The organism is Pseudomonas pharyngis, assembly GCF_021602345.1.
Taxonomy (GTDB): Bacteria; Pseudomonadota; Gammaproteobacteria; order Pseudomonadales; family Pseudomonadaceae; genus Aquipseudomonas; species Aquipseudomonas pharyngis.
Window position 1 is genome coordinate 1 of sequence record NZ_BQID01000025.1, and the last position, 49573, is coordinate 49573.

Here is a 49573-nt window from a genome sequence, read left to right on the forward strand (position 1 = left end):
TCCGGGGGTGGGAGCGCAGCGACCGTGCGGCGCAGCCGCATGCATCGAGAGGAGGTGCAGCGAAGCAAACCGTAGGCGATGCCCCCGGATGAATCCCGGAACGAAGGAACACCGAGCCACAGCGAGGCGCCGAACGCAGGGGCCAAGACCTTTGGTTACTTTGGGGCGTTTGCCAAAGTGACCCGCTGTAAGAGCGGAACCGCCAGCGGAAACACCCGAAGAAACGGATATTCACCCAAACCCAAAACAGCATGGTCGGCCCAAAGGCCGCCAAGTCAAAGCCCGAAACTGACAGCGCCGTCAGCTAGCCGTCACCCTCCTGACCCCCAAACAAGTTTATAAAGAACCAACCTGCCCAAACCACGTCCCCCCTGGCGCCCCACAAGCATGCAAATCCAGAAGAAAAAGGCCCTGCTCGCCACCCTGCTGATCGCCCTCGCAGCAGCCGGCCTGTGGTATGCGATAAAACCCGCACCGGCCAAACTCGCCGCCCCGACTGCGATCCCGGTCAGGGTCGTCGCCGTCAGCGAAAAAGACGTCCCCCGCTACACCAGCGGCATCGGCTCGGTCCTCTCACTGCACAGCGTCGTGGTGCGCCCACAGATCGACGGCATCCTCACCAAGCTGTTGGTCAAAGAGGGCCAACTGGTGAAACAGGGCGACCTGCTCGCCACCATCGACGACCGCTCGATCCGCGCCAGCCTCGACCAGGCCCGGGCGCAACTGGGCGAAAGCCAGGCGCAACTGCAAGTCGCTTTGGTCAACCTCAAGCGCTACAAACTGCTCAGCGTCGACGACGGCGTATCGAAGCAGACCTACGACCAGCAACAGGCACTGGTCAACCAGCTAAAGGCCACCGCCCAAGGCAACCAGGCCTCGATTGACGCGGCACAGGTACAACTTTCCTACACCCAGATTCGTTCCCCGGTCACCGGTCGCGTCGGAATTCGCACGGTCGACGAAGGCAACTTCCTGCGCATGACCGACACCCAGGGTCTGTTCACCGTGACCCAGATCGACCCGATCGCCGTCGAGTTCTCCCTGCCCCAGCAAATGCTGCCGACCCTGCAAGGCCTGATCAGCGACCCGCAGCGCGCGCAGGTCAAGGCCTACATCGGCGCCTACACCGACGGCGAAACCGGCAACCTGCTCGGCGAAGGTCACCTGACCCTGATCGACAACCAGATCAACGCCAACACCGGCACCATCCGCGCCAAGGCCGAGTTCGACAATCCCAACCAGAAACTCTGGCCGGGCCTGCTGGTGACGGTAAAGATTCAGACAGCGCTGGATAAAGACGCGCTGGTGGTCCCGCCCACCGTCGTACAACGCGGCCTCGATCAACACTTCGTGTACCGGGTCAACGGCGACAAGGTTGAAGCCGTGCAGGTGCAAATGGTTTATCAGGGCAGCGGCCAGGACATCATCAAGGGCGTGAAACCCGGCGACGTATTGGTCAGTGACGGCCAGTCGCGGCTCAAGCCCGGTTCGACCGTGCAGGTCATGAGCGAACCGCCGCAGGTGGTGCAAGCGGAGCCCAAGCCATGAAGCAGCACAAAGGCGTTTCGACCTGGTGCATCGATCACCCGGTGGCGACGATTCTGCTGACCATCGCGCTGGTGCTGGTCGGGGTGATTGCCTTCCCGCGCCTGCCGATTGCCCCACTGCCGGAAGCGGAATTTCCGACGATCCAGGTCTCCGCCCAACTGCCCGGCGCCAGCCCCGACACCATGGCTTCTTCCGTGGCCACGCCGCTGGAGGTGCAATTCAGCGCCATCCCCGGCATGACCCAGATGACCTCCAGCAGTGCGCTGGGCTCCACGTTGCTGACCCTGCAATTCACCCTCGACAAGAGCATCGACACCGCCGCCCAGGAAGTGCAGGCCGCGATCAACACCGCCGCCGGCAAACTGCCGAAAGACATGCCGACCCTGCCGACCTGGAAGAAGGTCAACCCGGCCGACAGCCCGGTGCTGATCCTCAGCGTCAGCTCCACGCAAATGCCCGGCACTGAACTCAGCGACCTGGTGGAAACCCTGCTTGCGCGTCAGATCAGTCAGATCGACGGTGTAGGCCAGATCAACATCACCGGTCAGCAACGTCCGGCAATCCGCGTACAGGCCTCGGCCGACAAACTGGCGGCCATCGGCCTGACCCTCGCCGACATTCGTGTGGCGATCCAGCAGACCAGCCTCAACCTCGCCAAGGGCGCCTTGTACGGCGACTCGAGCATTTCCACGTTGTCGACCAACGACCAGTTGTTCCACCCCGAGGAATACAGCCAGCTCATCGTTTCCTACAAGGACGGCGCCCCGGTTCACCTCAAGGATGTCGCCAAAGTCGTCAACGGTTCGGAAGATGCCTACGTGCAGGCCTGGGCCGGCGATCGACCGGGGGTCAATCTGGTGATCTCGCGCCAGCCCGGCGCCAACATCGTCGAAACCGTCGACCGGATTCAAGCCGCCCTGCCCGGCCTCGAAGCCATGCTGCCGGCCTCGGTGCAGGTCAAAACCCTGATCGACCGCACCCAGACCATCCGCGCCTCGCTGCATGAGGTGGAAATCACCCTGCTGATCGCGATCCTGCTGGTGGTGGCGGTCATGGCGCTGTTCCTGCGCCAGTTGTCGGCGACGATGATTGTCTCGGCGGTGCTCGGCGTGTCGCTGACGGCCAGTTTCGCCTTGATGTATTTGCTCGGTTTCAGCCTGAACAACCTGACCCTCGTGGCCATCGTGGTGGCCGTGGGCTTCGTGGTCGACGATGCCATCGTGGTGGTGGAAAACATCCACCGTCATCTGGAGGCCGGCGACAGCATGCGCGACGCCGCGATCAAGGGCGCCGGCGAGATCGGTTTTACCGTGGTGTCGATCAGTTTCTCGCTGGTGGCGGCGTTCATTCCGCTGCTGTTCATGGGCGGCGTGGTCGGGCGCTTGTTCAAGGAATTCGCCCTGACGGCCACCTCGACCATCATGATTTCCGTGGTGGTATCGCTGACGTTGGCGCCGACGCTGGCGGCGCTGTTCATGCGCAAACCGGTGCATCACGCCCATGACAAACCGGGCTTCAGCGAACGCCTGCTCGGCTGGTACGAAAAAGGCCTGCGCCGCGCCCTCGCTCACCAGAAATTGATGATCGGCGTGTTCGGCATTTCCGTCGCACTGGCGATTGGCGGCTACGTGTTTATCCCCAAGGGTTTCTTCCCGGTGCAGGACACCGGTTTCGTCCTCGGCACCACCGAAGCCGCCGCCGATATTTCCTACAGCGACATGGTGAAAAAACACCTGGCGATGGCCGAAATCGTCGCCGCCGACCCGGCCGTGCAGGCGTTTTCCCATTCGGTGGGCGTGTCCGGCAGCAACCAGACCATCGCCAACGGTCGCTTCTGGATCGCCCTGAAAAAACGCGGTGACCGCGATGTTTCGGCCAGCCAGTTCATCGACCGCATTCGTCCGCAACTGATGAAAGTCCCCGGCATCGTGCTTTACCTGCGCGCCGGCCAGGACATCAACCTCAGCTCCGGCCCGAGCCGTGCGCAGTATCAATACGTGCTCAAGAGCAACGACGGGCCGACCCTCGCCACCTGGACCCAGAAACTCACCGAAAAGCTGCGCAGCATCCCGGCGTTCCGCGACATTTCCAACGACCTGCAACTGGGCGGCAGCATCACTCACATCAGCATCGACCGCAGCGCCGCCGCGCGTTTCGGCCTGACCGCGAGTGATGTCGACGAGGCGCTGTACGACGCCTTCGGCCAGCGGCAGATCAACGAGTTCCAGACCCAGGTCAACCAGTACAACGTGATCCTGGAACTGGACACCAAACAGCGCGGCAAGGCTGAAAGCCTCAACTATTTCTACCTGCGCTCACCGTTGAGCGGAGAAATGGTGCCACTGTCGGCGCTGGCCCGATTCGACGCGCCGACCATCGGCCCACTGTCGATTGCCCACGACGGCATGTTCCCGGCCGCCAACCTGTCCTTCAACCTGGCGCCCGGCGTGGCATTGGGCGACGCGGTGATTTTGCTGAATCAGGCCAAGGCCGAGATCGGCATGCCGACCGCGATCAGCGGCAACTTCCAGGGTGCGGCGCAGGCGTTCCAGAGTTCGCTGAAAAGTCAGCCGTGGCTGATTCTCGCGGCGCTGGTGGCGGTGTACATCATTCTCGGCGTGCTCTACGAGAGCTTCGTCCATCCGCTGACGATCATTTCGACCTTGCCAGCGGCGGGTCTCGGCGCGGTGATCATGCTGTGGATCTGTGGCCAGGACTTTTCGATCATGGCGCTGATCGGGCTGGTGCTGCTGATCGGTATCGTGAAGAAGAACGGCATCCTGATGATCGACTTCGCCCTGGAAGCGCAGCGTCATCGCGGCTTGTCGCCGCAGGATGCGATTTTCGAGGCATGTATCACGCGGTTCCGGCCAATCATCATGACCACCCTCGCCGCCCTGCTCGGCGCCCTGCCACTGATGCTCGGCTACGGCACCGGCGCCGAACTGCGCCAGCCGCTGGGGATCGCAGTGGTGGGTGGCCTGCTGGTCAGCCAGATGCTGACGCTGTTCACCACGCCGGTCATATACTTGTGGCTCGAGCGGCTGTTCCACAAGCCCAAACCTGCGCCCGTCGCGGCGCTGGCAACGACAGACTGAGGCGGGTCATGCGCGTTCTGATTATCGAAGACGAAGAGAAAACCGCGGACTACCTGCACCGCGGCCTGACGGAACAGGGTTACACCGTGGATCGGGCCCGCGACGGCGTCGAGGGCCTGCACCTGGCACTGGAAAGCGACTACGCGGTGATCGTCCTCGACGTGATGCTGCCGGGCCTCGACGGCTTCGGCGTACTGCGCGCATTGCGTGCGCGCAAGCAGACGCCGGTGATCATGCTCACCGCCCGCGAGCGGGTCGAAGACCGGATCCGCGGCCTGCGCGACGGCGCCGACGATTACCTCGGCAAACCGTTCTCCTTCCTCGAACTGGTGGCGCGCCTGCAAGCGCTGACCCGGCGCAGCGGCGGCCACGAACCGGTGCAAGTGAGCATCGCCGATCTGTGGATCGATCTGATCAGCCGCAAGGCCACCCGTGCCGGCACCCGGCTGGATCTGACGGCGAAAGAGTTTTCACTGCTCAGCGTGCTGGCCCGGCGCCAAGGCGAAATCCTCTCGAAAACCGCGATTGCGGAAATGGTCTGGGACATTAATTTCGACAGCGACGCCAACGTGGTCGAAGTCGCGATCAAGCGCCTGCGCGCCAAACTCGACGGGCCGTTCGACGAGAAACTGCTGCACACCATCCGGGGCATGGGTTATGTGCTGGAGAGCCGTGGTGTCCAGTAACTCTATCGCGCTGCGCTTGAGCGGGATGTTCACGCTGGTGGCGCTGCTGGTGTTCCTGTTGATCGGCGGCGCGCTGTATCAACAAGTGGACAAAGGCCTGGGCCTGCTGCCGGAAGCGGAACTGGATGCACGTTACAGCGTGCTCGAATCGGCGCTCAACCGCTATGGCACCCCCGAGCACTGGGTGAAGATCAACGCCAAGCTCAAGCTGCTCGGCGAAGAAGACAAGCGCATCCGGTTCTGGGTGGTCAGCGGCAATCCGGGCTATGAATTCGGCGAGCCCGATGTCTCGATCCGCGCCTTTGCCCAAGGCCCGCTGGGCATGCGCGACCTGCAACTGCCCGACCATCCCTATCCGCTGAAAGTGCTGCTCACCGAACTGCCGGCCAAGGATCAACGCCCGCCGCTGCGCTTCATGATCGGCATCGACACCGAGACCTTTCACCAGACCCAGCATCAGTTGCTGATCGCGCTTGTGAGTCTGGCGGTGATCGGCGTGCTACTGGCCTCGGCGTTGGGTTACTGGGTGGCGCGAATCGGCCTCAAACCGCTGATCAAACTGTCCCACGAAGCCCAGCGGCTGGCACCGCCGTTGCGGGCCGGGCGTCTGCGACTGTCGCCGTTGCCGCCGGAACTGGAGCAGTTCGTCGACTCGTTCAACTCGACGCTGGAGCGGGTTGAGCAAGCCTATTCGCGGCTCGAATCCTTCAACGCCGACGTCGCCCATGAACTGCGCTCGCCGCTGACCAACCTGATCGGCCAGACCCAGGTCGCCCTGACTCGCGGGCGCTCGGCCGAGCATTATTTCGAAGTGCTGCAATCCAACCTCGAAGAACTGGAACGCCTGCGTTCGATCATCAACGACATGCTGTTCCTGGCCAGCGCCGATCAGGGCAGTAAGGCCACCAAACTGACGTCGACTTCGTTGGCCGATGAAGTGGCAACCACTCTCGAATACCTCGATTTCATCCTTGAGGATGCGCAGGTCCAGGTTCGGGTAAGCGGTGATGCGCAGGTGCAGATCGAGATCGCTCATCTGCGCCGGGCCTTGATCAATCTGTTGAGCAACGCAGTGCAACATACCGCGCCGGGACAGGTGATCGAGGTGCAGATCACGGTCGAGGAACATCAGGTCAGCATCGGCGTGGCCAACCCCGGCTCCCCGATTGCCAGCGAGCATTTACCGCGCTTGTTCGAGCGTTTCTACCGGGTGGATGCGTCGCGCAGTAACAGCGGCAACAACCATGGCCTGGGGCTGGCGATCGTCAAGGCGATTGCGCTGATGCATGGCGGGGATGTGTTTGTGCGCAGTGATCGCGGAATGAACACTTTCGGGATTCATTTGCCGGTCTGACCCCACCCCTCATCGTTCCCCACGCTCTGCGTGGGAATGCGGCCCGGGACGCTCCGCGTCCCTCTCAAGCCGAGCCCGGAAACGACCTCCCCCGCTGATCTTTGCTTCTGCTGTAACAGTCATTTATGAAAATCACGCTGTTTCACAACGCCCGGCAACCTTATCTTTGCCCGCACCAAACAGCACTTGCCAAGCAAGAAGGTTTTCAAGATGTCCAACAGTATGGGTATTGCCAGCGCTTTCGTTTTGTCCTCATTGATCCTGTCGCCGATGGCGATGGCTGAAGAATCCCAGACGTTTGTAGCGCAAAACGCCGCTCGCGCTCACGCATTCGAACAGCATCAGGCAGAAGTGATGGCCAAGGCTCAGGACGCTACGCAAGCCCCGCAGGCCTTAAATTCTCAGGCTCAAGCCTCCGAGAAAGACAGCTGAGTCGCGCACTGCGCATCGTTTCCCTCGACGCGGTTGTTTGGCTCTTCCCGTTCAACCGTCGTCCTTGCAGGCCGCTGATTTTCAGCGGCCTTTTTTCGTTGTGGTCTGAAAGCTGTCTGGTACGTCTTTAACAACTGGAAACATCCCGCACCTCATGACATTGAAGTGTCAGTTGACCCAAGGAGCTTTACCGCACGTGCGTTACCCAGTTCGCGTCACCCCGCTGTTCATTGCAATTGCCGCAACGATTGCCCCCGCCGCCCATGCTGCCGAAGCCGAGCAGCAAGGTTTCGTCGAAGGCTCGAGCCTGAACCTCAATGCCCGCAACTACTACATGAACCGCAACCGTCTGCAGCAGACGGACGACAACATCGAGTGGGGCCAGGGGTTTCTCGGCAAATTCGAGTCGGGCTACACCGAAGGCACGGTCGGCTTCGGCCTCGATGCCCACGCCATGCTCGGTCTGAAACTCGACGGTGGTGGTGGTACGGACAATTCCAGCATCCTGCCGGTCAGCGACGGCAGCGGCAAAGCGCCGAGGTCGTTCTCCACGGCGGGCGCCACCCTGAAAATGCGGGCGTTCGATACCGAGTTGAAGGCCGGCGACCTGTTCCTTGCCAACCCGGTGATCGCCGGTGGCGAGACGCGCATGCTGCCGCAGACCTTTCGCGGCCTCAGCCTGACCAATCACAGCTTCGACGGCTGGATGATCGAAGGCGGCCAGGCCAGCTTCACCAAGCCCTACAACCAGAGCGGGCACAAACGCATCGGCACCTCTTACAGCACCCTCGCCGACGGCGACAAGAGCCAGCACCTGAATTGGGCCGGCGTGGCCTGGAGCGGCGTCGAAGGCCTGACCAGCAGCCTGTATGCCTCCGAGTTGAAGGACATCTGGAACCAGTACTACTACGACCTCGACTACACCTGGGCACTGAATGACCGGGTGACCCTCAACCCGGGCCTGCACTTCTATCACACCCAGGACACCGGCGACGCGCTGCTGGGCAACATCGACAACAACACCTACAGCCTGCATTTCACCGTGGGCATCGGCAGCCACAGCGTTACCGCCGCGTATCAGCGGGTCAACGGCAACACGCCGTTCGATTACATCAGCCAGGGCGACAGCGTCTACCTCGACAACTCGCAGCAGTACTCGGACTTCAACGGCCCGAACGAGCGCTCGTGGAAACTCAAGTACGCCTACGACTTCGCCGGCGTCGGCCTGCCGGGGCTGACCTCGTCGCTGTCCTACTCACGCGGTACGCTGGACCTGACCAAGGCCGATCCGGACAGCAAGGGTTACGCCTCGTGGTACAGCGCCGAAGGCCGCAACGCCAAACACTGGGAGCGCGACATCGACCTCAAATACGTGGTGCAGAGCGGCCAGGCCAAAGACCTGGCGGTATGCCTGCAATGGGCGACCAACCGCGGCGGCAACGGTTACGGCGCAATCGATACGGACACCGATGAATACCGTGTGATCATCGACTACCCGATCAACGTCTTCTAAGATCGGCACTGCGATAAAAGGCCAGCCTGACGCGCTGGCCTTTTTCTTGCCTGTGGCAGCGAGCGGGTACAACTACGCTTAGAAGAACCCCCAACCGAAAACCGGACCATGATCGCGAGCCGCACCCCTACCGTTCCCGGCACGACCGGACGCTCCGAGCTGCTGTTGATCTCAGGCAGCCTGCTGAGCGTAATCGCGATTGTCTGCATCGTCACGTTCCTGCTGATCCGTGAACGCGCCAACGCCCAGGAATCGGCCACCCGTGGCGCCACCACCATCGCCCAGTTGATCGACGCCGATGTACTGCGCACCGTCGAGCTGTATGACCTGACGCTGCAAGGGCTGATCGCCGCCGCCCAGCGTGACGACCTGAAAGACGTGTCGCCGCAGATCCGCCATCTGGCGTTGTTCGACCGCTCCACTACGGCGCGCTTCAAGGGCGACATCCTGTTGCTCGACAAGTATGGCGAGGTGATTGCCGACTCCTCGCGGGTCGATCCGCTGCCGGGCAATTTCGCCGACCGTGACTACTTCCTCGCCCACGCCTTCAACCGCGACACCGGCATGTTCATCAGCCGTCCGTTCAAACCCCGCTGCGACTGCGATGACGCGGACCAGTGGCGGATCAGTTTCAGTCGGCGCATTTCTTCAGACACCGGTGAGTTTCTGGGCGTGGCCGTGGCGTCGATGAAGCTCGATTACTTCGATCAGTTGTTCAACAGCCTCGACATCGGCATCGACAGCACTCTCAACATCATCAACAACGACGGCATCCTGCTGGCGCAGAAGCCTTATCTGCAGAGCGACTCGATCGGCAAGAGCTTTGCCGCCCGGCCCAATGTGGTGCGGATTCTGCGCGACAACAACGGCAATGGCAGTTTCAACAGCATTTCGAGCATGGATTATCAGCAACGGCTGTACACCTATTCGCGGGTCGGCAATCTGCCGCTGACGGCAATCGTTGCCCTGTCCAGCGAGGAAGTGTTCGGCGCGTGGCGACGCACGGCGATCCTGATCAGCGGCGCTACCGGCGTGTTGTGTGCCGGTCTGCTGTGGCTGACCTGGCTGCTGGCCCGGGAGCTGCGCCTGCGTCAGCGGGCCGAACATGAACTGGCACAGCTCGCCGCAACTGATGCCCTGACCGGCGTCGCCAACCGGAGGATGCTCGATCAGTCACTGCGCCACGAGTGGTTCCGCGCCCAGCGCTCGGGCAAGCCGCTTTCATTGCTGATGATCGACGCCGACCACTTCAAGGCCTTCAATGACCGCCACGGGCATCAGGCCGGAGATCAGGCGTTGCGTGAACTGGCCAGGGTGATCACCGCCAATGTGCGGCGTCCGGCGGATCTGGTGGCTCGGTATGGCGGTGAGGAGTTTTCGGTGATCCTCGCGGAAACCGACAGTGCCGGGGCGCAGCAGATCGCCGAACACATTCGTACAGCGGTGGAGCAATTGCCAAGCCTGAATCAAGACCAGTCACCGATGACCGTGAGCGTCGGTATCAGTACCTGGACGGCGACGAGCGAAATCAGTCTGGAGCAGCTGTTGTTCGCGGCAGACAAGGCGTTGTATCAGGCCAAGGAAGGTGGGCGAAACCGGGTCGTCGTCGCTTGATGGGGGTTTTGGCCTTTCTGGCCTCATCGCTGGCTTGCCAGCGATGAGGCCGGTACAGCCAATGCAAAACCTGCGGGCATAAAAAAAGGCCACCCAAAGGTGGCCTTCAAAAAACTAGAGAGGTTTTTTACTTACACCGCCGCAACCGGGCGCATGTAAGAGATTGGTGCAGTGCTGGCGTCTTCGAACGTCACGACTTCCCAGGCATCTTTCTGCTCAATCAACTTGCGCAGCAGCTGGTTGTTCAGTGCGTGGCCGGACTTGAAGCCCTTGAACTCACCAATCAGGCTGTTGCCCAGCAGGTACAGGTCGCCAATCGCATCGAGGATCTTGTGCTTCACGAATTCGTCTTCGTAGCGAAGGCCGTCTTCGTTCAGTACGCCATCGGCATCGACCACGATCGCGTTTTCCACGCTACCGCCGAGTGCGAGGTTGTGCTTGCGCAGGTACTCGATGTCACTCATGAAACCGAAAGTACGGGCGCGGCTGACTTCTTTTACGAACGAAGTGCTGGAAAAATCCACGCTTGCACTTTGGGTGCGGTCCCGGAAAACCGGGTGATCGAAATCGATCTCGAAGCTCACCTTGAACCCTTCGAAAGGGACGAAAGTGGCGCGCTTGTCGCCGTCTTCCACTGTCACTTCACGCAGGATGCGGATGAATTTCTTGGCGGCGTCCTGTTCTTCCAGGCCAGCCGATTGAATCAGGAATACGAAAGGTCCTGCGCTGCCATCCATGATCGGGACTTCAGACGCGGAGAGCTCGACGTAGGCGTTATCGATGCCCAGGCCAGCCATGGCCGAGAGCAAGTGCTCCACCGTGTCTACCTTCACGTCACCGTTGACCAGCGTCGTCGACATGGTTGTCTCGCCGACGTTGGCCGCGCGAGCCGGTATCTCGACAACCGGATCGAGATCGGCACGACGAAAGACGATCCCGGTATCGACAGGTGCAGGCTTGAGGGTCAGGTAAACCTTCTCCCCGGAGTGCAGACCTACACCGGTGGCACGGATAATATTTTTCAGTGTGCGTTGTTTAATCATGGCATGGGCCGCTTCAGCGCAAATTGCGAACTGGTATCAACAAAGGCTGGCGATGATAGCAGACCGAGCCTTTGCTGAACACCAATCACCTGAATACCCCTGATACATTTCATCAATCGGCCTGACGACGCAGGAAAGCCGGGATGTCCAGGTAGTCCAGGTCATCTTGCGGATTCATCTTCGCGGCAGTCGCAGCACCGGCCTGAGCCTGGTTGCGCATGACGGTCGGACGGTCCAGGTCACGGTAATTCACCGCTGGCTGCTCCTGACGAGCGGGTGCCGGTTGCTGTACCTGAGCAGCGGCCATCGAGGTGTGAACGGTGTTGTCGATGACCTTCACAGGCTTCTCGATTTTCGCGCCCAGACCGGTGGCAACCACGGTCACGTGCAGTTCGTCGCGCATGTCCGGATCGATAACGGTACCGACCTTGACCATCGCGTGCTCGGAAGCGAAGGCTTCGATGATCGAACCCACATCGGAGTACTCACCCAGGGACAGGTCAGGACCGGCAGTGATGTTCACCAGGATGCCGCGTGCGCCTTGCAGGTTCACGTCTTCCAGCAGCGGGTTGCGGATGGCCGCTTCAGTGGCTTCACGTGCACGGTTCGGACCGCTGGCGCAGCCAGTGCCCATCATCGCCATGCCCATTTCGCTCATCACGGTACGTACGTCGGCGAAGTCGACGTTGATCATGCCCGGACGCTTGATGATGTCGGAGATACCGCGAACGGCACCGGCCAGTACATCGTCAGCCTTGGCGAAAGCCGACAGCAGGCTTGCGTCCTTGCCGAGGATGGTCAGCAGTTTTTCGTTCGGAATGGTGATCAGCGAGTCGACGCTTTCCGAGAGCATGCGGATGCCTTCGTCGGCGATCTGCATACGCTTGCGACCTTCGAACGGGAACGGACGAGTCACGACCGCAACGGTCAGGATGCCCATTTCCTTGGCCACTTCAGCGATGATCGGCGCCGCACCGGTACCGGTACCGCCGCCCATGCCGGTGGTGATGAACACCATGTTGGTGCCGGCCAGCACTTCAGCGATGCGCTCGCGATCTTCCAGCGCAGCCTGACGGCCGACTTCCGGGTTGGCGCCGGCGCCCAGGCCTTTGGTCACGCCGGTGCCCAGTTGCAGAATGGTGCGCGCGCCAATGTTTTTCAGCGCTTGAGCATCGGTGTTGGCGCAGATGAATTCCACGCCTTCGATGTTGCTCTTGACCATGTGATTGACAGCGTTGCCGCCGCCACCGCCAACACCGATAACTTTGATTACCGGGCTTGCGGGGATGTTGTCTACGAGTTCGAACATTTTCCCTCTCCTTACATTCTCTAGTTTTTTCGCCTACTGCTGTTTGTTGCGGTGCTGCGGTAAAGCTTTAGAAGTTGCCTTGAACCCACTTCTTCAAACGGTCCAGCAACGGCGCCTGCGGCTCATCGTTGCTGTAGCTGTCGCGGCTGCCGATGCCCGAGAACGAGATCCCGTCGGACTGCTTTTGCAGGCCGTACATCAACAAGCCAACGCCAGTGGAATAAATCGGGTTGCGTACCACGTCATCCAGACCTTTCACGCCGTGGGGCACGCCCAGGCGGACCGGCATGTGGAAGATTTCTTCCGCCAGTTCGGTGGCGCCTTCCATCTTCGACGTACCACCGGTCAGCACGATGCCGGCCGGGATCAGGTCTTCGTAGCCGCTGCGACGCAGCTCGGCCTGGATCAGGGTGAACAGTTCGTCGTATCGCGGCTCGACCACTTCGGCCAGGGCCTGACGGGACAGTTCGCGCGGCGGACGGTCGCCGACGCTCGGCACCTTGATGGTCTCGCCGGCGCCGGCCAGTTTGGCCAGGGCGCAGGCGTAGCGGATCTTGATCTCTTCGGCGTACTGGGTCGGGGTGCGCAACGCCATGGCGATGTCGTTGGTCACCTGGTCGCCCGCAATCGGGATCACGGCCGTGTGGCGGATCGCGCCTTCGGTGAAGATCGCGATGTCGGTGGTGCCGCCGCCGATGTCGACCAGGCACACGCCCAGCTCTTTTTCGTCGTCGGTCAGGACCGAGTAGGCCGAGGCCAGTTGCTCGAGAATGATGTCGTCGATTTCCAGACCGCAGCGACGCACGCATTTTTCAATGTTCTGTGCGGCGTTGACGGCGCAGGTGACCACGTGAACCTTGGCCTCCAGACGCACGCCGGACATGCCCAGCGGCTCGCGCACGCCTTCCTGGTTATCGATCACGTAATCCTGCGGCAGGGTGTGCAGCACACGCTGGTCGGCCGGGATCGCCACCGCCTGGGCGGCGTCGAGTACGCGCTCCAGGTCAGCCGAGCTGACTTCGCGATCACGAATCGCGACGATGCCGTGGGAGTTCAGGCTGCGAATGTGATTGCCCGCCACGCCGACGAACGCCGAGTGAATGCGGCAGCCCGCCATCAGTTGGGCTTCTTCGATCGCGCGCTGGATCGACTGCACCGTGGACTCGATGTTGACCACCACGCCTTTCTTCAGGCCGCGGGACGGATGAGTGCCGATCCCGACGATTTCCAGCGAGCCGTCGTCCGCAACCTCGCCGACCAGCGCCACCACCTTGGAGGTGCCGATATCGAGACCGACGATCATTTTGCCGCTTTGCACGTTTGCCATGGGTCCTGCCTCTTCTTAATTCTTTGCGACAGCGGGTTGGGCTGTCGTCGGCGCTACTGGTTCCCGCCAGCCAACAGCGAGGCCGTTGGCGTAGCGCAGATCGATGCGCGCAATGTTCGTAATCTGTTCTTTGAGCGTCTTGTCATAGATGGCAATGAAGCGGCGCATCTTTTCCACCAGGTTACCGCGTCCCAGCAGCAGCTCGATCCCGGGGCCGGAACTGCCGGCACCGGTGGTCAGGAACCAGCTGCCGCGTTCACGCAGCTCCAGCCGCGCAATCGAGAAGCCCAATGGCCGGAGCATCTGGCTCAGCACCTGGTATTGCTGCATCACTTGCTGCTGGGCCCGCTGTGGACCGAACAGCTGCGGCAGGTGTTCGTAGTTCGCCAGTTCCTTGGGCGTGAACGCCTGGCCCTGGTTGTTGAGCAACGACTCGTCGCCCCAACGGGCCACCGGCAGTTGCTCTTCGAGGCGGATCACCACCTGGTCCGGCCACACTCGACGTACTTCGGCGTGGGCGATCCACGGCATCTGCTCAAGCTCCGTGCGCATGCTCGCCAGGTCGATGGTGAAGAAGCTCGACGCCACGTACGGGGCGATCCGCTGCTGCACCGCTTGCTGACTGATGTAACTCAGGTCGCCCTGCACCGCGATCTTGGTGATTGGCCGGTCGGCGTACGGCAGCAGACGCTGTGCGCCTTCGTAAGTGCCGAACCCCAGAGCCACCAGCAGCACCGGCCAGAACAGACCTTTCAAAAAGCCGAAGTTGGCTTTTGGCAGGCGCGCGGACATCGGCTCTTTGGCCACCATTCGGCTGGCACCCCGCGGCACCGGCTTGCGACCGGGTGCGGGTGGCTGATGTCTGAGATGAGCGCCTTGCATGGTCTTAACCTCGCGCCTCTTTCTTGCCATCGGCATCGACACTGGCGGCCAGAATGGCCAGGACCAGTTGCTGGAAATCCAGACCGGCCGCTTTCGCCGCCATCGGTACCAGGCTGTGATCGGTCATGCCGGGAGCGGTGTTGACTTCCAGGAACCAGAACTTGCCGTCGGCGTCCTGCATCACGTCCGCCCGGCCCCAACCGGCAATACCCAGCGCCTCGCAGGCTTGCGCCGTGAGGTCCATGAGTTCTTTTTCCTTGGCGGCATCGAGCCCGCACGGAATCCGATACTGGGTATCGTTGGCAATGTACTTGGCGTCGTAGTCGTAGAACGTGTGTGGCGTACCCAGGGCGATAGGAGGCAACACCTGGTCACGCAGGGTGGCGATGGTGAACTCCGGACCGTGGATCCATTGCTCGACCAACACTTGCGAATCGTAGGTACTGGCCGCTTTCCATGCGTCGATCAACTCGGACGCGGAAGTCACTTTGGCCATCCCGATACTTGAACCTTCATGCGCCGGTTTGACGATCAAAGGGAAGCCCAGTTCCGTCGCTGCCGAAATACAATCGGCCTCGCTGCGCAGCACGGCGTGACGCGGCGTCGGAATCCCGAGCGTGTGCCAGACCTGCTTGGTGCGCAGCTTGTCCATCGCCAGCGCGGACGCCAGGATGCCGCTGCCGGTGTACGGAATGCCGGCCACCTCGAGCAGGCCCTGCATGCTGCCGTCTTCACCGCCGCGACCGTGGAGGATGATGAACGCGCGGTCGATCTTCTCGCTCAGCAGGCGCTGCAGGATATCGGCGCCGACGTCAATGCCGAACGCGTCCACACCCGCGCTTTGCAGCGCACTGAGCACGGCATTGCCGGACTTCAGCGAGACTTCACGCTCGGCACTCAGGCCACCGAACAGCACGGCCACACGGCCGAAATCCTTCGGGGCGATGGTGGAGAACAGGTTGGCGTAGGCAGCAGTCATTTCAACTTCCCCTCGACCGATGCCGCCACGGCACCGGCGAACAACTCGCTTTTCAACAGTTTCGGTGCGAGGCCGCCGATGTCACCGGCGCCCTGGCACAGCAGAATGTCGCCGGCACGCAGCAACGGCTTGACCACCGGCGCCAGGTCGACACCGCGCTCGATGTAGATCGGATCGAGCTGACCGCGCTGGCGGATGCTGTTGCACAGCTTGCGGCTGTCGGCGCCCGGAATCGGCTCTTCGCCGGCCGGATAAACTTCCATCAGCAGCAGCACGTTGGCGTCGGCCAGGACATTGACGAAATCGTCGTACAGATCACGGGTGCGGCTGTAACGGTGCGGCTGGTAGACCATCACCAGACGGCGCTCCGGCCAGCCACCGCGCACGGCTTTGATGACTGCTGCAACTTCGGTCGGGTGGTGACCGTAGTCGTCGACCAGCATCACATTGCCGCCGTCCACTGGCAGTTCGCCGTAGACCTGGAAGCGTCGGCCGACACCCTGGAACCCGGACAGGCCCTGGACGATGGCTTCATCGCTGACGCCTTCGTCGGTGGCGATGCAGATGGTCGCCAGGGAGTTGAGCACGTTGTGGTTGCCCGGCATGTTCACGGACACATCAAGAGGCTCGCGATCAGGGCGCAGCACGGTAAAGAAGGTCTGCATGCCCTGCTGACGAACATTGATCGCGCGCACGTCGGCGTCTTCGCTGAAGCCATAGGTCACGGTCGGACGCTTGACCAGCGGCAGGATTTCACGCACCACCGGATCGTCCAGGCACATCACCGCCAGCCCGTAGAACGGCAGGTTGTGCAGGAACTCGACGAAGGTTTTCTTCAGTTTGTTGAAGTCACCGTCGTAGGTCGCCATGTGGTCGGCGTCGATGTTGGTGACCACGGCCACCAGCGGTTGCAGGTGCAGGAAGCTGGCGTCGCTTTCATCGGCCTCGGCGATCAGGTAACGGCTGGTGCCGAGCTGGGCATTGGTGCCCGCGGCGTTCAGACGGCCACCGATGACGAAGGTCGGATCCAGACCACCGGCGGCGAACACCGAAGCGATCAGGCTGGTGGTGGTGGTCTTGCCGTGGGTACCGGCGACGGCGATGCCGTGGCGGTAGCGCATCAGCTCGGCGAGCATTTCGGCACGCGGCACCACCGGGATGCGGCGTTCCAGCGCAGTCGCGACTTCCGGGTTGGAGGTGTTGACGGCGCTCGACACCACCAGCACATCGGCGGCAGCGGCGTTCTCGGCACGGTGGCCGATGAAGATCTGCGCACCGAAGGATTCCAGGCGCTCGGTCACCGGCGAAGCTTTCAGGTCGGAACCTGACACTTCATAGCCCAGGTTCAGCAGCACTTCAGCAATACCGCACATGCCCACGCCGCCGATGCCGACGAAGTGGATGCGACGGATGCGGCGCATTTCCGGTTGCGGCATGGCTTTCTGATTCTCAACCATGGGCCACCTCCAGACAGGTATCGACCACGCTGCGGGTGGCTTCGGGTTTCGCCAGACGGCGGGCCGCTTGGGCCATTTGTTCGAGTCGTTGCGGTTGCATCAAGACCTCTGTCAGGCGCGCGGCAAGGTCCGCGGCACCAGTCGTTCTTTGCGGCATCAGGAAGGCAGCGCCTTCGCGGGCCAAATAATCGGCGTTGCGGGTCTGGTGATCGTCGATCGCGTGGGGCAAGGGCACCAGCATCGAGGGCAGACCGGCGGCGGCCAGTTCGCTGATGGTCAATGCGCCGGCGCGGCACACCACCAGGTCAGCCCAGCCATAGGCCTGGGCCATGTCTTTGATGAACGGCTGCACCTGCGCGTCCACGCCGGCGGCGCGGTAGCGCTCTGCAGTCACTTCATCGTGGTTTCTGCCGGCCTGATGGAACACTTCCGGACGCAAGTCGGCAGCGACTTGTGCCAGGGCTTCAGGCAGCAACTTGTTCAACGGTTCTGCGCCCAGGCTTCCGCCCAGGATCAGCAAACGCGCCTTGCGTCCGGCCAGGGCCGGGCGCGGTGTTTCGAGGAACAGCTCGCTGCGCACCGGGTTACCGGTGGTACGGCGGCTGTCCGACAGGGTAAAGGTGTCGGGGAACGCTTCACACACCCGGGCGGCGAACGGCACCAGCAACCGATTGGCGGTGCCGGCCACGGCGTTCTGCTCATGAACGATCACCGGCACGCCGGCCAGTTTGGCGGCAAGACCACCGGGGCCGGTCACATAGCCGCCGAATCCGACCACGCACACCGGACGCAAGCGGCGAATGATCGCCCGCGCCTGCCACACCGATTTCAGCAGCATGAACGGCGCCTTGAGCAGCGACAGCTTGCCCTTGCCACGCAGGCCAGTGGCGTTGATGCGGTGCAGTTCAATACCTGCCGCCGGCACCAGATCGTTCTCGATCCCGCGCGGCGTCCCGAGCCAGTGCACGGTGTAGCCGCGCGCCTGGAATTCGCGGGCACAGGCCAGCGCCGGGAACACGTGGCCACCCGTGCCGCCGGCCATGATCAATACGTTAGCGCCCATGGTTCGGCTCCTCGGCGAAGTCGCTCTCATGGAATTCCATCTCTTCACTGCCCAGGTGGGTCCGGCTCTCCCACTCGATCCTCAGCAACAGGCCAAGGCAGGCACAGCAGATCACCAGGGAACTGCCGCCATAACTGAGGAACGGCAAGGTCAGGCCCTTGGTCGGCAACAGGCCGACGTTCACGCCGATGTTGATCAGGAACTGGCCGATCCACAGGAACGACAGGCCGTAGGCAACATAAGCGGCAAAAAACTGTTTGGCCTTCTCGGCCCACAGACCGATGTACATCCCGCGAATACACACGAACACGAACAGCGCCACGGTGCACAGCGAGCCCACGGCGCCGAGCTCTTCGGCGAGAACCGAGAACACGAAGTCGGTGTGCGCTTCCGGCAGGTAGAACTGTTTCTGCACGCTGTTGCCCAGACCAACACCCAGCCATTCACCGCGACCGAACGCGATCAAGGCTTGCGACAATTGATAACCGGCGCCGAACTGGTCGGCCCACGGGTCGGCGAAGTTGGTCAGACGCGCCATCCGGTACGGCTGCATCTGAATCAGCAACACCACCGCACCAACGGCCAGCACCACCATGAGCGAGAACCGGAACAGCCCGACCCCGCCGAGGAACAGCATCGCCGCCGCAGCGCCCATCATCACGACGGTGGCACCGAAGTCCGGCTCCATCAGCAGCAGGCCCGCCATCGGCAGCAGCACGATGAATGGCTTGAAGAAGCCCATCCAGCTCTCGCGCACCTCTTTCTGGCGACGCACCAGGTAACCGGCGAGGTAGATCACCACGAACACCTTGGCGATCTCGGACGGCTGTACGTTGAAGAAGCTGAAACCGATCCAGCGCATCGAACCGTTCACCTCACGGCCGATCCCCGGGATGATCACCATCACCAGCAGACCGAACGCACCGATCAGCATCATCCAGCCGAGGCGCTGCCAGGTGGCGATCGGAATCATCATGGTGACGATGCAGGCACCCAGGCCCAGCACCACGTAGATCAGGTGACGGGTCATGTAATAGAGAGCACTGCCCGACTGCGCCGCGCCGACTTCTGTCGATGCCGAGGCGATCATGATCAGGCCCAGACCGAGCAACGCCAGGCAACCGGCGAGCATCGGGAAGTCGAGATCGATTCCGCGTCCGGTAATGAGCGGCGACGGGTATGGCTTGATGATGTTTCTCAAGCTCATGCCAGATCCTCCACAGCGCGGACGAACTGGTGACCACGGTCTTCGTAGTTCTTGAACATGTCGAAACTGGCGCAGGCCGGGGACAGCAGCACCACGTCGCCCGGTTGGGCGGCGGCACGGCATTGGGCGACCGCATCGACCAGCGTGGTCGCGCGAATCAGCGGCACGGCATCGCCGATCGCTTCGCCGATCTTGTCGGAGTCGCGACCCATCAGGATCACGGCGCGACAATGGGCCGCCACCGGATCGCGCAGGTCCTTGAAGTCGGCACCCTTGCCGTCGCCACCGGCGATCAGCACGACCTTGCCGTCGATGTCCGCACCCAGACCTTCGATGGCGGCCAGCGCGGCGCCGACGTTGGTGGCCTTGGAATCGTTGTAGTAACCGACGCCGTCCAGATCACGTACCCACTGGCAACGGTGTTCGAGACCGGCGAAGGTGCGCAGCGCTGCCAGCATGGCGTCGAACGGCAGCCCGACCGCGTGGCCGAGTGCCAGCGCCGCCAGGGCGTTGGACTGGTTGTGGGCGCCGCGAATCTTCAACTCGCGCACCGGCATCAGGTTCTGGAATTCGAAGGCCAGGTATTTCTCGCCATTCTCTTCGCGCAGACCGAACGCCTTGAAATCGGGTTTGGTCAGGCCGAAGGTCCAGCACGGCTGGCCCTCGCCCATCAGCGGACGGGTCAAGGCGTCCTGGCGGTTGACCACGAACTGCTTCGCCCCCCGGAAGATCCGGTGCTTGGCCAGGTGGTAGGCCGGCAGACCGCTGTAGCGATCCATGTGGTCTTCGCTGATGTTGAGCACGGTCGCCACTTCGGCGTTGAGCTGGTCGGTGGTTTCCAGCTGGAAGCTCGACAGCTCCATCACGTACAGCTCGACGTCATCGCTGAGCAGATCCAGCGCCGGCGTACCGAGGTTGCCGCCCACGGCCACGCGCTTGCCGGCCGCAGCCGCCATCTCGCCGACCAGGGTGGTGACGGTGCTTTTCGCATTGGAACCGCTGATGGCCACGATCGGCGCCTTCGCGTTGCGCGCGAACAGCTCGATGTCGCCGGACAGCTTCACGCCACGGGCCGCGGCGGCTTGCAGGGCCGGGGTCGCCAGCGCCAGGCCGGGGCTCACGTAGAGCTCGTCGGCACGGCACAGGAATTCGACGTCCAGCTCGCCACAACGCACTTCCACGTGCGGATAGTCACGCTGGAGCGTGGCCAGTTCCGGTGGATTTTCCCGCGTGTCGGCCACGGCAAACGCCACGCCCCGGTTCGCCAGGAAGCGAACCAGGGACATGCCGCTCTTGCCGAGGCCGACAACGATGCGGAAGTGGTCAGAAGCGATCAGAGACACTCGTTCTACCTCAGCTTCAGGGTGGCAAGGCCGATCAGAACGAGAATCACGGTGATGATCCAGAAACGGACGATCACGCGCGGCTCGGGCCAGCCCTTGAGTTCAAAGTGGTGGTGAATCGGCGCCATGCGGAACACACGGCGACCGGTCAGCTTAAAGGACGCAACCTGAATGACGACTGACAGGGTTTCCATCACGAACACGCCGCCCATGATGAACAGGACGATTTCCTGACGGACGATCACCGCGATGGTGCCCAGGGCCGCGCCCAGCGCCAGTGCGCCGACGTCGCCCATGAAGACTTGTGCCGGGTAGGTGTTGAACCACAGGAAGCCCAGGCCGGCACCGATCAGTGCGCCGCAGAACACGATCAGCTCGCCTGCGCCAGGTACGTAAGGGATCAGCAGGTACTCAGCAAATTTCACGTTACCCGACAGGTAGCAGAAGATGCCCAAGCCACCGCCCACCATCACTGTCGGCATGATCGCCAGACCGTCGAGGCCGTCGGTGAGGTTGACCGCGTTGCTCGAGCCAACGATCACAAAGTACGTCAGCACGATGAAACCCGCGCCCAGCGGAATGCTGTAGTCCTTGAGCATCGGCAGGATCAGGGTGGTTTCCACCGGAGTGCTGGCAGTCATATAAAGGAAGATCGCCGCACCGAGGCCGAACACCGACTGCCAGAAATATTTCCAGCGGCTCGGCAGGCCACGGGAGTTCTTCTCGATCACCTTGCGGTAGTCATCGACCCAGCCGATGGCGCCGAACAGCAGGGTCACCAGCAGCACGACCCACACGTAGCGGTTGCTCAGGTCAGCCCACAGCAGAGTGCTGACTCCGATCGAAGACAGAATCAGCGCACCGCCCATGGTCGGCGTACCGGATTTGGACAGGTGCGATTGCGGGCCGTCGTTACGAACCGATTGGCCGATCTGACGGTTCTGCAGGGTGCGGATCATCCACGGGCCGTAGCACAGCGACAAGACCAGCGCGGTCAGCACACCGAGGATCCCGCGCAGGGTCAGGTACTGGAAGACCGCGAAGCCTTTGTAGAACTGTTGCAGATACTCCGCTAGCAGCAGCAGCATTAATGTTTCTCCAGACTGGACCCGCACAGGGCCGCAACGATGTTTTCCATCGCTGCGCTGCGCGAACCCTTGATCAAAATGGTGGTGTTTGTGTCCTGCTCGGCGCCGAGGGCCTGGATCAGTTCGGCTTGTGTGCCGAAGTGCTGCGCCTCGTTACCGAATGCGTTCACGGCGTGGACCATGTTCGGCCCGACAGCGTAAAGCGCGGAAACCTTGCCCCGGGCGTATTCGCCCACGTCGCGGTGCCCCTGCTCCGCCCAGTCGCCCAACTCGCCGATATCCCCGAGCACCAGAACGGTGCGACCGGAAAAGCCGGCGAGTATATCAACGGCCGCGCACATCGAGGTGGGGTTCGCGTTGTAAGTGTCATCGATCACGCGCATGCCGTTTTTCGCCAGTTGCGCGACGGTGCGACCCTTGACCGGTTGTACCGCGCCAAGCCCGGTGGCAACGCCGAACAGCGACACGCCCAAGGCGTGAGCGGCAGCGGCGGCGGCCATGGCGTTGGCGACGTTGTGGGTGCCGAGCAGGTTCAGTTGAACCCGTTCCACACCTTCAGGAGTGTGAAGGTTGAACGCCGGGCAACCACGGGCATCGGTGGCCAGGTCGCTGGCGTAAAAATCCGCCTGAGTGTTGCTCAGGGCAAACGTCAGCACCTTGCGCGCGCCGGCGCGGGTTTTCCAGATACCAAACGCCTTGTCATCGAGGTTCAGCACGGCGACGCCATCGGCCGCCAGCCCGTCGATGATCTCGCCCTTGGCTTCGACGATTTTCTCCGGCCCGCCGAACTCACCGACGTGGGCGGTCCCGGCGTTGTTGAGGATCGCTACGTGCGGCTTGGTCAGCCCTACGGTGTAGGCGATTTCACCCAGACGCGAGGCGCCCAGTTCGATCACCGCCGCGCTGTGTTCCGGGGCGAGTTCGAGCAGGGTCAGCGGCGCACCCAGATCGTTATTCAGGTTGCCACGGGTCGCCAGCACCGGACCGCGTGTGCGCAGGATGCTTGCGAGCATTTCCTTGACCGTGGTCTTGCCACTGGAGCCGGTAACCGCAGCGACCGGTTTGGTGAACGCGGCACGGTTCAAGGCACCCAGCTGGCCGAGCGCCTGGCGAGTGTCCTTGACCAGCAATTGCGGCAGCGTGCTGTCGGCGACTTCGCGCTCGACCAATGCAGCAACGGCGCCTTTGGCGGCGACTTCATTCAGATAGTCATGACCGTCGAAACGCGGGCCGGTCAGGGCGATAAACAGTTGGCCAGCCTTGATCGCGCGGCTGTCGATGCTCACGCCGTCAAAACTGGCGTCGGCGCTGATCAGGCGGGCGTCGAGCGCGCTGGTCAGCTCGCTGAGTTTCAGGGCCTTAAGCATGGGCCACCTCCCACGCGGTCAGGGCGTGATCCGCCTCGACCAGATCAGAGAATGCATGGCGCTCGCCGTTGATTTCCTGATAGTCCTCGTGACCTTTGCCGGCCAGAACGATCACGTCATCCGCCGAAGCGCCGGCAATCAGTTGCGCGATGGCCTGGCCACGACCGGCCACGAACGTCACCTTGTCCACAGCCGTGAAGCCGGCGCGGATATCATCGAAAATCACCGCCGGGTCTTCGGTGCGCGGATTGTCATCGGTGACCAGCACGCGGTCGGCCAGACGCTCGACCACTTCAGCCATCAGCGGACGCTTGCCGCGATCGCGATCACCGCCGCAGCCGAACAGGCACAGCAGCTGTCCTTTGACGTGCGGGCGCAACGCTGTCAGAACTTTTTCCAGCGCATCCGGAGTGTGGGCGTAATCGACCACCACCAGCGGCTGGGTGCCGCCGCCGAGACGCTGCATGCGACCGGCCGGGCCTTCGAGCTTTGGCAGCACCTTGAGAATTTCGTCGAGGGCGTAATCGAGACCGAGCAATGCACCGACGGCGGCCAGTACGTTGCTCAGGTTGAAACGGCCCAGCAGTGTGCTGCGCAAATGGTGTTCGCCCTGCGGCGTGACCAGTGTGGCACGCACGCCTTCGTCGTCGAACTGCGCTTCACGCACATAGAGATAGGCGCTGCTGTCGAGCAGGCTGTAAGTGATCAAACGTGACTCGCGCTTTTCAGCGGCCAGTTGCCGGCCGAAATCGTCGTCGAGATTGACCACGCGGCACTTCAGGTCATTCCAGGCGAACAGCCGGGCCTTGGCCTCGGCGTACGCTTCCATGGTGCCGTGGTAATCGAGGTGATCACGGGACAGGTTGGTCATCACTGCCACATCGAATGCCAGCGCGGTAACCCGGCCCTGATCCAGACCGTGGGACGAGACTTCCATGGCCACGGCTTTGGCGCCGGCCTTTTTCAGGTCGCCCAAGGTCGCTTGCATGGCAATCGGATTCGGCGTGGTGTGCAGGCCGCTTTGCAGCGAACCGTGGAAACCGGAGCCGAGGGTGCCGACGATACCGCAATGCTGACCGAGCAGATCCAGCGCCTGCGCCACCAGTTGGGTCACGCTGGTCTTGCCGTTGGTGCCGGTCACGCCCACAAGATTCAGGTGATGGCTCGGCTCACCGTAAAAACGCCCGGCGATGTCAGACAGTTGCGCCGCCAGGCCCTTGACCGGAATCAGCGGAACTTCGGTGATCGGCAGCACCGTTGCGCCTTCCACTTCATAGGCCACGGCAGCAGCACCGCGCTGCAAGGCGTCGGCGATGTGCGCACGCCCGTCGAACTTGCCGCCCGGCACCGCGAGGAACAGATCACCCGCGCGTACGTTGCGACTGTCGAGCGCCAGTTCACGAATCAACAGATCATGGCCGGCGTGGGGGAAAATCTTGTTCAGACTCAGAGACATCAGCCGCGCCCTCCATTGGCTTTCAGCGGAACGACCGGGGTGGCGTTGGCCTGTTGTGTGGTCGGCAGGTTGTCCGGGGTGACGTTCATCAGGCGCAGGGTGCCCGACATCACGCGGCTGAACACCGGCGCCGAGACCAGACCACCGAAGTAACCGGCCTTGGTCGGTTCATCGATCACCACGACGATTGCATAACGTGGATCGCTCATCGGGCCGAAACCGGCGAACAGCGAGCGGTAAGAATTTTCGGCGTAACCCTTGGTGCCGACCGATGTCTTACGCGCGGTACCGGACTTGCCGCCCACGTGATACGCCGGCACCTGCGCACGGAACACGCCGCGCGGGGCCTCGATCACTTGTTGCAGCATGCCTTGCATGGTCTTGGCGACGGCTTCCGGCAGCACCTGGGTGGTCTGCGGCGCCTTGTCGGTTTTGATCAGGGTCAGTGGTGCCAGACGACCGTTGTTGGCCAGCGCCGAGAACGCGTGCACCAGCTGGATCGCGGTCACCGAGATACCGTAGCCGTAGGACAGCGTCGCGGTCTCGGCCTTGCGCCACTCGCGGTAGTTCGGCAGGTTGCCGACACGTTCGCCCGGGAAGCCGAGGCCGGTGTCCTGGCCGAGGCCGACTTTCTGTGCGAGGCGGAAAATGGTTTCGCCGCCGATATCGAACGCGACCTTACTCATACCGACGTTACTGGAATTGATCAGAATGCCGGTCAGGTCGAGTACCGGACCTTCGGTCTTCGATACGTCCTTGATCGTGTATTTGCCGATCTGCAGGGAGCCCGGATACACCTCGACGGTGTCGCTCGGTTTCCAGCGGCCGGTTTCGATTGCGGCGCTCATCGAGATCGCCTTCATGGTCGAACCGGGTTCGAACACGTCGATCATCGCGCGGTTACGCATCATTGCCGGTTGCAGGTTGCGACGGTTGTTCGGGTTGTAGGTCGGCTGGTTGACCATGGCGAGAATCTCGCCGGTCTTCACGTCCATGATCACCAGACTGCCGGCTTTCGCACCGTTCTCAATGATCGCGTTGCGCAGTTCGCGGTTGGCCAGGTATTGCAGGCGCAGGTCAATCGACAACGCCAAGGGCTTGCCGGCCTTGGCGTTTTTGGTGACCTGGACATCCTTGATCAGCCGTCCACGCCGATCCTTGATGACTTGCCGCTTGCCGGGTACGCCGGCCAGCCATTCGTCGTAGGCCAGTTCGACACCTTCACGACCGTGGTCATCGATGTCGGTGAACCCGACCATGTGCGCGGTGACTTCACCGGCCGGGTAGAACCGGCGGAACTCTTCGATGCCGTAGACGCCCGGCACTTTCAGGTCGAGCACGGCCTGGCCCTGCTCGGGGGTCAACCCGCGCACCAGATAAATGAATTCTTTGTTGGCCTGGGCTTCGAGGCGTTCGGCCAAGGCTTTAGGATCCTGCCCCAGCGCGGCAGCCAGCGCCGGCCACTTCTCTTTGGCGGTCTGCATTTCCTTGGCGTTGGCCCACAGCGTGGTCACCGGGGTACTCACGGCCAGCGGCTCGCCGTTACGGTCGGTGATCAGACCACGGTGAGCCGGAATCGGAATGTGCCGAAGACTGCGCGCGTCGCCCTGGCCTTTGAGGAAGTCTCGGTCAACCACTTGCAGGTCGATGATGCGCCAGCAGATGGCCGCGACCATGACGCCGAGCAGTGCCACCATCAGACGGAAGCGCCACGGGAAAAGAGCCCCCTCGAGTTTCATCATGGCGCCACCATCTTCACGTCAGCCGCGCCGGGGATATGCATCTTCAGTTGTTCGGTGGCCAGTACTTCGATCCGGCTGTGGGCGGTCCAGGTGCTTTGCTCCAGGATCAGGCGCCCCCATTCGGCCTGCGCCTTGTCGCGCACGCTCAGTTCGTTGTAAAGGGTGTTGAGCAACTGCCGGTTCCAGTGGGCGCTGTAAGACACGCCGATGGCCGACACGAGCACGCCGATGAACAACAGCAGCATGAAAAAGCTGCCGCCGGGCAGTGGCTTGGCGAAAAGCTTGCTCACCGCAGCTTCTCCGCGACGCGCATGACGGCGCTTCGGGAACGTGGGTTGGCTTTGAGTTCGGCGTCGGAGGCCGTCTGCGCTTTGCCATGGACTTTGATTTTCGGTTCGAACGCAACGTGGCGAACCGGCAGGTTGCGCGGCAGGTTGTCGGCTTCGCCTTTCACCAGCTTGCGCATGAACAGTTTGACGATACGGTCTTCCAGCGAGTGGAAGCTGATCACGACCAGACGACCGCCCACTTCCAGGCATTCGAGCGCGGCTTCAAGACCCGCTTCCAGATCGCCCAGTTCGTTGTTGACGTGAATGCGCAGGCCCTGGAAAGCGCGAGTTGCCGGGTTCTTGCCCTTTTCCCACGCCGGGTTGGCGACTTTCAGCACTTCGGCCAGATCGGCGGTGCGCTCGAACGGCGTGATGTCACGACGTTCGGCCACGGCACGGGCCATGCGACCAGAGAAGCGTTCTTCGCCGTATTCCTTGAAAACTCGGGCGATTTCTTCCACCGGCGCGGTATTGACGAACTCGGCGGCGCTGATGCCACGGGACGGATCCATGCGCATGTCCAGCGGACCGTCGTTGAGGAAGCTGAAGCCGCGCTCGGCATCATCGAGCTGCGGCGAAGACACGCCCAGATCCAGCAGAATGCCGCTGACTTTGCCGGCCAGACCCTGTTCGGCAACCACCGAACCGAGCTCGGCAAAGCTGCGCTGCACAACGACAAAGCGGCCGTCTTCGGCCGCTAGCGTTTGCCCGGTGGCAATCGCTTGAGGATCCTTGTCGAATCCGATGAGCCGACCATCCGGCCCGAGCTTGCTCAGGATCAACCGGCTGTGCCCGCCGCGACCGAACGTGCCGTCCAGATAGCAGCCATCAGGACGTACGGCGAGAGCCTCGACGGCTTCGTCAAGCAGTACGGTGATGTGGTTAAAGCCGCTATCAATAGTCACAGGATCAGATCACGCAGTTCGTCAGGCATGGCGCCCGGTTGTTGTATGGCAGCCAGGTCAGCGGCAGAAACCGCGTTCCAGGCGTCTTCGTCCCACAGTTGGAACTTGTTCAGTTGGCCCACCAGCATCGCGCGCTTGTCGAGCTTCGCGTATTCGCGCAGGCGCGGCGGCACCAGGAAACGACCACTGCCGTCGAGCTCGAGGTCAACGGCATTACCAATCAATAAACGTTGCAGACGACGGTTCTCTTCGCGAAGCGAAGGAAGCGCGCGCAACTTGGTTTCAATAATTTCCCACTCATCGAGCGGGTAGACACACAAACATGGATCAACGGCATCAATGGTCACGATCAACTGGCCGGAGCTGCGCGAATCGAGCTCGTCACGGTACCGGCTCGGCATGGCGAGACGGCCCTTTGCATCGAGACTGATAGCGTTAGCTCCGCGAAACACGTCTGCGTTTCTCCAATTTTTATCGTTTTGAGCTCAAAAAACCCACTTCATGCCACTTTCCGCCACTTGCGCACACTATAGGAATGCGCCCACCACACCGTCAAGGCGCGGATTAAAGGAAAACCCTTACAGAACGGAGATTTAGGAGCATAAAAGGAGGAGCAACGAGAATCTGGCGGATGCTTTTATCCAATAACTTGAAGCAGCACTGAAAGCTGCGCTCGAAAGTTAAAGTAATTTGTTAAGAGTAAGATTTTTTCGGTATTACAAAAGCGCTTCTGCTGTTGATTGAAGCAAGGTGGGAAATGGCTATTACTGCGTTTGCCGCTGCCGGGTTTCCAGCGCAGGCCTGCTGATAATAAACAGCCCTGTCGCCTTTAATTCAAGCAGGGAAAAGAAAAAGGTGGAGAGTCGATCTGTAAGCCGGGTTCTGTCTTGAACAGTCATTCGTCTACGATGGCCATCACTGGACATCTTTAGCAACCTACCCGGTCCCAGCGCGGGCCACGCCTTGGGACCCTATTTGGTCTTGCTCCAAGTGGGGTTTACCTAGCCACGAACTGTTGCCAGACGTGCGGTGCGCTCTTACCGCACCTTTTCACCCTTACCGGCGCCGAAGCGCTTAGGCGGTTATTTTCTGTGGCACTTTCCGTAGGCTCACGCCTCCCAGGCATTACCTGGCACTTCGCCCTATGGAGCCCGGACTTTCCTCCCCCCCCTAATTTTCATAGAGGGCAGCGACTGTCCGATCGACTCTCCGCCGCGCAGGTTAACGGCAGAGCGGCCGAAGAACAAGCGCTAATAGCCCGCAAACCGGTCTGCGCGACGGGTTACGCGCCTTTTTGCTGATCCAGTGCCACCTGGTACAACACGTTTTTGCGCTCACCGGTGATTTGCGCTGCCAGGGCCGCTGCACGCTTGAGCGGCATCTCTTCCAGCAACAGATTGAGGATGCGCATCGCCTCACTGCTGACGGCGTCTTCGGATTCCGGCGCGGTCCAGCCCGCCACCACCACGACGCATTCGCCGCGCTGTTGATTACTGTCCGCCTCGACGAATGCCCGCAACTCGCTCAACGGCAATCCCTTGAGCGTTTCAAAGGTCTTGGTGATTTCACGAGCGAGCAATGCAGGGCGATCAGCGCCGAATACCGCCTCCATATCCTGCAGGCATTCCAGAATACGATGCGGCGCCTCGTAGAAAATCAGCGTGCGCGGTTCTTCCTTGATCGCTTCCAGGCGCGCCTTGCGCCCCACCGCCTTGGCCGGCAGAAAACCCTCGAAGATAAAGCGGTCGGACGGCAGACCGGCAGCCGACAACGCCGCGATCAATGCGCACGCACCTGGCACCGGCACCACATTGATCCCCGCAGCACGCGCCTGACGCACCAAGTGATAACCGGGATCGGAAATCAGCGGCGTACCGGCATCGGAAATCAGCGCGACGTTGTCACCTGCCAAAAGACGGGTGATGAAACGACTGCCTTCGTCCCGCTCGTTGTGCTCATGACAGGCTGCCAGCGGCGTGGAAATGCCGAAGTGCTGCATCAGGCGCTGGGAGTGGCGCGTATCTTCGGCGGCGATCAGCGCCACCTCGCGCAGGATCTTCAACGCCCGGGCGCTGATGTCATCCAGGTTGCCGATGGGCGTCGCCACCACATAAAGCGAGCCCGCAGCGGAATTCAAAGGACCTGGAGCAGTCAAAGCGCACACCTCATGATCGGTAAAAGCCGCCATTGTAGCGCGTCGCACGCCGGACGACGTGTCCGGGTCGGACACGGTTTGTCGCACCATTGTGAGGCTGCGCACTCTTTGTATCAGCTAAATTGACGGTTTCACGCCAGTAACATCGCGCCCCGGCCAGTGCTTGGGTACAATTCGACGCTAATTTGATCGAGTATCAGGAACACTTACATGATCGCTTGCCTGCGGCTGTTCACTGCCCTCTGCCTCGCTGCCTTGCTGGCGGCTTGCGCCAGCTCCCCTTCCTCCAGCCTTGGCGAACTTCCACGGACCCCGGATGCCACCATCGAGCAACTGCTCGAACAGGCTGCCCAGGCCAAATCGCCGGACAAGGCTGCGCTGCTGCGCCTGAGTGCGGCAGACATGGCGTACCGCCAAGGTAATGCCGGACAGTCCGCGCAAATCCTGCAGCAAGTGCCGATGGAACAACTCCAGCCGGGCCAGCAGGCATTCGCCAGCACCCTGTCTGCTGAACTGGCCATGACCCGCAATCAGCCGAAAGCCGCGCTGACCGCCCTGAGCCACCCAAGCCTGCAACGCCTGAGCGAAATGTCCGTACCGCTGCAAGTTCGCGCCGGCACCGTTCACGCCCGCGCCCTTGAAGCCGACGGCCAGACCCTGGCGGCCGCCCGCGAGCGCATCTTCATCGCGCCGATGCTGGAAGGCGAAGCCGCCAGCAAGAACCACGAAGCGATCTGGACCCTGATTGCGTCGCTGCCGGCCGATCAACTGCAAGCGAACACCACCGATGACCTTGGCGGCTGGATGAGCCTGGCTCTGGCAGTGAAAACCGCCGGCACCCTGGAGCAACAGCAAGCCGCCATCGACAACTGGCGCAACCAGCATCCGAAACACCCAGCTGCAATCAACCTGCCGCTGCCCCTGACCAAACTCAAGGAGCTGGCCAGCCAGCCTCTGAGCAAGATTGCCCTGCTGTTGCCGCAGGACGGCCAACTGGCCTCGGTCGGCAAGGCCCTGCGTGACGGCTTCATGGCCGCGCACTATCAGGCTCAGCAAGCCGGCCAGAAACCACCGGCCATCGAATTCTATGACAGCTCGAAACTGACCAACCTCGACGAGTTCTACCGCAAGGCCCAGGCCGATGGCGTGCAACTGGTCGTCGGCCCGCTGGAGAAGCCGCTGGTCAAACAGCTGAGCACTCGCCCGCAACTGCCGATCACCACCCTCGCTCTGAACTACAGCGAAGGTGACCAAGGCCCGGCGCAGCTGTTCCAGTTCGGCCTGGCCGCTGAAGACGAAGCCCGCGAAGTCTCCCGCCGCGCCCGTGCCGACGGCCTGCACCGCGCCGCCATCATGGTGCCGAAAGGCGAATGGGGCGACCGCGTCCTGCGCGCCTTCAGCCAGGACTGGCAAGCCAACGGCGGCAGCATCGTCGCCACCGAACGCGTCGATCAGCCAGTGCAACTGGCCCAGCAGATCGCCGACATGTTCCAGCTGCGTCAAAGCGAAGCTCGCGCCAAGAGCCTGCAGAATGCCGCCGGCACCAACGTTGCCGCCCAGCCTTCGCGTCGCCAGGACATCGAATTCATCTTCCTTGCCGCCACTCCGCAGCAGGCGCAGCAGATCAAGCCTACCCTGAACTTCCAGTACGCCGGTGACGTGCCGGTCTACGCGACCTCCCACGTGTTCAGCGCCAGCGGCGACGTGAACCAGTACAACGACATGAACGGCGTGCGCTTCTGCGAAACCCCGTGGCTGCTGGAAACCAGCGATCCGCTGCGCCAGCAGGTCACCGCGCAATGGCCACAAGCCGCCGGCAGCCTGGGCCGCCTGTACGCGATGGGCGTTGATGCCTATCGTCTGGCGCCACGCCTGGATCAGCTCAAGGCACTGCCGGACAGCCGTATCGAAGGTCAGTCGGGCAGCCTGGGCATGACCCAGTCCCAGCGCGTTGTGCGTCAGTTACCATGGGCGCAGTTCGTCAGCGGTCAGATTCAGCGCATGCCGGACACTCCACGCTGATGCCCGACAGGTCACACCTGCAAAGCGGCAAGGATGCCGAGCGCCAGGCGCTCGAGCATCTGCAACACCAGGGTCTGCGCCTGCTGGCGCAGAACTGGTTATGCAAACGCGGTGAGCTTGATCTGGTCATGCTTGATGGCGATACAGTAGTATTCGTCGAAGTCCGTTACCGAAAGGACACTCAATGGGGTGGCGCACTCGACAGCATCGATGAGCGCAAACGGCAGAAACTGATTTTCGCCGCACAGTATTTTCTTCAGCGCGAGTCGCGTTGGGCCAATTCCCCCTGCCGCTTCGACGTGGTGGCCATCGACAGCCGCCACGGTCAGCTGAACTGGTTGCAGAATGCGTTCGACAGTTGACCGCCTGCTCCGACCCGGACACTTTCACTCAACACTTTTGCTCTTTGCTTTGCGGGCTGCACATTCACGTGCCGGACAGCCGCGCTAATTAAGGTCACACAGATGGACATGCAATCCCGAATTCGCCAGCTTTTCCAGGCCAGCATCGACACCAAGCAACAGGCGATGGACGTACTTGCACCGCACATCGAGCAAGCCAGCCAAGTGATGGTCAACGCCCTGCTCAACGAGGGCAAAATGCTCTCGTGCGGCAACGGCGGCTCGGCCGGCGATGCCCAGCACTTCTCCTCGGAACTGCTCAACCGCTTCGAGCGCGAGCGCCCGAGCCTGCCAGCCATCGCGCTGACCACCGACAGTTCGACCATCACCTCGATCGCCAACGACTACAGCTACAACGAAGTGTTCTCCAAGCAGATCCGCGCACTCGGCCAGCCGGGCGACGTCTTGCTGGCAATTTCGACCAGCGGCAACTCGGCGAACATTATTCAGGCGATCCAGGCCGCACATGATCGCGAAATGATTGTCGTAGCATTGACCGGACGCGATGGTGGCGGCATGGCTTCACTGCTGCTGCCCGAAGACGTCGAGATTCGCGTACCGGCCAACGTCACCGCACGTATTCAGGAAGTCCACTTGCTGACGATCCATTGCCTTTGCGATCTGATCGACAGCCAACTGTTCGGGAGTGAAGAATGACCCCTAATCGCCTTGGCCTTCTGGCCTTGACCCTGTGCCTCGGCATCAGCGGCTGCACCTCAGTGGTGAATGCCAGCCGCGAAGCGCCGATCGAAGACGACCGCGGCACCCGCACTTTCGGCAGCAAGATCGATGACTCGCTGATCGAAACCAAAGTCGGCGTTAACGTGGCCAAGGCCGATCCGGCCCTGGACAACGACTCGCACATCGTCGTCACCAGCTTCAACGGCGTTGTGCTGCTGGCCGGTCAGACCCCGCGCGCGGACCTCAAGGAGAAGGCCGAACAGGCCGCCGCCAACGTTCAGCGCGTGAAAAAGGTCCATAACGAACTGCAAGTGTTGCAGCCCTCCTCCCTGCTGGCCCGCCAGAACGATGCTTGGCTGACCACCAAGATCAAGACCCAGATGCTCACCGACGCCAGCATTCCCGGCTCGCGGATCAAGGTCGTGACCGAGAACGGCATCGTCTACCTGCTGGGCCTGCTGACCAAACAGGAAGCCGCCCAGGCGACCAACCTGGTGCAGGGCGTTTCCGGTGTGCAGAAGATTGTGAAGCTGTTCGAGTACATCGACTGAGAACGACTTGCCCTCGGTGGCGCTTACGAAAGCGCTATCGCGAGCAGGCTCGCTCCCACTGGCACAAAAAAGGCGATCCAACCGGATCGCCTTTTTTATTACTTCACCACTTTCAGGCTTGGCCGGCCGCTTGGGCGCGGCGGCTCGCTGTCCGGTGGCGGAACGTCGTCGTCCTGCTCGATCTCGTCCTCGTCATCCATCGGCGACTCGAGATCGAACACCATGCCCTGACCGTTTTCCCGGGCGTAGATGCCCAGGATTGCAGCAATCGGCACGTACAGACTGTGCGGGACACCACCGAAACGACCTTCGAAGGTCACAACGTCGTTGTCCATGTGCAGGTGCCGTACGGCACTCGGCGAAATGTTCAGGACAATCTGCCCGTCACTGGCAAAGCCCTGTGGCACCTGCACCGCCGGGTACTCGGAATTGACCAGCATGTGCGGGGTGCAATCGTTATCCACAATCCACTCGTAGAGCGCGCGGACCAGATAAGGTCGACTGGAGTTCATAGCGGCTCCTTAAGCCTTAGCGCATGTCGCGTTCGACACCAGACAGACTCGCCTGGAATGCCTCACGCGCAAACTGGCGCTCCATATAATCAAGCAGCGGCTTGGCCGGCCGCGGCAGTTCTATACCCAGAATCGGCAAACGCCAGAGTATTGGCAATAGGCAGCAATCCACCAGACTTTGTTCCTCACTGAGGAAAAACGGCTTGTCGGCAAACAGCGGCGACACACCGGTCAGGCTTTCGCGCAGTTCCTTGCGCGCCACGGCACGGGCCGCTTCCTTGGTGCGCGAATCCAGAATCAGATCCACCAGACCACACCAGTCGCGCTGAATACGGTGAATCAGCAGACGGCTGTTGGCACGCGCCACCGGGTACACAGGCATCAACGGTGGATGCGGGTAACGCTCATCCAGATACTCCATCACCACGGTCGACTCCCACAACGCCAGGTCACGATCGACCAGCGTGGGCAGACTGCCGTAAGGGTTCACTTCAATCAGTTTAGGCGGCTGACGACCAGCCTCCACAAAAATGATTTCGGCGCTGACACCCTTCTCTGCAAGCACGATGCGCACTCGGTGGGAATAGTGGTCGGCGGGGTCGGAGTAACAGGCCAACCGATTGGTCACGCCCATGGCGATCCTCCTCGCTTGTTGAAATAGTCGGAGCCGGAAAAACGCGCGCGCCCAGAGGGCGCCTCCCGCAACCGCTGGCGAACCAGACGTTGCGTTTTCAGAGGCGCCCTTGGGCGCGCGCGATTAACAGCAATTGCTTTGAAGCGTATCAGTGCACGTCTTTCCAGTATTCACGCTTGAGCAGGTAGGCGAACACAAAGAAGAACGCCAGGTACAGCAAGACGTAAGTACCGATGCGCTGATGTTGCAGCTTAACCGGGTTAGCCGAGTAAGCCAGGAAGGTTACCAGATTCTTGACCTTCTCATCGAACTGCTCTTCGTTGAGAGTTCCGGTTTTCGGCACGATGGTCAACTGATCGCACGCCTCATGAGTCAGAGGCGTACCGGTCAGCGGGTCATATTGCTTCTTGCCGTCCTCGACGATCTGTACCTGTTTGCAACCCACGACCTGGCGACCTTGCAGGCCGACCAGCACGTTAGGCATGCCGACGTTCGGGAAAACCTTGTTGTTCACGCCCCATGGACGTGCAGGATCTTCGTAGAACGACTTGAGGTAACCGTAGAGCCAGTCGGTGCCGCGAACACGAGCCACCAGCGTAAGGTCCGGCGGCGCTGCGCCGAACCAGGTCTTGGCGTCGGCCGGTTGCATGCCGATGTTCATGTGATCGCCGATCTTGGCACCGGTGAACACCAGCTTCTCCAGCATCAGTTCGTGCGGAACGCCGAGGTCATCGGCGACACGCTCGTAACGCTGGAACTTGGCACTGTGGCAACCCATGCAATAGTTGGCGAAAGTACGCGCACCATCCTGCAAGGCAGCCTTGTCGGAAACGTCGATGTCGACCTTTTCCAGTTCCGGACCACCGTGTTCGGCCGCGAAGGACAGCAATGGCAGAGCAGCAAAAATCAGAGCAAAAAATAACTTTTTCATCAGCCAGTCACCCTTTCCGGAACCGGTTTGGTCTTCTCGAGCCTGGTGTAGAACGGCATCAGAATGAAGTAGGCGAAGTACAGGAAGGTGCAGACCTGCGACAGCAGCGTACGGCCTGGCGTCGGGGCCAGAACGCCCAGAATGCCGAGGATCACGAACGAAATGCAGAACACCACCAGCCAGATCTTGCTCATCCAGCCTTTGTAGCGCATCGACTTGACCGGGCTGCGATCGAGCCACGGCAGGACGAACAGCACCGCAATGGCCGCCCCCATGGCGATAACCCCCATGAGCTTGTCAGGGACCGCCCGCAAGATTGCGTAGAACGGTGTGAAGTACCAGACCGGTGCAATGTGCTCAGGGGTCTTGAACGGGTTGGCTTGCTCGAAGTTAGGCTTTTCGAGGAAGTAACCGCCCATTTCCGGGAAGAAGAACACAATGAAGCAGAAGATAAACAGGAACACCACGACGCCGACGATATCTTTAACGGTGTAATAAGGATGGAAGGCAATGCCGTCCAGCGGGATACCGTTTTCGTCTTTGTGCTTCTTGATGTCCACGCCGTCCGGGTTGTTCGAACCGACCTCGTGCAGCGCCAGGATGTGCAGCACCACCAGACCGAGAATCACGATCGGCAGCGCAACCACGTGCAGGGCGAAGAAGCGGTTCAGGGTGATCCCGGAAATCAGGTAGTCACCACGGATCCACTGGGTCAGGTCGTTGCCGATGACCGGGATCGCGCCGAACAGCGAGATGATCACCTGGGCGCCCCAGTAGGACATCTGGCCCCACGGCAGCAGGTAACCCATGAAGGCTTCGGCCATCAGCGCCAGGTAGATCAGCATGCCGAAGACCCACACCAGCTCACGCGGTTTCTGGTACGAACCGTAGAGCAGGCCACGGAACATGTGCAGATAGACCACGATGAAGAACGCCGAAGCGCCGGTGGAGTGCAGCAGACGCAGGATCGATCCGTACTCGACGTCGCGCATGATGTATTCGACGGAAGCGAACGCTTCTTCCGCCGACGGGGTGTAGCTCATGGTCAGCCAGACGCCGGTGACGATCTGGTTGACCAGAACGAGCAGCGCCAGCGAGCCGAAGAAATAGAAGAAGTTGAAGTTTTTTGGAGCGTAATACTTGCTGAGATGGTCTTCCCACATTTTGGTTGCGGGGAAGCGTGCATCAACCCAATCCATGAACTTGCTCATCACGCTTTCTCCGTATCGACGCCAATGACAATCAGGTCATCGGTCTCATAGGAATGCGGGGGTACTGGCAGGTTCAAAGGCGCAGGTTGCGACTTGTAGACGCGGCCAGCCAGATCGTAGTGGGAACCGTGGCAAGGGCAGAAATAACCGCCTACCCAGTCTTTGCCCAGATCCGCGGGTGCCACTTCGGGACGGAAGGTCGGTGAGCAACCCAGGTGAGTGCAGATCCCGATCAGCAGCAGGATTTCCGGCTTGATCGAGCGCACTTCAGGGTCGACATAAGTGGGTTGCGTGGAGTTTTTGGAGGTCGGATCGGAGAGTTGGCCTTCGATCTTTTTGAGATTCCCCAGGATTTCCTCGGTACGGCGGACAATGAACACCGGCTGGCCGCGCCATTCAGCAATCATCTGCTGTCCTGGCTCGATTTTGCTGACATTCACTTTCACCGGTGCTCCGGCAGCCTTCGCCTTGGCACTGGGAAACCATGACCCCACGAACGGGACCGCAGCCCCCACCGCTCCTGCAGCACCCACCACGGATGTGGCTGCTACCAAGAAGCGACGCCGGCCTGCATTCACGCCGTCATTGCTCATTCAGTCCTCTCCCATCAGCTTTGTGGCCTGTTAAATCAGGCGTCTACTAAATTGAAACTATGTACTTATAAAAATTTTGCCGAATGGTAATGAAAACCCCCAATTCTGACAAGGTAATTACCCGGAGGGCTGGCCCTCAAGCCTTGTAGTATAGGGGGTCTACGAATGTGGCAAGTTGTCACAGCGCAATTATTCAAGAAATCGCACGCATAAAAAAACGCCCGGTTCCGTGAGGAATCGGGCGTTCTTTTTGAACGTGGAAGCGAAATTAACGCTTCGAGTACTGCGGACGCTTACGCGCTTTACGCAGACCAACTTTCTTACGTTCAACTTCACGGGCGTCGCGAGTAACGAAGCCAGCTTTGCGCAGAGCGCTACGCAGGGTTTCGTCGTAGTCCATCAGAGCGCGAGTGATGCCGTGGCGGATTGCGCCAGCCTGACCACTTACACCACCACCGATGACGGTGACGTAGATGTCGAACTTCTCGACAGTCTCAGTCAGTTCCAGCGGCTGACGAACTACCATGCGGGCAGTTTCGCGACCGAAGAACGTGTCCAGGGAGCGGTTGTTGATGGAGATGTTACCAGTACCCGGACGCAGGAAAACGCGTGCGGTTGCGGTCTTGCGACGGCCAGTGCCGTAATTTTGAGTCGCCGACATAATGAACTATTCCGTTAAATCTTCAGTTCTTGGGGCTGCTGAGCAGTATGAGGGTGTGCAGCGCCCGCATAGACTTTCAGCTTACGGTACATGTCGCGACCCAGTGGGTTTTTAGGCAGCATGCCTTTAACCGCGGTCTCGATCACGCGCTCAGGGGCCTTGGCGATCAGCTTTTCAAAGTTGATCGACTTGATGCCGCCCGGGAAACCGGAGTGGGAGTAGTACATTTTGTCAGTGGTTTTAGCGCCGGTAACACGGATCTGCTCAGCGTTGATTACGACGATGTAGTCGCCGGTGTCAACGTGAGGAGTGTACTCAGGCTTGTGCTTGCCACGCAGACGGCTCGCGATTTCGGTGGCCAGACGACCCAGGGTCTGACCAGCAGCGTCGACGACAAACCAGTCGCGCTTTACTGTTTCCGGTTTAGCAGTAAAAGTTTTCATTCTTTATAGCCTCAGGGGCCGCCTGTAAATAAGACGGCGGATCTTACTGAATAGTGCGTACTTTGACAAGTCAAAGGCAGCCGGATACAGACGCTTTCGGGGGCTCGGGTCGGCGCGTCCGTTCAACGGCAAGATTCTTCGGCGGCGGGGCATCACTTCCACTGCAGAAAGAGGTCGGCAATTATGCAGATTGCGAAAAAAATTTCAACCTGCTTTTATGATTGTTTTGCCCAAGGAGCACCCGATGGACTATCGCCAGCTAGGCCGTACCGACCTGAACGTAAGTGCAATCTGCCTCGGCACCATGACCTGGGGCGAGCAAAACACTGAAGCTGAAGCCTTCGCCCAGATCGAACGGGCAAAAGAGGCCGGGATCAATTTCCTCGACACCGCCGAGATGTATCCGGTGCCACCGAAAGCCGACACCTACGCCACCACCGAGCGCTACATCGGCAATTACTTCAAGAGCCGCGGCGACCGCGCCGACTGGATCCTCGCCAGCAAGATCGCCGGCCCCGGCAACACCATCGACTACATCCGCGACAGGAACCTGCGCCACAATCGCCAGCACATCACCGAAGCGGTGGATGCCAGCCTCAAGCGCCTGCAGACCGACTACATCGACCTCTACCAGTTGCACTGGCCGGAGCGCAGCACCAACTTTTTCGGACAACTGGGCTACAAGCACCAGACCGAAGCCAACCTGACGCCGCTCGAAGACACCCTTGAGGCGCTCGATGAGCAAGTGAGGGCCGGCAAGATCCGCCACATCGGTCTTTCCAACGAAACGCCGTGGGGCACCATGCGTTTTCTCGCCCTGGCCGAAGCGCGGGGCTGGCCGCGCGCAGTGTCGATCCAGAACCCGTACAACCTGCTCAACCGCAGTTTTGAGATCGGCCTGGCAGAAATCGCCATCCGTGAACAGTGCGGCCTGCTCGCCTATTCGCCGCTGGCGTTCGGCTTCCTGTCGGGCAAGTACGAAGGTGGGGCGCGTCCGCCGAAAGGTCGCCTGAGCCTCTACAGCCGCTTCAGCCGCTATTTCAACCCGCAATCGGAAGCAGCATGCAGCCGCTATGTGGCACTGGCCCGTGAACATGGCCTGGATCCGGCGCAAATGGCCCTGGCGTTTGTAAATCAGCAACCGTTCGTCACCAGCAACATCATCGGCGCGACGACGCTGGAGCAACTGGACAGCAACATCGCCAGCTACGAGCTGAAACTGTCGAAGGAAGTGCTGGAAGGGATCGAAGCGATTCACAAGGATCATCCGAACCCGGCGCCTTGATCCAAGACGATGATCGTTCCCACGTCGAGGCGGCGAACCGTCTGCGTGGGAACGATCACACTGCATTACAGCGACCGCGCAATGATCTCCTTCATGATTTCATTGGTCCCGGCATAGATCCGCTGCACCCGCGCATCCGCCCAGGCCCGGGCCACCGGGTATTCCCACATGAAACCGTAGCCACCATGCAGTTGCACGCACTCATCGAGCACCTTGCATTGCAGATCGGTCCCCCAATACTTGGCCATCGCCGCTGTCGGCACGTCGAGCTTGCCTTGCAGGTGCAGCTCCAGGCAGCGGTCGACGAACACTCGGCCGATCTGAATCTCGGTGGCCATTTCCGCCAGTTTGAAGCGGGTATTCTGGAAGTCGGCAATCGACTTGCCGAACGCCTTGCGCTCACGGGTGTAATCCAGCGTCCATTGCAGCGCCGCCTCGGCTGAAGCCAGACCGCCAATCGCCACGGTCAAACGTTCCTGCGGCAGTTCCTGCATCAAATAGGCAAACCCAGCCCCGGCCTGACCCAAGAGGTTTTCCTTCGGTACGCGCACGTCCTGGAAGAACAATTCCGACGTGTCCTGCGCCTTCATTCCGACCTTCTCCAGGCGCTTGCCCTTGTCGAAGCCCGGGGTGTTCGCCTCCACCAGAAACAGGCTGGTGCCTTTGGCGCCGGCCTTGGGGTCAGTCTTGGCGACGACGATCACCAGATCCGCCAGGAAGCCATTGGTGATAAAAGTTTTCGAACCGTTGATCACATACTCATCGCCATCCAGTACCGCCGTGGTCTTGACCCCTTGCAGGTCGGAACCGGCGCCCGGCTCGGTCATGGCGATCGCGGTAACCATCTCGCCAGACACCAGTTTCGGCAGGTACTTCCGTTTCAGCGCCTCGCTGCCGTAATGCAGGATGTACGGCGCAACGATGTCCGAATGCAGCGAGAAACCGATGCCGGTCAGGCCCAACCGGCCGACTTCCTCGATCACCACCGCACTGTAGAGAAAGTCCGCCCCCAGCCCGCCGTATTCCTCCGGCAAGTGCGAACAGAGCATCCCCGCCTCCCCCGCCTTGTTCCACAGTTTGCGGTCGATGTAGCCTTGTTTTTCCCATTGCCCATGGAACGGCACGGCCTCCTTTTCGAGGAATGTTCGTACGCTGTCGCGGAACAATTCGTGCTCGGAGCTGAACAAGGTTCTGGGAATCATGCGGCACCTTTTCTTTATTGTTGGACGGATCAGACCTTCAGAGACTAAGCCTCGCTTCCGATACAGGACACTGGACACATCCGACAAAAAATAAGACGATCCAGCCGTCTGGTGACCACTTTCCCTTATAAAAACAAAAGTTGAATTATGTCCAAGCACGTCTCCCCGCCCTTGCGGCGCGTCAGCATCCTGGCGAACGACCGGGTTTTCGCTTCCACTCTCATGCAAGCCAAGGATTTCTTCCATCTGGCCAGCCTGCGTTACGGCAAACAACTGGGCCACGGCCTGACTCCGGCGTTCGAAACCCGCCTGGTCAGCCCCGACGGCAAACCGGTGAACAGCTTCAGTGACGTGATCATGCCGGTGGACGGCGGCCTGGAAAACGCCGACGTCATCATCCTTCCGGCCTTCTGGGACGATTTCGATACGCTGTGCCAACGTTATCCACAGATCCTGCCGTGGCTGCGCGAACAGCATGCCCGGGGCGCCGTGCTCTGTGGCGAGGCCACCGGGGTGTTCTGGCTGGCCGAGGCCGGATTGCTCAACGGCAAGGAAGCGACCACCTACTGGCGTTTCTTCAACGCCTTCGCCGAGCGCTTCCCGCAGGTCTATCTCAATCAGGACAAGCACCTGACCGACGCCGATAACCTGTATTGCGCCGGCGGTACCACCTCGGCCTGCGATCTCTACATTTACCTGATCGAGCGCTTCTGCGGCGCCAACGTGGCCCAGGCAGTAGCTCGCGACATTCTCTATGAAGTGCAGCGCAGCTACGCCCCGGGACGCATCGGTTTCGGCGGTCAGAAGCTGCACCAGGACGTGATCATCCTGCAGATCCAGCATTGGCTCGAAGAGCATTTCGCCGACAAGTTCCGCTTCGAGGACGTGGCGCGGGAGCACGGCATGAGCATCCGCAACTTCATGCGCCGCTTCCAGACCGCCACCGGCGACAAACCGCTGCACTATCTGCAACGGCTGCGCATCGAGACCGCCAAAGGCCTGCTCTCCGGCAGCCGCAAGAGCATCAAGACCATCAGCTACGAAGTCGGCTACGACGATGCGAGCTTCTTCGCACGGCTGTTCCGCCAGCACACCGAACTGTCTCCGAACCAGTATCGACAGCAGTTTCAGCAGGCTGCCTGACGACTCGACCAGACACAAAAAAGGGCCTGCATCTGCAGGCCCTTTTTGTTTGCCGAATCCGCTTAAGGCTTGTGTGCCCGGGACAGGAATTCGTGCGATTGCATCTCCAGCAGACGGCTGAGGGTACGCTGGAACTCGAACGTCAGACGCCCGCCGGTGTACAGGTCTTTCAACTCGACTTCGGCAGAAATGATCAGTTTGACGTTACGGTCGTAGAACTCGTCGACCATGTTGATAAAGCGTCGGGCGATGTCGTCGGTGGTGACGCTCATCTGCTCCACGCCACTGAGCAGCACGGCGTGGAAAATCTTGCCCAGTTCGATGTAATCGTTCTGGCTGCGCGGACCGTCGCACAGTTCGCGGAAGTCGAACCAGGCCACGTCGTCGCAAGTGCGCAGGGCCCGGATTTCGCGGTTCTCGATGATCAACACATCGTTTTCCACCGCCGCCGTGCATTCCGGCGTCAGCGCGCGGAAGCTCTTGCGCAGGCTTTCATGAGCGGCTTCGTTGAGCGGGAAGTGGAACAGTTCCGCTTGTTCGAGGTGACGCAGACGGTAGTCGACGCCGCTGTCGACGTTGACGATTTCGGTGTTCTGCTTGATCAGCGCGATGGCCGGCAGGAAGCGCGCGCGTTGCAGGCCGTCCTTGTACAGGCCGTCCGGCACGATGTTCGAAGTGGCGACCAGGGTCACGCCGTTCTTGAACAGCTCTTCCATCAGCGTGCCGAGGATCATGGCGTCGGTGATGTCGGAGACGAAGAATTCATCGAAGCAGATGACCCGCGATTCAGTCGCGAAGCGCTTGGCGATGATGGTCAGCGGGTTTTTCTCGCCGCCGAGGGTTTTCATCTCTTCGTGCACACGCTTCATGAAGCGGTGGAAGTGGGTACGGGTCTTTTCCTTGAATGGCAGCGCCTCGAAGAAGGTGTCCACCAGGTAAGTCTTGCCGCGACCCACGCCGCCCCAGAAATACAGACCCTTGACCGGCGTCTGATCCTTTTTGCCAAACAGCTTGCCCAGCAAACCCGGCTTGTTCTGCTCGGCCGCGATCAGATCGTCGTACAGGCGTTGCAGATGACGAACGGCAGTTTCCTGCGCGGCATCATGGAAGAAGTCCGGGCGTTTCAGATCAGCTTGATATCGTTCTAGGGGCGTCATAATTCGTTAGCAAGGCAACAAAAACGGGCCGTCACTGTAGCGATGGCCCGTGGGAATGGCAATCGGCCCTTGGTCGGGCCGAGCCGTTGATTATTCCTGAACCGGTGTCAGAGCGATCCGCAAGGCCTCGACGGCCGCATCCCGCGCAGCCACGTCGGCGAACGCCGGGCTGTCGCCGACGCACTCGCCTTCCAGCCAGACACTGAAGCTCAGGTCTTCGCTACGTACATCCAGCGCCTGACCCGATTGCAGCTGCTTGGTCACCTGACCGGCGGTTTTACCGTCGGCGAAGTTACGCGACAGCAGCAATTGCTCGCCGTCGGCCGCCAGCAGACGGAAACGGAAGCTGCCGTCGTCTTCACGGAAGCTGACGAAACGTGCGGCTTTCGCGGCTTTCTTCTTGGTGGTTGCGGCCACCTGAACCTGATTGACGAAGGAACGCAGGCCGACCGCTTCGCGCAGCTCGTTGAGGAACGGGGTCGCCACCGCACGGGCCTTTATGGCGCCGTGTTGCAGGATGTCTTCAAGGTCCGCCGGACGCTCGATCAACTGGTGATAACGCTCGCGGGACTCGCCCAGTTCGTTGTCGAGCAGCTGGAACAGACGGTTCTTCGCCTCGCCCCAACCCAGACCGCCCAGCAGCTCGCTGCGGAACTCGTCGGCCTGCGCTGGCGTGGAGAAAGCCTGGAACAGGGTGAACAGGTGCGAGTTGTCCGGATCCTTGGCTTCGCCCGGCGCGCGGGAGTCGGTAACGATGCGCGAGATCGCGTCCTTCATTTCCTTGGCGCTGGAGAACAGCGGGATGGTGTTGTCGTAGCTCTTGGACATCTTGCGACCGTCCAGGCCCGGCAACGTGGCCACGCTTTCCTCGATCAGCGCTTCGGGCATGGTGAAGAACTCCTTGCCCTGGCCGAACAGGTGGTTGAAGCGCTGGCCGATATCACGGGCCATTTCCACGTGCTGAATCTGGTCGCGACCGACCGGCACCTTGTGCGCGTTGAACATCAGAATGTCCGCCGCCATCAGCACCGGATAGCTGTACAAGCCCATGGTGATGCCGGCATCCGGGTCTTCGCCGGTCTCGACGTTCTTGTCCACCGAAGCCTTGTAAGCATGGGCGCGGTTGAGCAGGCCCTTGGCGGCGACGCAGGTCAGCAGCCAGGTCAGCTCGGGGATTTCCGGGATGTCGGACTGACGATAGAAGGTCACGCGATCCACATCCAGGCCACCGGCCAGCCAAGTCGCGGCGATTTCCAGACGCGAGCGCTGGATGCGCAGCGGGTCATCGCACTTGATCAGGGCGTGATAGTCGGCCAGGAAGTAGAACGAATCGGCATGGCTGTCTCGGCTGGCGAGAATCGCCGGGCGGATGGCGCCGGCGTAGTTGCCCAGGTGCGGGGTGCCGGTGGTGGTAATGCCGGTGAGGATGCGGGTACGGTTCGTCATGGGTAATCGCTTGTCAGACTGCAATCAATTCGAGAGACGCGGCAGGATCAGATCCTTGAGATCGGTCAGCTTGCCATGAAAAAAGTGTCCGCATTCTGCCACTTTCAGCAGCTCATGGGGGCGCTGGAGTTTTTCAGACCAGTCGTAGACCAGCTGCGGATCGATCACTTCGTCGGTTTCCGGCTGGATCACGGTCAGCTCGCCCTTCTGCGGCAGTTGATCCTGCTCGCCCAGGCGCATCACCGCCGGCGCGACCATGAACAGATGCTTGAGCTGAATGCCTTGGGCTTCGAGACGGCCGCCGAGACTTGCTGCAACAAATCCGCCGAAGGAGAAACCGAACAGGGTCAGCGGCAGATCCGGATGCTTTTCCAGCAACCAGGCGGCAGCGGCCTGGGCGTCATCGACTTCACCGGTGCCCATGTCATGGGAGCCTTCGCTGGCACCGACGCCGCGATAGTTGAAACGCAAGGTGATCAGGCCGGCGTCGCGTGCGGTGCGCTGCAGGGTCGAGACGACCTTGTTGAGCATGGTGCCGCCCTGCACCGGGTTAGGATGGCAGATCAACGCGATGCCGCGCGGCTGCTCGTTGTCGAGGTACAGGCTCTCAAGTTGACCCACCGGGCCATCAATCACTACAGGGGTTTCACGCATCAGCAAGGAAGGAACTCCGTGACCTCGGATCGGGTCGACTCGTCTAGCAAATTGTCTGTGCCAGTCTATTGCGAGTGAATCGCGGTATACAGCGCAGGTTCGAGCCGTTAACGTAAAGCAAAGCCGTTTATAGAGGAAGGACTCGTGGAACACTCGCTCTTAGTTTGGTTGTTACCGACTCTTGCCCTGGTTGTGGGTGTCGCCATTGGTTTCCTGATCGCTCGCGTTGCGCCGAACGCTGCGCCCAGCCGCACGCAGCGTCAACTGGACGATATTCAGGAACGTTTCGACAGTTATCAGAATGAAGTGGTGACCCACTTCAACAGCACCGCCAATCTGGTCAAGAAACTGACCCAGAGCTATCAGGAAGTGCAGGATCACCTCGCCGAGGGTGCCAACCGTCTGGCCCTGGATGAGCAGACTCGTCAGCGCCTGCTGGCCTCGCTGCATTCCGAAGCAGCACAGGCCCCACGGGAACGCCTGACGCCACCACGGGATCAGGAACCACCGCGTGACTACGCGCCGAAGACCCCGAATTCGCCGGGCATGCTTGATGAGCATTACGGCCTGAAGAAGTAATCAGCCTTCGCGCCAACAAAAAGCCCCCGGACAATCACTTGTCCGGGGGCTTTTTTGTAGCTGACGGTTACGGGTACTGCTGAACCGTGCCCGGTTGTTGCTGACCACCGTACTGCTGGCCCGGGATCGCCTTGAGGTTGACCTCGACACGGCGGTTCTGCGCCCGGCCATTGACGTCACCGTTGCTGGCGATCGGATTATCCGGACCGGCACCGCGGGCGCTCAGGTTGGCACCGCTGACGCCTTGCGAGGTCAGGTAGGTCGCCACGCTTTGCGCACGACGCTGGGACAGGTCCATGTTGTGCTGGCGGCTGCCGGTGCTGTCGGTGTAGCCGACGATTTCGATCTGATTCTGGTTGAACTCCTTCAGGGAGTTGGCGAGGTTGTTCAGCGGTTGATAGAAGCTGGAAGCAATGTTCGCCGAATCGGTGGCGAAGGTGATGTTGCCCGGCATGATCAGCTTGATCTGGTCACCCTGACGCTGCACTTCAACCCCGGTGTTGGCCATGCTGGCGCGCAGTTTTTTCTCCTGCTGGTCGGCGTAGTAGCCGTAACCGGCGGCCGAGGCACCGACCACGGCCGCGCCAATCAGCGCACCCTTGCCGCGGTTGTTGTGGTCGATGGCGGCACCGGCCAGCGCGCCGGCCAAAGCACCGAGGCCACCGTATTTGGCGGTTTTGCTCATGCCCTGGGAGCCACCGTCGGCCTGACCCTGATTGTCATACGGGTTGGGCGAGGCGCAGCCGGACAAAACGGCCACGGCAGTAGCGACAATAATCAAACGACGCGTGGTGAACATGGAGTGCTCCTACATTTTGCATTCTGTGGTGCAGCGGACATTGGCAACTGGCCCGTGCGGGCGTTGGATCATGACAATGCACAAAAATTCCAATGGGCACCCGTGACAAAATGTTTAGGCACGCACAAATGGATTCTCGCGCATTTCATCCCCCAGACGCGTATCCGGACCATGCCCGGCCACAACAGTCGCGTCTTCATCCAGGGTGTACAGCCGCTGCTTGATCGATCGCACGATGGTCGCCTGATCGCCGCCCCACAAATCCGTGCGCCCTACTCCGCGACGAAACAACGTGTCGCCGGCTATCAACAGCTTAGCCTCGGAAAACCAGAAGCTCATGGAACCTGGCGTATGCCCCGGCGTGTGCAGTGCCACGCCGCAACCGCAGGCCAGTTCTTCGTCGTCGCTCAACCAGCGATCTGGCGACGGCACGGGCACATACGGCACACCGAACATCTGGCATTGCATTTCCAGGTTGTCCCACAGGAATTGATCTTCCTTGTGCAGGTGCAGAGTCGCGCCGGTTTTTTCCTTCATCTGCCCGGAAGCGAGAAAGTGATCCAGATGCGCGTGGGTGTGAATGATGCTGACGACTTTCAGGCCCAGCGCATCGAGGCGCGCCATGATCAGATCAGGGTTGCCGCCGGGGTCGACGACGATGGCTTTCTTGGTCAACGGGTCGCCAATGATGGTGCAGTTGCACTGCAAAGGGCCGACAGGGAAGGTTTCGCGGATGAGAGAAGGCGTTACAACTGACATGAAAATCCTCGACAGACGGCGGACAGCATTTTTTCAGGATTCTACTGCACGCGCCGATACAGAGTGCCAGGCCAGTAATTTGACGCCACTAATCAGAAATAGTGGCCCTATGATGTCAAATGTATAAATTCTGGTGCAAAATCGCGTTTTTTTGTAGCGGCCGCATTCAGGAAGGGTCGCATAGCTCTCAGGAAATCCTATGCCAACGCCCAAGACGTATTCGATCAGTTTGCCCTCCACGCTGACAGGCAATGCCCTCGTCGACAGCCTCATCTCCGGCACCTATTGGCTGGGAGCCAACTGGAGTCCGACTGGGCCGACCAACCTGAGCTATAGCTTCATGGCACCGGTCACTTCGTATTTCGTGACCGATTACAGCCCCGACAACGAATACAACGCACTGTATGAGCTCACGGCCGGGCAAAAAACCGCAATCACCAGCGCGCTGGGCGCCTGGAGTGCCGTCGCCAACCTCAACTTCACGCTGACCACCGACACCCTTTTCAACGTCGGTGACATGCGTTTTGGCGGCTATCGCTTGATGGACGACAAGACCGCTGCGTGGGCTTACTTCCCGGCCAATACGCCAGTCGCCGGCGATGTCTGGATCGGTCCGCAGACCAATGATCCGAACCCGGGCAAAGGCACCTACGACTACATGACGTTCGTGCATGAAATCGGCCATGCGCTGGGACTCAAGCACCCGTTCGACGCCAGCTCGACCAACAAGACCCTGCTCGACCCGACGCTCGATGATGTTCACTTCACGGTGATGAGCTACAACAGCAATTATTCCTACCAGCCAACCACGCCAATGGTGCTGGACATCATCGCGATCCAGAGCCTGTATGGCGCCAACATGGCGTGGCAGGCCGGTGACACTGTTTACAAGTGGGCAGCCAACCAGTCGATTTTCGAGACCATCTGGGATGGCGGCGGCAACGACACCATCGATGGCAGCAACCAGCTCGCGGCCGTCAGTATCAACCTCAATGAAGGCGCTTACAGCCAGATCGGCAAGGCGTTCATCGATTACAACAACCAGACCGCGATTAATGACGGGCTGGCGATTGCCTACGGGGCCAAGATCGAGAACGCCATCGGTTCTGCGTTCAACGACATCCTCACCGGTAACGCACTGAACAACACGCTTGATGGCGGCGCAGGTGCCGACACCATGTCCGGTGGCGACGGCGTCGACACCTACTACGTCGACAACGTCGGCGATGTAGTAATCGAAACCGATGCCTCGCTGACCGCCCTTGACCGCGTATTCGCGTCCATCGATTACACCCTCGGCAACAACGTCGAAAACCTGATCCTGACCGGCACCGGCAACCTCAACGGTACCGGCAACTCGGTCAATAACCGCATCACCGGTAACGATGGCAATAACATCCTTGATGGCAGCACAGGCGCTGACACATTGATTGGCGGACTCGGCAACGACACCTATATCGTCGACAACGTCGGCGACACCATCGTCGAAACCAGCACCCTGGCCGGCGAGATCGACAGTGTCTGGTCGTCGGTCGACTTCACCTTGAGCGCCAACATAGAAGTCCTCTCGCTTTCCGGTACCGCCAATCTCAACGGCACCGGCAACAGCGGCGTTAACTACATCAATGGTAATTCGGGCAACAACATCCTCGATGGTGGCGCGGGTGCCGACGTCCTGAATGGCGGCTTGGGCAATGACACTTATATCGTCGACAACATCGGCGACACGGTGACTGAAAGCAGCACGCTGGCCAGCGAAATCGACACCGTGCGCGCGTCGGTGGACTGGACTCTGGGCGCCAACCTGGAAAACCTCGTGCTTACCGGCGATGCGATCAACGGCACCGGTAACGCGCTGGACAACACGCTGACCGGTAACGCTGCAGCCAACACCCTCAATGGCGGCGCAGGTGCCGACACCATGATCGGCGGTGATGGCGTCGACACCTACTACGTCGACGACGTCGGCGATGTAGTGATCGAAACCGATGCCTCGCTGACCGCACTCGACC

The 49573-nt window shown here is 60.9% G+C and carries 45 protein-coding genes and 1 other RNA gene; 15 read left to right on the forward strand and 31 right to left on the reverse strand.

Going from position 1 to position 49573, the window contains the following annotated elements; all coding sequences use genetic code 11:
- Positions 1 to 387 precede the first annotated feature (387 nt).
- The 7 genes from L6D74_RS28475 to L6D74_RS28505 all read left to right on the forward strand — a co-directional run bounded on the left by L6D74_RS28475 (position 388) and on the right by L6D74_RS28505 (position 10245).
- Positions 388 to 1548 carry an efflux RND transporter periplasmic adaptor subunit gene (locus L6D74_RS28475; RefSeq protein ID WP_236191437.1) on the forward strand — a complete coding sequence of 387 codons (1161 nt, stop codon included), beginning with the start codon at positions 388 to 390 and terminating at the stop codon, positions 1546 to 1548.
- The gene (locus L6D74_RS28480; RefSeq protein WP_011335856.1) at positions 1545 to 4646 is read left to right on the forward strand and encodes a multidrug efflux RND transporter permease subunit; all 3102 of its coding nucleotides are present in this window, start codon (positions 1545 to 1547) and stop codon (positions 4644 to 4646) included. The genes L6D74_RS28475 and L6D74_RS28480 overlap by 4 nt, the downstream gene beginning before the upstream one ends.
- Positions 4647 to 4654: 8 nt before the next feature.
- Positions 4655 to 5332, forward strand: coding sequence for a heavy metal response regulator transcription factor (locus tag L6D74_RS28485; RefSeq protein ID WP_011335857.1), 678 nt, complete (start codon positions 4655 to 4657; stop codon positions 5330 to 5332).
- Positions 5322 to 6686 (forward strand): heavy metal sensor histidine kinase, encoded by a 1365-nt coding sequence (locus L6D74_RS28490; protein ID WP_085649191.1) that lies wholly within the window; start codon positions 5322 to 5324, stop codon positions 6684 to 6686. Before L6D74_RS28485 ends, L6D74_RS28490 begins: the two co-directional genes overlap by 11 nt.
- Positions 6687 to 6896: 210 nt before the next feature.
- Positions 6897 to 7118, forward strand: coding sequence for a hypothetical protein (locus L6D74_RS28495; RefSeq protein ID WP_039766234.1), 222 nt, complete (start codon positions 6897 to 6899; stop codon positions 7116 to 7118).
- Positions 7119 to 7314: 196 nt separating this feature from the next.
- Entirely contained in the window at positions 7315 to 8631 is a 1317-nt protein-coding gene (locus tag L6D74_RS28500; protein WP_236191439.1) for an OprD family porin, read from the forward strand.
- 108 nt (positions 8632 to 8739) lie between these two features.
- Positions 8740 to 10245, forward strand: coding sequence for a sensor domain-containing diguanylate cyclase (locus L6D74_RS28505; RefSeq protein WP_236191440.1), 1506 nt, complete (start codon positions 8740 to 8742; stop codon positions 10243 to 10245).
- Positions 10246 to 10376: 131 nt separating this feature from the next.
- On the opposite strand, the gene lpxC is transcribed toward L6D74_RS28505, so the two are convergent.
- The 18 genes from lpxC to rsmI all read right to left on the reverse strand — a co-directional run bounded on the left by lpxC (position 10377) and on the right by rsmI (position 29930).
- Positions 10377 to 11288: a UDP-3-O-acyl-N-acetylglucosamine deacetylase gene (lpxC, locus tag L6D74_RS28510; protein ID WP_007956752.1), complete on the reverse strand. Its 912-nt coding sequence runs from the start codon at positions 11286 to 11288 to the stop codon at positions 10377 to 10379.
- Between the two features lie 112 nt (positions 11289 to 11400).
- On the reverse strand, positions 11401 to 12597 hold the full coding sequence (gene ftsZ, locus L6D74_RS28515; protein WP_007956754.1) for a cell division protein FtsZ: 1197 nt from the start codon (positions 12595 to 12597) through the stop codon (positions 11401 to 11403).
- A gap of 67 nt (positions 12598 to 12664) precedes the next feature.
- Positions 12665 to 13924: a cell division protein FtsA gene (gene ftsA / locus L6D74_RS28520; RefSeq protein WP_007956755.1), complete on the reverse strand. Its 1260-nt coding sequence runs from the start codon at positions 13922 to 13924 to the stop codon at positions 12665 to 12667.
- Between the two features lie 15 nt (positions 13925 to 13939).
- Positions 13940 to 14806, reverse strand: coding sequence for a cell division protein FtsQ/DivIB (locus L6D74_RS28525; protein WP_039766241.1), 867 nt, complete (start codon positions 14804 to 14806; stop codon positions 13940 to 13942).
- A 4-nt stretch (positions 14807 to 14810) separates the two neighbouring features.
- Positions 14811 to 15785 carry a D-alanine--D-alanine ligase gene (locus tag L6D74_RS28530; protein ID WP_039766243.1) on the reverse strand — a complete coding sequence of 325 codons (975 nt, stop codon included), beginning with the start codon at positions 15783 to 15785 and terminating at the stop codon, positions 14811 to 14813.
- Positions 15782 to 17242 (reverse strand): UDP-N-acetylmuramate--L-alanine ligase, encoded by a 1461-nt coding sequence (gene murC / locus L6D74_RS28535; protein ID WP_085610958.1) that lies wholly within the window; start codon positions 17240 to 17242, stop codon positions 15782 to 15784. The genes L6D74_RS28530 and murC overlap by 4 nt, the downstream gene beginning before the upstream one ends.
- Positions 17235 to 18305: an undecaprenyldiphospho-muramoylpentapeptide beta-N-acetylglucosaminyltransferase gene (gene murG / locus L6D74_RS28540; protein ID WP_039766246.1), complete on the reverse strand. Its 1071-nt coding sequence runs from the start codon at positions 18303 to 18305 to the stop codon at positions 17235 to 17237. Before murG ends, murC begins: the two co-directional genes overlap by 8 nt.
- Positions 18295 to 19512: a putative lipid II flippase FtsW gene (gene ftsW / locus L6D74_RS28545; RefSeq protein WP_039766247.1), complete on the reverse strand. Its 1218-nt coding sequence runs from the start codon at positions 19510 to 19512 to the stop codon at positions 18295 to 18297. Before ftsW ends, murG begins: the two co-directional genes overlap by 11 nt.
- Positions 19509 to 20855 (reverse strand): UDP-N-acetylmuramoyl-L-alanine--D-glutamate ligase, encoded by a 1347-nt coding sequence (gene murD, locus L6D74_RS28550; RefSeq protein WP_039766248.1) that lies wholly within the window; start codon positions 20853 to 20855, stop codon positions 19509 to 19511. Before murD ends, ftsW begins: the two co-directional genes overlap by 4 nt.
- A gap of 5 nt (positions 20856 to 20860) precedes the next feature.
- Positions 20861 to 21943 carry a phospho-N-acetylmuramoyl-pentapeptide-transferase gene (gene mraY, locus L6D74_RS28555; protein ID WP_007956769.1) on the reverse strand — a complete coding sequence of 361 codons (1083 nt, stop codon included), beginning with the start codon at positions 21941 to 21943 and terminating at the stop codon, positions 20861 to 20863.
- Positions 21943 to 23310 carry a UDP-N-acetylmuramoyl-tripeptide--D-alanyl-D-alanine ligase gene (locus tag L6D74_RS28560; RefSeq protein ID WP_236191447.1) on the reverse strand — a complete coding sequence of 456 codons (1368 nt, stop codon included), beginning with the start codon at positions 23308 to 23310 and terminating at the stop codon, positions 21943 to 21945. The genes mraY and L6D74_RS28560 overlap by 1 nt, the downstream gene beginning before the upstream one ends.
- Positions 23303 to 24766, reverse strand: coding sequence for a UDP-N-acetylmuramoyl-L-alanyl-D-glutamate--2,6-diaminopimelate ligase (locus L6D74_RS28565; RefSeq protein ID WP_236191449.1), 1464 nt, complete (start codon positions 24764 to 24766; stop codon positions 23303 to 23305). Before L6D74_RS28565 ends, L6D74_RS28560 begins: the two co-directional genes overlap by 8 nt.
- Entirely contained in the window at positions 24766 to 26505 is a 1740-nt protein-coding gene (locus tag L6D74_RS28570; protein WP_170844883.1) for a peptidoglycan D,D-transpeptidase FtsI family protein, read from the reverse strand. Before L6D74_RS28570 ends, L6D74_RS28565 begins: the two co-directional genes overlap by 1 nt.
- Positions 26505 to 26798 carry a cell division protein FtsL gene (gene ftsL, locus L6D74_RS28575; RefSeq protein ID WP_007956777.1) on the reverse strand — a complete coding sequence of 98 codons (294 nt, stop codon included), beginning with the start codon at positions 26796 to 26798 and terminating at the stop codon, positions 26505 to 26507. The genes L6D74_RS28570 and ftsL overlap by 1 nt, the downstream gene beginning before the upstream one ends.
- Positions 26795 to 27742, reverse strand: coding sequence for a 16S rRNA (cytosine(1402)-N(4))-methyltransferase RsmH (gene rsmH, locus L6D74_RS28580; RefSeq protein WP_039766256.1), 948 nt, complete (start codon positions 27740 to 27742; stop codon positions 26795 to 26797). Before rsmH ends, ftsL begins: the two co-directional genes overlap by 4 nt.
- Positions 27739 to 28194 (reverse strand): division/cell wall cluster transcriptional repressor MraZ, encoded by a 456-nt coding sequence (gene mraZ, locus L6D74_RS28585; RefSeq protein ID WP_007917012.1) that lies wholly within the window; start codon positions 28192 to 28194, stop codon positions 27739 to 27741. Before mraZ ends, rsmH begins: the two co-directional genes overlap by 4 nt.
- Before the next feature lie 403 nt (positions 28195 to 28597).
- An RNA gene (gene rnpB / locus L6D74_RS28590) (RNase P RNA component class A) lies at positions 28598 to 28951 on the reverse strand.
- A gap of 73 nt (positions 28952 to 29024) precedes the next feature.
- On the reverse strand, positions 29025 to 29930 hold the full coding sequence (rsmI, locus tag L6D74_RS28595; RefSeq protein ID WP_373874503.1) for a 16S rRNA (cytidine(1402)-2'-O)-methyltransferase: 906 nt from the start codon (positions 29928 to 29930) through the stop codon (positions 29025 to 29027).
- A gap of 177 nt (positions 29931 to 30107) precedes the next feature.
- On the opposite strand from rsmI, the gene L6D74_RS28600 reads away from it, so the two are divergent.
- The 4 genes from L6D74_RS28600 to L6D74_RS28615 all read left to right on the forward strand — a co-directional run bounded on the left by L6D74_RS28600 (position 30108) and on the right by L6D74_RS28615 (position 33552).
- Positions 30108 to 31919, forward strand: a complete 1812-nt coding sequence (locus L6D74_RS28600; RefSeq protein WP_236191451.1) for a penicillin-binding protein activator — start codon at positions 30108 to 30110, stop codon at positions 31917 to 31919.
- Positions 31919 to 32281 (forward strand): YraN family protein, encoded by a 363-nt coding sequence (locus tag L6D74_RS28605; RefSeq protein WP_236191452.1) that lies wholly within the window; start codon positions 31919 to 31921, stop codon positions 32279 to 32281. Before L6D74_RS28600 ends, L6D74_RS28605 begins: the two co-directional genes overlap by 1 nt.
- Before the next feature lie 102 nt (positions 32282 to 32383).
- On the forward strand, positions 32384 to 32977 hold the full coding sequence (locus L6D74_RS28610) for a phosphoheptose isomerase (protein WP_064383966.1): 594 nt from the start codon (positions 32384 to 32386) through the stop codon (positions 32975 to 32977).
- A complete protein-coding gene (locus tag L6D74_RS28615) occupies positions 32974 to 33552 on the forward strand; it encodes a BON domain-containing protein (protein WP_011335871.1) in 579 nt (192 codons plus the stop codon). Before L6D74_RS28610 ends, L6D74_RS28615 begins: the two co-directional genes overlap by 4 nt.
- Positions 33553 to 33650: 98 nt before the next feature.
- On the opposite strand, the gene L6D74_RS28620 is transcribed toward L6D74_RS28615, so the two are convergent.
- From L6D74_RS28620 to rplM, 7 genes are all read right to left on the reverse strand, one after another.
- Positions 33651 to 34064 carry a ClpXP protease specificity-enhancing factor gene (locus L6D74_RS28620; RefSeq protein ID WP_007956787.1) on the reverse strand — a complete coding sequence of 138 codons (414 nt, stop codon included), beginning with the start codon at positions 34062 to 34064 and terminating at the stop codon, positions 33651 to 33653.
- 16 nt (positions 34065 to 34080) lie between these two features.
- On the reverse strand, positions 34081 to 34698 hold the full coding sequence (locus L6D74_RS28625; protein WP_011335872.1) for a glutathione S-transferase N-terminal domain-containing protein: 618 nt from the start codon (positions 34696 to 34698) through the stop codon (positions 34081 to 34083).
- 148 nt (positions 34699 to 34846) lie between these two features.
- Complete coding sequence (locus L6D74_RS28630; RefSeq protein ID WP_236191453.1) at positions 34847 to 35629, reverse strand: cytochrome c1; 783 nt, start codon at positions 35627 to 35629, stop codon at positions 34847 to 34849.
- Positions 35629 to 36840: a cytochrome b gene (locus L6D74_RS28635; RefSeq protein WP_007956792.1), complete on the reverse strand. Its 1212-nt coding sequence runs from the start codon at positions 36838 to 36840 to the stop codon at positions 35629 to 35631. The genes L6D74_RS28630 and L6D74_RS28635 overlap by 1 nt, the downstream gene beginning before the upstream one ends.
- Positions 36840 to 37433, reverse strand: coding sequence for a ubiquinol-cytochrome c reductase iron-sulfur subunit (petA, locus tag L6D74_RS28640; protein WP_007917031.1), 594 nt, complete (start codon positions 37431 to 37433; stop codon positions 36840 to 36842). Before petA ends, L6D74_RS28635 begins: the two co-directional genes overlap by 1 nt.
- 268 nt (positions 37434 to 37701) lie before the next feature.
- Positions 37702 to 38094, reverse strand: coding sequence for a 30S ribosomal protein S9 (gene rpsI, locus L6D74_RS28645; protein WP_007956794.1), 393 nt, complete (start codon positions 38092 to 38094; stop codon positions 37702 to 37704).
- A 14-nt stretch (positions 38095 to 38108) separates the two neighbouring features.
- Entirely contained in the window at positions 38109 to 38537 is a 429-nt protein-coding gene (rplM, locus tag L6D74_RS28650) for a 50S ribosomal protein L13 (RefSeq protein WP_003228062.1), read from the reverse strand.
- Between the two features lie 244 nt (positions 38538 to 38781).
- Here rplM and L6D74_RS28655 point away from each other — a divergent pair, with 244 nt between their 5' ends.
- Positions 38782 to 39822 (forward strand): NADP(H)-dependent aldo-keto reductase, encoded by a 1041-nt coding sequence (locus L6D74_RS28655; RefSeq protein WP_236191461.1) that lies wholly within the window; start codon positions 38782 to 38784, stop codon positions 39820 to 39822.
- A gap of 65 nt (positions 39823 to 39887) precedes the next feature.
- On the opposite strand, the gene L6D74_RS28660 is transcribed toward L6D74_RS28655, so the two are convergent.
- A complete protein-coding gene (locus L6D74_RS28660; protein WP_064599315.1) occupies positions 39888 to 41024 on the reverse strand; it encodes an acyl-CoA dehydrogenase family protein in 1137 nt (378 codons plus the stop codon).
- Positions 41025 to 41270: 246 nt separating this feature from the next.
- Here L6D74_RS28660 and L6D74_RS28665 point away from each other — a divergent pair, with 246 nt between their 5' ends.
- Complete coding sequence (locus L6D74_RS28665; protein ID WP_170844884.1) at positions 41271 to 42167, forward strand: GlxA family transcriptional regulator; 897 nt, start codon at positions 41271 to 41273, stop codon at positions 42165 to 42167.
- A 62-nt stretch (positions 42168 to 42229) separates the two neighbouring features.
- Here the strand turns inward: L6D74_RS28665 and zapE are convergent, their stop codons facing one another.
- The 3 genes from zapE to L6D74_RS28680 form a co-directional block, all read right to left on the reverse strand.
- A complete protein-coding gene (zapE, locus tag L6D74_RS28670) occupies positions 42230 to 43324 on the reverse strand; it encodes a cell division protein ZapE (RefSeq protein ID WP_064599321.1) in 1095 nt (364 codons plus the stop codon).
- A 90-nt stretch (positions 43325 to 43414) separates the two neighbouring features.
- Positions 43415 to 44770, reverse strand: a complete 1356-nt coding sequence (locus L6D74_RS28675; RefSeq protein ID WP_236191463.1) for a tryptophan--tRNA ligase — start codon at positions 44768 to 44770, stop codon at positions 43415 to 43417.
- Between the two features lie 24 nt (positions 44771 to 44794).
- Positions 44795 to 45424: an alpha/beta hydrolase gene (locus L6D74_RS28680; RefSeq protein ID WP_236191470.1), complete on the reverse strand. Its 630-nt coding sequence runs from the start codon at positions 45422 to 45424 to the stop codon at positions 44795 to 44797.
- Between the two features lie 144 nt (positions 45425 to 45568).
- On the opposite strand from L6D74_RS28680, the gene L6D74_RS28685 reads away from it, so the two are divergent.
- Entirely contained in the window at positions 45569 to 46003 is a 435-nt protein-coding gene (locus tag L6D74_RS28685) for a Z-ring associated ZapG family protein (protein ID WP_039766275.1), read from the forward strand.
- 67 nt (positions 46004 to 46070) lie between these two features.
- On the opposite strand, the gene L6D74_RS28690 is transcribed toward L6D74_RS28685, so the two are convergent.
- Together L6D74_RS28690 and L6D74_RS28695 are read right to left on the reverse strand one after the other, a co-directional pair.
- Positions 46071 to 46802, reverse strand: a complete 732-nt coding sequence (locus L6D74_RS28690) for a YiaD family glycine zipper/OmpA-like lipoprotein (protein WP_007956806.1) — start codon at positions 46800 to 46802, stop codon at positions 46071 to 46073.
- 114 nt (positions 46803 to 46916) lie between these two features.
- Entirely contained in the window at positions 46917 to 47561 is a 645-nt protein-coding gene (locus L6D74_RS28695; RefSeq protein WP_236191466.1) for an MBL fold metallo-hydrolase, read from the reverse strand.
- Positions 47562 to 47760: 199 nt separating this feature from the next.
- Here L6D74_RS28695 and L6D74_RS28700 point away from each other — a divergent pair.
- On the forward strand, positions 47761 to 49573 hold a 1813-nt coding region (locus L6D74_RS28700; RefSeq protein WP_236191468.1), incomplete at its 3' end, for a M10 family metallopeptidase.

Coding starts and splice junctions, on each gene's coding strand:
- L6D74_RS28525 (WP_039766241.1), bottom strand. CDS start 14,806: ATGCAAGGCGCTCATCTCAGACATCAGCCACCCGCACCCGGTCGCAAG.
- ftsZ (WP_007956754.1), bottom strand. CDS start 12,597: ATGTTCGAACTCGTAGACAACATCCCCGCAAGCCCGGTAATCAAAGTT.
- petA (WP_007917031.1), bottom strand. CDS start 37,433: ATGAGCAATGACGGCGTGAATGCAGGCCGGCGTCGCTTCTTGGTAGCA.
- L6D74_RS28605 (WP_236191452.1), top strand. CDS start 31,919: ATGCCCGACAGGTCACACCTGCAAAGCGGCAAGGATGCCGAGCGCCAG.
- ftsA (WP_007956755.1), bottom strand. CDS start 13,924: ATGGCAAACGTGCAAAGCGGCAAAATGATCGTCGGTCTCGATATCGGC.
- L6D74_RS28610 (WP_064383966.1), top strand. CDS start 32,384: ATGGACATGCAATCCCGAATTCGCCAGCTTTTCCAGGCCAGCATCGAC.
- murC (WP_085610958.1), bottom strand. CDS start 17,242: ATGGTTGAGAATCAGAAAGCCATGCCGCAACCGGAAATGCGCCGCATC.
- L6D74_RS28485 (WP_011335857.1), top strand. CDS start 4,655: ATGCGCGTTCTGATTATCGAAGACGAAGAGAAAACCGCGGACTACCTG.
- L6D74_RS28495 (WP_039766234.1), top strand. CDS start 6,897: ATGTCCAACAGTATGGGTATTGCCAGCGCTTTCGTTTTGTCCTCATTG.
- rplM (WP_003228062.1), bottom strand. CDS start 38,537: ATGAAAACTTTTACTGCTAAACCGGAAACAGTAAAGCGCGACTGGTTT.
- L6D74_RS28530 (WP_039766243.1), bottom strand. CDS start 15,785: ATGACTGCTGCCTACGCCAACCTGTTCTCCACCATCGCCCCGAAGGAT.
- L6D74_RS28560 (WP_236191447.1), bottom strand. CDS start 23,310: ATGCTTAAGGCCCTGAAACTCAGCGAGCTGACCAGCGCGCTCGACGCC.
- L6D74_RS28600 (WP_236191451.1), top strand. CDS start 30,108: ATGATCGCTTGCCTGCGGCTGTTCACTGCCCTCTGCCTCGCTGCCTTG.
- L6D74_RS28695 (WP_236191466.1), bottom strand. CDS start 47,561: ATGTCAGTTGTAACGCCTTCTCTCATCCGCGAAACCTTCCCTGTCGGC.
- L6D74_RS28615 (WP_011335871.1), top strand. CDS start 32,974: ATGACCCCTAATCGCCTTGGCCTTCTGGCCTTGACCCTGTGCCTCGGC.
- L6D74_RS28625 (WP_011335872.1), bottom strand. CDS start 34,698: ATGGGCGTGACCAATCGGTTGGCCTGTTACTCCGACCCCGCCGACCAC.
- L6D74_RS28620 (WP_007956787.1), bottom strand. CDS start 34,064: ATGAACTCCAGTCGACCTTATCTGGTCCGCGCGCTCTACGAGTGGATT.
- mraY (WP_007956769.1), bottom strand. CDS start 21,943: ATGCTGCTGCTGCTAGCGGAGTATCTGCAACAGTTCTACAAAGGCTTC.
- L6D74_RS28630 (WP_236191453.1), bottom strand. CDS start 35,629: ATGAAAAAGTTATTTTTTGCTCTGATTTTTGCTGCTCTGCCATTGCTG.
- L6D74_RS28680 (WP_236191470.1), bottom strand. CDS start 45,424: ATGCGTGAAACCCCTGTAGTGATTGATGGCCCGGTGGGTCAACTTGAG.
- rpsI (WP_007956794.1), bottom strand. CDS start 38,094: ATGTCGGCGACTCAAAATTACGGCACTGGCCGTCGCAAGACCGCAACC.
- L6D74_RS28660 (WP_064599315.1), bottom strand. CDS start 41,024: ATGATTCCCAGAACCTTGTTCAGCTCCGAGCACGAATTGTTCCGCGAC.
- L6D74_RS28480 (WP_011335856.1), top strand. CDS start 1,545: ATGAAGCAGCACAAAGGCGTTTCGACCTGGTGCATCGATCACCCGGTG.
- murG (WP_039766246.1), bottom strand. CDS start 18,305: ATGGGCGCTAACGTATTGATCATGGCCGGCGGCACGGGTGGCCACGTG.
- rsmI (WP_373874503.1), bottom strand. CDS start 29,930: ATGGCGGCTTTTACCGATCATGAGGTGTGCGCTTTGACTGCTCCAGGT.
- L6D74_RS28505 (WP_236191440.1), top strand. CDS start 8,740: ATGATCGCGAGCCGCACCCCTACCGTTCCCGGCACGACCGGACGCTCC.
- L6D74_RS28570 (WP_170844883.1), bottom strand. CDS start 26,505: ATGAAACTCGAGGGGGCTCTTTTCCCGTGGCGCTTCCGTCTGATGGTG.
- ftsW (WP_039766247.1), bottom strand. CDS start 19,512: ATGAGCTTGAGAAACATCATCAAGCCATACCCGTCGCCGCTCATTACC.
- L6D74_RS28690 (WP_007956806.1), bottom strand. CDS start 46,802: ATGTTCACCACGCGTCGTTTGATTATTGTCGCTACTGCCGTGGCCGTT.
- L6D74_RS28675 (WP_236191463.1), bottom strand. CDS start 44,770: ATGACGAACCGTACCCGCATCCTCACCGGCATTACCACCACCGGCACC.
- L6D74_RS28475 (WP_236191437.1), top strand. CDS start 388: ATGCAAATCCAGAAGAAAAAGGCCCTGCTCGCCACCCTGCTGATCGCC.
- lpxC (WP_007956752.1), bottom strand. CDS start 11,288: ATGATTAAACAACGCACACTGAAAAATATTATCCGTGCCACCGGTGTA.
- L6D74_RS28635 (WP_007956792.1), bottom strand. CDS start 36,840: ATGAGCAAGTTCATGGATTGGGTTGATGCACGCTTCCCCGCAACCAAA.
- L6D74_RS28565 (WP_236191449.1), bottom strand. CDS start 24,766: ATGTCTCTGAGTCTGAACAAGATTTTCCCCCACGCCGGCCATGATCTG.
- L6D74_RS28655 (WP_236191461.1), top strand. CDS start 38,782: ATGGACTATCGCCAGCTAGGCCGTACCGACCTGAACGTAAGTGCAATC.
- zapE (WP_064599321.1), bottom strand. CDS start 43,324: ATGACGCCCCTAGAACGATATCAAGCTGATCTGAAACGCCCGGACTTC.